This is a genomic window from Burkholderia sp. D-99 (assembly GCF_011605345.1).
Lineage (GTDB): Bacteria > Pseudomonadota > Gammaproteobacteria > Burkholderiales > Burkholderiaceae > Burkholderia.
This window is the reverse complement of sequence record NZ_JAAOXM010000002.1, coordinates 1,366,011-1,422,631: the sequence shown is the minus strand read 5'-3', so window position 1 is coordinate 1,422,631 and position 56,621 is coordinate 1,366,011. Positions and strand designations below refer to the sequence as shown.

The 56,621-nt window shown below is 67.2% G+C and carries 52 protein-coding genes and 3 pseudogenes (2 of these 55 cut by a window edge); 42 read left to right on the top strand and 13 right to left on the bottom strand.

Annotated features, from left to right (window positions below):
• The 3 genes in view from HAV18_RS13635 to HAV18_RS13625 are tightly spaced (at most 29 nt apart) and all read left to right on the top strand, a layout consistent with a single transcriptional unit that may run on beyond the window.
• Positions 1-489: the 3' portion of an N-formylglutamate amidohydrolase gene (locus tag HAV18_RS13635; RefSeq protein WP_166956437.1), read on the top strand. The gene continues 411 nt to the left of window position 1, outside the view; 489 of the gene's 900 nt are visible here — the last part of the coding sequence; the start codon falls outside the window, past its left edge; it ends in the stop codon at positions 487-489.
• Positions 486-1,259 (top strand): IclR family transcriptional regulator, encoded by a 774-nt coding sequence (locus tag HAV18_RS13630; protein ID WP_166956434.1) that lies wholly within the window; start codon positions 486-488, stop codon positions 1,257-1,259. The genes HAV18_RS13635 and HAV18_RS13630 overlap by 4 nt, the downstream gene beginning before the upstream one ends.
• A 29-nt stretch (positions 1,260-1,288) precedes the next feature.
• Complete coding sequence (locus HAV18_RS13625) at positions 1,289-2,779, top strand: YfcC family protein (RefSeq protein WP_166956431.1); 1,491 nt, start codon at positions 1,289-1,291, stop codon at positions 2,777-2,779.
• A 118-nt stretch (positions 2,780-2,897) separates the two neighbouring features.
• Here HAV18_RS13625 and HAV18_RS13620 read toward each other — a convergent pair whose 3' ends face one another.
• Entirely contained in the window at positions 2,898-4,409 is a 1,512-nt protein-coding gene (locus HAV18_RS13620) for a PLP-dependent aminotransferase family protein (RefSeq protein WP_166956428.1), read from the bottom strand.
• A gap of 120 nt (positions 4,410-4,529) precedes the next feature.
• Between HAV18_RS13620 and HAV18_RS13615 the strand changes: the two genes are divergently transcribed.
• The 4 genes from HAV18_RS13615 to HAV18_RS13600 all read left to right on the top strand — a co-directional run bounded on the left by HAV18_RS13615 (position 4,530) and on the right by HAV18_RS13600 (position 9,012).
• A complete protein-coding gene (locus HAV18_RS13615; RefSeq protein WP_208101912.1) occupies positions 4,530-5,819 on the top strand; it encodes a 4-aminobutyrate--2-oxoglutarate transaminase in 1,290 nt (429 codons plus the stop codon).
• Between the two features lie 89 nt (positions 5,820-5,908).
• Positions 5,909-7,378 (top strand): NADP-dependent succinate-semialdehyde dehydrogenase, encoded by a 1,470-nt coding sequence (gene gabD / locus HAV18_RS13610; RefSeq protein ID WP_166956422.1) that lies wholly within the window; start codon positions 5,909-5,911, stop codon positions 7,376-7,378.
• Between the two features lie 624 nt (positions 7,379-8,002).
• The gene (locus HAV18_RS13605) at positions 8,003-8,494 is read left to right on the top strand and encodes a hypothetical protein (RefSeq protein ID WP_243771620.1); all 492 of its coding nucleotides are present in this window, start codon (positions 8,003-8,005) and stop codon (positions 8,492-8,494) included.
• Between the two features lie 68 nt (positions 8,495-8,562).
• Positions 8,563-9,012: a hypothetical protein gene (locus tag HAV18_RS13600; protein ID WP_166956792.1), complete on the top strand. Its 450-nt coding sequence runs from the start codon at positions 8,563-8,565 to the stop codon at positions 9,010-9,012.
• A gap of 71 nt (positions 9,013-9,083) precedes the next feature.
• On the opposite strand, the pseudogene HAV18_RS13595 reads toward HAV18_RS13600, so the two are convergent.
• Positions 9,084-9,362, bottom strand: a pseudogene (locus tag HAV18_RS13595) (hypothetical protein); the annotation flags it as partial.
• A gap of 56 nt (positions 9,363-9,418) precedes the next feature.
• Here HAV18_RS13595 and HAV18_RS13590 point away from each other — a divergent pair.
• On the top strand, positions 9,419-9,877 hold the full coding sequence (locus HAV18_RS13590; protein ID WP_243771619.1) for a hypothetical protein: 459 nt from the start codon (positions 9,419-9,421) through the stop codon (positions 9,875-9,877).
• Between the two features lie 71 nt (positions 9,878-9,948).
• Here the strand turns inward: HAV18_RS13590 and HAV18_RS13585 are convergent, their stop codons facing one another.
• Positions 9,949-11,493 (bottom strand): PAS domain-containing methyl-accepting chemotaxis protein, encoded by a 1,545-nt coding sequence (locus HAV18_RS13585; protein ID WP_166956419.1) that lies wholly within the window; start codon positions 11,491-11,493, stop codon positions 9,949-9,951.
• 324 nt (positions 11,494-11,817) lie between these two features.
• On the opposite strand from HAV18_RS13585, the gene HAV18_RS13580 reads away from it, so the two are divergent.
• The 3 genes from HAV18_RS13580 (at position 11,818) to HAV18_RS13570 (ending at position 13,850) form a co-directional block, all read left to right on the top strand.
• A complete protein-coding gene (locus HAV18_RS13580; protein ID WP_166956416.1) occupies positions 11,818-12,675 on the top strand; it encodes a class I SAM-dependent methyltransferase in 858 nt (285 codons plus the stop codon).
• Positions 12,672-13,232 carry a GNAT family N-acetyltransferase gene (locus HAV18_RS13575; RefSeq protein WP_166956413.1) on the top strand — a complete coding sequence of 187 codons (561 nt, stop codon included), beginning with the start codon at positions 12,672-12,674 and terminating at the stop codon, positions 13,230-13,232. Before HAV18_RS13580 ends, HAV18_RS13575 begins: the two co-directional genes overlap by 4 nt.
• Positions 13,233-13,349: 117 nt before the next feature.
• On the top strand, positions 13,350-13,850 hold the full coding sequence (locus HAV18_RS13570) for a DUF523 domain-containing protein (RefSeq protein ID WP_407062424.1): 501 nt from the start codon (positions 13,350-13,352) through the stop codon (positions 13,848-13,850).
• A 111-nt stretch (positions 13,851-13,961) separates the two neighbouring features.
• On the opposite strand, the gene pcaF is transcribed toward HAV18_RS13570, so the two are convergent.
• Positions 13,962-15,164: a 3-oxoadipyl-CoA thiolase gene (gene pcaF, locus HAV18_RS13565; protein ID WP_166956407.1), complete on the bottom strand. Its 1,203-nt coding sequence runs from the start codon at positions 15,162-15,164 to the stop codon at positions 13,962-13,964.
• A 227-nt stretch (positions 15,165-15,391) separates the two neighbouring features.
• Between pcaF and HAV18_RS13560 the strand changes: the two genes are divergently transcribed.
• On the top strand, positions 15,392-16,180 hold the full coding sequence (locus HAV18_RS13560) for an IclR family transcriptional regulator (protein WP_122948127.1): 789 nt from the start codon (positions 15,392-15,394) through the stop codon (positions 16,178-16,180).
• A gap of 145 nt (positions 16,181-16,325) precedes the next feature.
• Here HAV18_RS13560 and HAV18_RS13555 read toward each other — a convergent pair whose 3' ends face one another.
• Together HAV18_RS13555 and HAV18_RS13550 are read right to left on the bottom strand one after the other, a co-directional pair.
• Entirely contained in the window at positions 16,326-17,840 is a 1,515-nt protein-coding gene (locus tag HAV18_RS13555) for a M81 family metallopeptidase (RefSeq protein WP_166956404.1), read from the bottom strand.
• A 97-nt stretch (positions 17,841-17,937) separates the two neighbouring features.
• Positions 17,938-19,257, bottom strand: a complete 1,320-nt coding sequence (locus HAV18_RS13550) for an MFS transporter (RefSeq protein ID WP_166956401.1) — start codon at positions 19,255-19,257, stop codon at positions 17,938-17,940.
• 151 nt (positions 19,258-19,408) lie between these two features.
• Between HAV18_RS13550 and HAV18_RS13545 the strand changes: the two genes are divergently transcribed.
• Positions 19,409-20,395, top strand: coding sequence for a LysR family transcriptional regulator (locus HAV18_RS13545; RefSeq protein WP_166956788.1), 987 nt, complete (start codon positions 19,409-19,411; stop codon positions 20,393-20,395).
• A 150-nt stretch (positions 20,396-20,545) separates the two neighbouring features.
• Here HAV18_RS13545 and HAV18_RS13540 read toward each other — a convergent pair whose 3' ends face one another.
• Together HAV18_RS13540 and HAV18_RS13535 are read right to left on the bottom strand one after the other, a co-directional pair.
• Entirely contained in the window at positions 20,546-21,661 is a 1,116-nt protein-coding gene (locus tag HAV18_RS13540) for a succinylglutamate desuccinylase/aspartoacylase family protein (protein WP_166956398.1), read from the bottom strand.
• A gap of 59 nt (positions 21,662-21,720) precedes the next feature.
• The gene (locus HAV18_RS13535) at positions 21,721-22,494 is read right to left on the bottom strand and encodes a transporter substrate-binding domain-containing protein (RefSeq protein WP_166956395.1); all 774 of its coding nucleotides are present in this window, start codon (positions 22,492-22,494) and stop codon (positions 21,721-21,723) included.
• A gap of 137 nt (positions 22,495-22,631) precedes the next feature.
• Here HAV18_RS13535 and HAV18_RS13530 point away from each other — a divergent pair, with 137 nt between their 5' ends.
• On the top strand, positions 22,632-23,552 hold the full coding sequence (locus HAV18_RS13530; RefSeq protein ID WP_166956392.1) for a LysR family transcriptional regulator: 921 nt from the start codon (positions 22,632-22,634) through the stop codon (positions 23,550-23,552).
• A gap of 69 nt (positions 23,553-23,621) precedes the next feature.
• Here the strand turns inward: HAV18_RS13530 and HAV18_RS13525 are convergent, their stop codons facing one another.
• Both HAV18_RS13525 and HAV18_RS13520 read right to left on the bottom strand, forming a co-directional pair.
• Positions 23,622-24,953, bottom strand: coding sequence for an MFS transporter (locus tag HAV18_RS13525; protein ID WP_166956389.1), 1,332 nt, complete (start codon positions 24,951-24,953; stop codon positions 23,622-23,624).
• 58 nt (positions 24,954-25,011) lie between these two features.
• Positions 25,012-26,202, bottom strand: a complete 1,191-nt coding sequence (locus tag HAV18_RS13520; protein WP_166956386.1) for a M20 aminoacylase family protein — start codon at positions 26,200-26,202, stop codon at positions 25,012-25,014.
• Between the two features lie 220 nt (positions 26,203-26,422).
• Here HAV18_RS13520 and HAV18_RS13515 point away from each other — a divergent pair, with 220 nt between their 5' ends.
• The 3 genes from HAV18_RS13515 to HAV18_RS13505 all read left to right on the top strand — a co-directional run bounded on the left by HAV18_RS13515 (position 26,423) and on the right by HAV18_RS13505 (position 28,754).
• On the top strand, positions 26,423-27,061 hold the full coding sequence (locus tag HAV18_RS13515) for a TetR/AcrR family transcriptional regulator (RefSeq protein WP_166956383.1): 639 nt from the start codon (positions 26,423-26,425) through the stop codon (positions 27,059-27,061).
• A 45-nt stretch (positions 27,062-27,106) separates the two neighbouring features.
• The gene (locus HAV18_RS13510) at positions 27,107-28,090 is read left to right on the top strand and encodes an MDR family oxidoreductase (protein WP_166956380.1); all 984 of its coding nucleotides are present in this window, start codon (positions 27,107-27,109) and stop codon (positions 28,088-28,090) included.
• A gap of 85 nt (positions 28,091-28,175) precedes the next feature.
• Complete coding sequence (locus HAV18_RS13505; RefSeq protein WP_166956377.1) at positions 28,176-28,754, top strand: peroxidase-related enzyme; 579 nt, start codon at positions 28,176-28,178, stop codon at positions 28,752-28,754.
• A 116-nt stretch (positions 28,755-28,870) separates the two neighbouring features.
• On the opposite strand, the gene gcvA is transcribed toward HAV18_RS13505, so the two are convergent.
• A complete protein-coding gene (gene gcvA / locus HAV18_RS13500) occupies positions 28,871-29,779 on the bottom strand; it encodes a transcriptional regulator GcvA (RefSeq protein WP_166956374.1) in 909 nt (302 codons plus the stop codon).
• Positions 29,780-30,032: 253 nt separating this feature from the next.
• On the opposite strand from gcvA, the gene HAV18_RS13495 reads away from it, so the two are divergent.
• Positions 30,033-30,809: a hypothetical protein gene (locus HAV18_RS13495; RefSeq protein ID WP_166956371.1), complete on the top strand. Its 777-nt coding sequence runs from the start codon at positions 30,033-30,035 to the stop codon at positions 30,807-30,809.
• Positions 30,810-31,075: 266 nt separating this feature from the next.
• On the top strand, positions 31,076-32,551 hold the full coding sequence (gene zwf, locus HAV18_RS13490; RefSeq protein ID WP_166956368.1) for a glucose-6-phosphate dehydrogenase: 1,476 nt from the start codon (positions 31,076-31,078) through the stop codon (positions 32,549-32,551).
• An 82-nt stretch (positions 32,552-32,633) separates the two neighbouring features.
• On the opposite strand, the gene HAV18_RS13485 is transcribed toward zwf, so the two are convergent.
• On the bottom strand, positions 32,634-33,575 hold the full coding sequence (locus HAV18_RS13485; protein ID WP_166956365.1) for a LysR family transcriptional regulator: 942 nt from the start codon (positions 33,573-33,575) through the stop codon (positions 32,634-32,636).
• A gap of 101 nt (positions 33,576-33,676) precedes the next feature.
• Here HAV18_RS13485 and HAV18_RS13480 point away from each other — a divergent pair, with 101 nt between their 5' ends.
• From HAV18_RS13480 to HAV18_RS13415, 14 genes and pseudogenes are all read left to right on the top strand, one after another.
• Positions 33,677-34,879 (top strand): MFS transporter, encoded by a 1,203-nt coding sequence (locus HAV18_RS13480; protein WP_166956362.1) that lies wholly within the window; start codon positions 33,677-33,679, stop codon positions 34,877-34,879.
• Between the two features lie 28 nt (positions 34,880-34,907).
• Positions 34,908-35,231 carry a MoaF-related domain-containing protein gene (locus HAV18_RS13475; protein WP_166956360.1) on the top strand — a complete coding sequence of 108 codons (324 nt, stop codon included), beginning with the start codon at positions 34,908-34,910 and terminating at the stop codon, positions 35,229-35,231.
• A 13-nt stretch (positions 35,232-35,244) separates the two neighbouring features.
• On the top strand, positions 35,245-36,225 hold the full coding sequence (locus HAV18_RS13470) for an LLM class oxidoreductase (protein WP_166956357.1): 981 nt from the start codon (positions 35,245-35,247) through the stop codon (positions 36,223-36,225).
• A gap of 157 nt (positions 36,226-36,382) precedes the next feature.
• Entirely contained in the window at positions 36,383-37,189 is an 807-nt protein-coding gene (gene dkgB / locus HAV18_RS13465) for a 2,5-didehydrogluconate reductase DkgB (protein WP_166956354.1), read from the top strand.
• Positions 37,190-37,253: 64 nt separating this feature from the next.
• Complete coding sequence (locus HAV18_RS13460) at positions 37,254-38,369, top strand: alkene reductase (protein WP_166956351.1); 1,116 nt, start codon at positions 37,254-37,256, stop codon at positions 38,367-38,369.
• A gap of 20 nt (positions 38,370-38,389) precedes the next feature.
• Positions 38,390-39,394, top strand: coding sequence for an aldo/keto reductase (locus HAV18_RS13455; RefSeq protein WP_166956348.1), 1,005 nt, complete (start codon positions 38,390-38,392; stop codon positions 39,392-39,394).
• A gap of 171 nt (positions 39,395-39,565) precedes the next feature.
• Complete coding sequence (locus tag HAV18_RS13450; RefSeq protein ID WP_166956345.1) at positions 39,566-40,084, top strand: DUF3455 domain-containing protein; 519 nt, start codon at positions 39,566-39,568, stop codon at positions 40,082-40,084.
• 134 nt (positions 40,085-40,218) lie between these two features.
• Positions 40,219-40,502: pseudogene (locus HAV18_RS13445) on the top strand (TetR/AcrR family transcriptional regulator); the annotation flags it as partial.
• 554 nt (positions 40,503-41,056) lie between these two features.
• Entirely contained in the window at positions 41,057-42,445 is a 1,389-nt protein-coding gene (locus HAV18_RS13440; protein WP_166956342.1) for an NCS2 family permease, read from the top strand.
• Positions 42,446-42,658: 213 nt separating this feature from the next.
• Positions 42,659-43,261, top strand: coding sequence for a hypothetical protein (locus tag HAV18_RS13435; RefSeq protein WP_166956339.1), 603 nt, complete (start codon positions 42,659-42,661; stop codon positions 43,259-43,261).
• Position 43,262: 1 nt separating this feature from the next.
• Positions 43,263-43,501: pseudogene (locus tag HAV18_RS39645) on the top strand (helix-turn-helix domain-containing protein); the annotation flags it as partial.
• 166 nt (positions 43,502-43,667) lie between these two features.
• Entirely contained in the window at positions 43,668-44,588 is a 921-nt protein-coding gene (locus tag HAV18_RS13425) for a LysR substrate-binding domain-containing protein (RefSeq protein WP_166956336.1), read from the top strand.
• A gap of 226 nt (positions 44,589-44,814) precedes the next feature.
• Positions 44,815-45,597 carry an ABC transporter substrate-binding protein gene (locus HAV18_RS13420; RefSeq protein WP_166956334.1) on the top strand — a complete coding sequence of 261 codons (783 nt, stop codon included), beginning with the start codon at positions 44,815-44,817 and terminating at the stop codon, positions 45,595-45,597.
• A gap of 224 nt (positions 45,598-45,821) precedes the next feature.
• Positions 45,822-46,937 (top strand): succinylglutamate desuccinylase/aspartoacylase family protein, encoded by a 1,116-nt coding sequence (locus HAV18_RS13415; RefSeq protein ID WP_166956331.1) that lies wholly within the window; start codon positions 45,822-45,824, stop codon positions 46,935-46,937.
• Between the two features lie 152 nt (positions 46,938-47,089).
• Here the strand turns inward: HAV18_RS13415 and HAV18_RS13410 are convergent, their stop codons facing one another.
• Positions 47,090-47,896 (bottom strand): MetQ/NlpA family ABC transporter substrate-binding protein, encoded by an 807-nt coding sequence (locus HAV18_RS13410; protein ID WP_166956328.1) that lies wholly within the window; start codon positions 47,894-47,896, stop codon positions 47,090-47,092.
• A gap of 309 nt (positions 47,897-48,205) precedes the next feature.
• On the opposite strand from HAV18_RS13410, the gene HAV18_RS13405 reads away from it, so the two are divergent.
• The 9 genes from HAV18_RS13405 to HAV18_RS13365 all read left to right on the top strand — a co-directional run.
• Positions 48,206-49,363, top strand: coding sequence for a porin (locus HAV18_RS13405; protein WP_166956325.1), 1,158 nt, complete (start codon positions 48,206-48,208; stop codon positions 49,361-49,363).
• A 206-nt stretch (positions 49,364-49,569) separates the two neighbouring features.
• The gene (locus HAV18_RS13400) at positions 49,570-49,830 is read left to right on the top strand and encodes a DUF2866 domain-containing protein (RefSeq protein ID WP_011353838.1); all 261 of its coding nucleotides are present in this window, start codon (positions 49,570-49,572) and stop codon (positions 49,828-49,830) included.
• 124 nt (positions 49,831-49,954) lie between these two features.
• A complete protein-coding gene (locus HAV18_RS13395; RefSeq protein ID WP_166956322.1) occupies positions 49,955-50,338 on the top strand; it encodes a DUF6232 family protein in 384 nt (127 codons plus the stop codon).
• Positions 50,339-50,525: 187 nt separating this feature from the next.
• The gene (locus tag HAV18_RS13390; RefSeq protein ID WP_059523273.1) at positions 50,526-50,753 is read left to right on the top strand and encodes a hypothetical protein; all 228 of its coding nucleotides are present in this window, start codon (positions 50,526-50,528) and stop codon (positions 50,751-50,753) included.
• Between the two features lie 268 nt (positions 50,754-51,021).
• Positions 51,022-53,289 carry a TonB-dependent hemoglobin/transferrin/lactoferrin family receptor gene (locus tag HAV18_RS13385; RefSeq protein ID WP_166956319.1) on the top strand — a complete coding sequence of 756 codons (2,268 nt, stop codon included), beginning with the start codon at positions 51,022-51,024 and terminating at the stop codon, positions 53,287-53,289.
• 49 nt (positions 53,290-53,338) lie between these two features.
• Entirely contained in the window at positions 53,339-54,430 is a 1,092-nt protein-coding gene (locus HAV18_RS13380; protein ID WP_166956316.1) for a hemin-degrading factor, read from the top strand.
• Positions 54,427-55,344 carry a helical backbone metal receptor gene (locus tag HAV18_RS13375; RefSeq protein WP_166956313.1) on the top strand — a complete coding sequence of 306 codons (918 nt, stop codon included), beginning with the start codon at positions 54,427-54,429 and terminating at the stop codon, positions 55,342-55,344. The genes HAV18_RS13380 and HAV18_RS13375 overlap by 4 nt, the downstream gene beginning before the upstream one ends.
• 15 nt (positions 55,345-55,359) lie before the next feature.
• Complete coding sequence (locus HAV18_RS13370) at positions 55,360-56,448, top strand: iron ABC transporter permease (protein WP_166956310.1); 1,089 nt, start codon at positions 55,360-55,362, stop codon at positions 56,446-56,448.
• A gap of 19 nt (positions 56,449-56,467) precedes the next feature.
• On the top strand, positions 56,468-56,621 hold the beginning of the coding sequence (locus tag HAV18_RS13365; protein WP_166956307.1) for a heme ABC transporter ATP-binding protein. The gene runs 668 nt beyond the window's last position; 154 of the gene's 822 nt are visible here — the first part of the coding sequence; it begins with the start codon at positions 56,468-56,470; its stop codon lies off the right edge, out of view.

Here is a 56,621-nt window from a genome sequence, read left to right as displayed (position 1 = left end):
GCGGAAGTGCGTCACCGGATCGACGCGTACTACCTGCCGTACCGCCGCGCGCTCGCCGGCATCGCCGAGCCGCTGCATGCCGCGCACGGTGCGCTGTGGCACATCGACTGCCATTCGATGAAGTCGCGCGGCAACGCGATGAACGTCGACGCGGGTGCGTTGCGGCCCGACGTCGTCGTCAGCGACCGGCGCGGCACGACCGCCGATCCCGCCTTCACCGCGTGGACCGCGCAATGGTTCGCCGATGCCGGCTATCGCGTGCAGGTCAACGACCCGTACCAGGGCGGCGACCTGCTGACCGCGCTCGCCGATCCCGCCCGGCAGCGCCACAGCATCCAGATCGAATTCAACCGCGCGCTGTACATGGACGAGGCCGCGTTCGCGAAACACGCGGGCTTCGCCACGCTGAAGCGCTCGGTCGACGCGTATCTCGACGCGCTCGCCGATTACGTCCGCGCGCGCATCGCACCGCAGGGAGAGACAGCATGACGACCTACATCGTCGACGCCGTCGACAGCGCGCTGAAGCTGCTGACCTACGTGGCCGAGCATCCGCACCTCGGCGTGACCGAGCTGGCGTCGCAACTCGGCATCAACAAGTCGCGCACTTACCGGATGCTGTGCACGCTCGAACTGCACCGCTTCGTCGTGCAGGACCCGCGCACGTCCACCTATGCGCTCGGCCCGCAGGCGTTCGTGATCGGCGTGGCCGCATCGCAGCAGAACGCGCTCGTGCGCGCCGCGCACCGGCACATGCTCGCGCTCAACCAGGCGATCAACGAGACCATCGTGCTGCGTGTGCGCGAAGGGCTCGAATCGGTGTGCGTCGCGCGATGCGAAACCACGCACGCGGTGCGTACCGTCGGCGCGGTCGGCAATCGCCGGCCGATCAATTTCGGCGCATCGGGCAAGGTGCTGCTCGCGTTCGCGCCGGATGCCGTGCGCGACGAATATCTCGCGCAACTGCGCCGCAACGGCCAGGCCGACGACCCGGCGAAGCTCGCCGCCGAACTCGACGCGGTCGCGCGCAAGGGCTACGCGGTGAGCAGCGGCGAGGTGACGCCCGGCGCGGTCGGGATCGCGGTGCCGGTGCACGACCTGACGGGCGCGACGGTCGCGTCGGTGAGCGTGACGGGGCCCGAGGTGCGCGTGAGCCACGCCGACATTCCCGACTATCTCGAACGCCTGCAGGCGTGCAGCCTCGCCATTTCCGCCGAACTCGGCTACGTCCCGGCGCGCGCCGCGCTGCAACCGGCCTGACGGCCCGCTTCTTCTTCGACGAGGATCCGATGTCCGCTTCTTCCCCGAACCCGGCCGGCGCGCCCGGCACCGACACCGCCGCACGTGCGGCCGACGATCCCGCGGCGCCTGCCGCTCACGCGCCGCATCCGCACGGCAAGATGCTGCACCCCGTCGTGATGATGTTGTGGGTGCTCGCCGCCGCGATCGCACTCACGTGGCTCGTCGACTCGGGCCAGTTCGCCCGCAACGGCCGGCTCGTCGTACCCGGCACCTATCACATGGTACCGAAGACGACTGCGCTCACGACGCTCGTTGCGCCGGCCGTCAGCCACAGCACGTCCGCGCAGGCGCTGCCGGCAAGCCTCGTCTCCGCGTTCGTCGCGGTGCCGCAAGGGCTGCTGAAGAACGCACCGCTGATCGTGATGGTGATGTTCGTCGGCGGGATGTTCGGCGTAATGCGCCGCACGGGTGTCGTCGATGCCGGCATCGACCGGCTGCTGCAGCTCACCGGCAACAATGCGTACCTGTTGACGCCGCTGCTGATGATCCTGATCGGGCTCGGCAGCACGCTGCTCGGCTTCATCTCCGAGTATCTCGTGATCATTCCGATGGTGGTCGTGATTGCCCGGCGCCTGGGGCTCTCCGACCTGTTCGCGGTCGCGCTCGTCGCGCTCGCCGCGAAGATCGGCTATATCGCGTCGGTCACGAACCCGCTCGCGCTCGCCGTCGCACAGCCGCTCGTCGGCGTGCCGCTGTTCAGCGGCGTTGCGCTGCGCGCGGCCGTATTCGTCGTATTCCTGACGATCGGCATCCTGTACCTGCTGCGCTACGTGCGCAACACCGGCTATCGGGCCGGGCAGACCGCGGCGGGCCACGCCGCGCAAGCGGCCGCGAAGCTGTCGCTGCGTCACAAGGCGACGCTGCTGGTGTTCGCCGCGGCGGTCGCGATGCTGATCTACGGCACGCGCGAACTGAAATGGGGCAACGTCGAACTCGCGGCGTTCTACGCGGCCGTGAGCATCGCGACGGCCGTCATCGGCCGGCTCGATTCGCGCAGCGCGGCCGATGCGTTCGTCGACGGGATGAAGAACATGATGCTCGCCGCGCTGCTGATGGGGCTCGCCGCTTCCGTCGAACTGCTGCTGCAGAACAGCCTCGTGCTCGACACGCTGATCCATTTCTTCACGCGGCTCGCGGACGGGCAATCGCCGGTGTGGGTCGCGAACGGTCTGATGGGTGTGCAAATGGTGCTCGACGTCTTCATTCCGTCGGTGTCGGGCAAGGCCGCGGTCAGCATGCCGATCATCGGGCCGATCGCGCAGCTCTCCGGCGTGAGCGGGCAGACGTCGGTGCTCGCGTTCGTGCTCGGCGGCGGGCTGACGAACCTCGTCACGCCGACGTCCGGGATGCTGCTCGCGTATCTGGCAACGGCGCGCGTCGATTTCGGCGCGTGGATCCGCTTCGTGCTGCCGCTGTTCCTGACGCTGCTCGCGCTGTCGTGCGTCGTGCTGACGTTCGCGGTGTGGATCGGGTATTGAGGTTCGCGACAGGGTCGGCAAAACGCGCGTGCGCTCGGCGGTGCGCAGCGCGTGCCCCCTACCCGGCTCGATGGCGGCGGCGGGCATCGCAACCCAATGCCGCAACCGAAAGGGCCGTTCAAGCCACCGCTACCGCTCCACCGAACGCCCGCTCGTCGATCGCCTCGGCGAGCGTCGCGAACGCCGTCGCGATCTCGTCCTCCGGCACGCACGCATAACCGAGCAGCAACCCCGACGCCGCACGTTCGCGGTCCGCGTAGTAGCCCGACAACGGTCGCACGACGATATTGCGTTCGAGCGCAGCCTGCGCGACCGCGCGATCGTCGACACCCTCCGGCAACTGCGTGACGAGATGCAGCCCCGCATCGCTGCCGAGCGCGTGCAGCGTGTCGCCGTAGCGTTGCGCGACCGCGTCGAGCAGCATCTCGCGGCGCTGCCCGTACAGCGTGCGCATCTTGCGGATATGCGACACGAAGTGCCCTTCCGCGATGAATTCGGCAAGTACCGCCTGCTGCAGCAACTGCCCTTCGCGATACAGCTCGGCGCTCGCAGTCGCGAAACTTTCCGCGAGCGGCTCGGGCGCGACCAGGTAGCCGACCCGCAGCCCCGGGAACAGCGTCTTGCCGAAACTGCCGACGTAGATCACCTGCCCGGCCGTGTCGAGGCCCTGCAGCGACGCGAGGGGCCGGCTGCCGTAACGAAATTCGCTGTCGTAGTCGTCCTCGATGATCCAGCAACCGTGCTGACGCGCGTATTCGAGCAGCATCCGCCGCCGCGCGAGGCTCATCACCATCCCGAGCGGGTACTGGTGCGACGGCGTGACGAGCATCAGCTTCGGCGGTTCGGCGAGATCGGCGGCCGACGGCGCGATCCCTTCCTCGTCGACCGGGATCGGCCGCGTCGTCAGCCCCGACACGTTCAGCACGCTGCGCACGCCCCAGTAGCAGGGATCCTCGGTCCAGATCGCGTCGCCCGGGTCGGTCAGCAGCCGCACGGCGAGGTCGATCGACTGGTGGATGCCGGTCGTGATCACGATCTGCTCGGGCGTGCAGCGCACCGAGCGCGACGTGCGCAGGTAGTCGGCCAGCGCCTCGCGCAGCAGCGCGAGCCCGCCACCCGGCGCGTAGGTCAGCAGGTCGGGGCGCAACCGCCGCCAGTATTTGTTGTGCAGCCGCGTCCACACGCGCGCCGGAAATCGCGACACATCGGGCACGCCCGGCATGAACGCGCCGCCCTGCCGTTTCGACACGCCGGCCCCTTCGACGAGCCGTGTGCCGCGCGCGGACAGCCGCCGCGCGGACGGCTGCACGAGCGCCGGGTGTGCGGCGGCCGCGTCGGACGGCGCGCCGACGATCTCGTCCGGCGCGCTGTCGGCGACGAAGGTGCCGCGGCCGGTCGCCGAGTTCACATAGCCTTCGAGCGCAAGCTGTTCGTAAACCTGCGTGACCGTGTTGCGCGCGATCCCGAGTTCGGCGGCGAGGAGCCGCGACGACGGTACACGCGTGCCGGCCGGCAGTTCGCGCGACAGGATCGCCTGTTGCAGCAGCCGGTGAAGCTGCCGGTAGATCGGCTGTTCGCCGCCGCGCACGAGGCGCTGCGCCAGCCAGTCCGACAACACGCTCGCGCGCATGATTGGCTCCTGAATATTTATTGAAATGGCTCTGATTGCCAGAGCCAAATGTGATTATAGTCGCCTCCATGGGCTGCCAACGCGCCCGATTCCCTACTCACCGGATAGAACATCAAGGAGATGACCGTGAAGAATGCCGACCTGCAGGCCCGCAAGAACGCCGCCACCCCGCGCGGCGTCGGCGTGATGTGCGATTTCTACGCAGCCCGCGCCGAGAACGCGGAACTGTGGGACGTCGAAGGCCGCCGCTTCATCGATTTCGCCGCCGGCATCGCGGTGCTGAACACCGGCCACCGCCACCCGAAGATCGTCAAGGCAATTTCGGATCAACTGAACAACTTCACGCACACCGCGTACCAGATCGTCCCGTACGCGTCGTACGTCGAGCTGGCCGAGAAGATCAACGACCGCGCGCCGGGCGATTTCCCGAAGAAGACCGCGTTCTTCACGACCGGCGCCGAAGCCGTCGAGAACGCGATCAAGATCGCACGTGCGGCTACCGGCCGTCCGGGCGTCATCGCCTTCTCGGGCGGCTTCCACGGCCGCACGATGATGGGCATGGCGCTGACCGGCAAGGTCGCCCCGTACAAGCTGAACTTCGGCCCGTTCCCGGGCGACGTGTTCCACGCCCCGTACCCGAACGCCGTGCACGGCGTGACGACGGCCGACTCGATCAAGGCGATCGAGATGCTGTTCAAGGCCGACATCGATCCGAAGCGCGTCGCCGCGATCATCTTCGAACCGGTCCAGGGCGAAGGCGGCTTCTACGCGGCGCCGGCCGAATTCGTGCGCGCACTGCGGAAGATCTGTAACGAACACGGCATCCTGCTGATCGCCGACGAAGTGCAAACGGGCTTCGCGCGTACCGGCAAGCTGTTCGCAATGCAGCACTACGACGTGCTCGCTGACCTGATCACGATGGCGAAGAGCCTCGCGGGCGGCATGCCGCTGTCGGGCGTCGTCGGCCGTGCGGACCTGATGGACGCTGCAGCGCCCGGCGGCCTCGGCGGCACCTACGCAGGCAACCCGCTGGCCGTTGCGTCGGCGCACGCGGTGCTCGAGATCATCGACGAAGAGAAGCTGTGCGAGCGCGCGACGCAACTCGGCGACGTGCTGAAGGCGAAGCTGAACGCACTGCAGGCCGACGTGCCGCAGATCGCCGACGTGCGCGGCCCGGGCGCGATGATCGCGGTCGAGTTCCTGAAGCCGGGTTCGGGCGAGCCGGATGCCGAGTTCACGAAGCGCGTGCAGACGCGCGCGCTCGAGCGCGGCCTGCTGCTGCTCGTGTGCGGCGTGTACTCGAACGTCGTGCGCTTCCTGTTCCCGCTGACGATCCCGCAAGCCGTGTTCGACGAAGCGCTCGTGATCCTCGAGGAAGTGCTGAAGGAAACGGTCGGCGTGCCGGCCTGAGTTCCCGTCGACTTCAATTGAATGCGCCGCCGCCGTCTTCACGACGGCGGCGGCCGTTTTATCCGTCCTTTTCGAAGCAGGTGATTCATATGAGCACGGTTCAGGAAACCCTGGCACTGAAAGACCCGTCGCTGTTCCGCCAGCAGGCGTACGTCAACGGCGAATGGCAAGGCGCGACGAACGGCGAGACGTTCGACGTCCGCAACCCGGCGACGGGCGGCCTGCTCGGCACCGTGCCTGCGATGGGCACGGCCGAGACGCGTCACGCGATCGAAGCCGCGAACGCCGCATGGCCGGCGTGGCGCAAGAAGACCGCGAAGGAACGCGCGGTCGTCCTGCGCAAGTGGCACGACCTGATGATGGAAAACGCCGACGACCTCGCGCTGATCCTGACGACCGAGCAGGGCAAGTCGCTGGCAGAAGCGAAGGGCGAGATCGGCTATGCCGCATCGTTCCTCGAATGGTTCGCGGAGGAAGGCAAGCGCGTGTACGGCGACACGATCCCGACGCCGGCGAGCGACAAGCGCATCGTCGTGACGAAGGAAGCGATCGGCGTGTGCGCGGCGATCACGCCGTGGAACTTCCCGGCGGCGATGATCACGCGCAAGGTCGGCCCGGCGCTCGCCGCAGGCTGCCCGATCGTCGTGAAGCCGGCTGAAGCGACGCCGTTCTCGGCACTCGCGATGGCCGTGCTGGCCGAGCGCGCGGGCGTGCCGGCCGGCGTGTTCAGCGTCGTCACGGGCGACCCGAAGGCGATCGGCGGCGAAATGACGTCGAACCCGATCGTGCGCAAGCTGTCGTTCACCGGCTCGACGCCGGTCGGCCGCCTGCTGATGTCGCAATGCGCGGCGACGGTCAAGAAGGTGTCGCTGGAGCTCGGCGGCAACGCGCCGTTCATCGTGTTCGACGACGCCGATCTCGACGCGGCCGTGCAGGGCGCGATCGCATCGAAGTACCGCAACAGCGGCCAGACCTGCGTGTGCACGAACCGCTTCTACGTGCATGAGGCCGTGTACGACCAGTTCGCGCAGAAACTCGCGGCAGCCGTCGGCCAGTTGAAGGTCGGTCGCGGCACGGAGCCGGGCGTCACGCAGGGCCCGCTGATCAACGAAGCGGCGGTGCTGAAGGTCGAGGCGCACATCGAGGACGCGCTCGCGAAGGGCGCGACCGTCGTGACCGGCGGCAAGCGCCATGCGCTCGGCCACGGCTTCTTCGAGCCGACCGTGCTGACGGGCGTCACGCCGGCGATGAAGGTCGCGAAGGAAGAGACGTTCGGGCCGCTCGCGCCGCTGTTCAAGTTCGGCAGCGACGATGAAGTGATCCGTCTCGCGAACGACACCGAGTTCGGCCTCGCCGCGTACTTCTACAGCCGCGACATCGGTCGCGTGTGGAAGGTTGCGGAAGCGCTCGAATACGGGATGGTCGGCGTGAACACGGGCCTGATCTCGAACGAAGTCGCGCCGTTCGGTGGCGTGAAGCAATCGGGCCTCGGCCGCGAAGGCTCGCACTACGGCATCGACGACTACGTCGTGATCAAGTACCTCTGCCTCGCCGTCTGACGGTTCAGGGCCTGCCGCGTCAGTGGCAGGCCCTGACCGCCCGGCCGGAACCGGGCGGTCCGACGCGGGCCGGTGTCCCTCTCCGCCGTGCCCGCGTCATCTTCATACGCACGAGATCGCCCCGCTCTGCGCACCCGATTTCGATCGCTGTATCCGCCGATACCCCATATCGCGCGCCAATTTCGTTCAAGTCTCGTTTCTCATTTCGCTGCATGCCGCTGGGTTGAGTGTTCCGCCTCGATCTGGTTTGCCCGCGTATGAACACTTCAGCCGACGGCCCGGTGTGTGCAGAGTCTGTGCAGTCAGGCACCGTTGCAGCGGGTGGTGCCGTGACACACGTCAACAGTTGCCGGCATGACGTACGGGAGGTTACACATCCGGCCGTGTTCTGCTCGATCTCCCTTCGCTTCAGCCTCGATGACGGTTCACATCATCGACTTTCGTCGGATTCCAAAATAAGAATCGTACTCGTTCTATAGACAGAGAAAATCTTGCCGGCCACTGTCTGTAAAAGGTATTGATCCACGAATGCACCTACTATCCAGACACATTCGATTCCGATGACCTCATGTATGGCGGCAGCTTCACTGGCTACAGTGCAACCTCTGACGACACGATCACACAATGAACATGAACTCACTTCGATACGGTGTTGCTGCGTTCCTTTTCACGCTGTCGTCGATGCTGTCGAACGTAGCGATGGCATGCACGATAGGCGAGGAAGCGCAGTTGCAACTTCCATTCAACACAACCACACTTTCTAATGCAGACAGAGTGGCGATAGCCGATAGCGTCATCGCGGCAAAGAGTTGGCCGAATGTGAAAATTCAAGCAACAATAATTGCAGGCGCCTTCGTTTATGAGAAGAACATCGAAATACTGAAGGATACGCGTGGAGAAAACGTAAAGGAATACTTGCAACACCTTGGAATCAGCGTCGATCATATCGTTATCGACAAAAAGACATTCACTGACGAAATGATTACGAGACGACCTGACGGAACAATAAAAACCAATCAAATAATCGTGGAATTTACGCCGATATGTAAAGGTAGCTGCGCATGGATGTGTGACGACCTTCGCGTAACGCCACACAGCAAGCTCATCAATCGATGACCACGGAACGCTCGCGTATGCGGCTGTTCTCATTCCAAAATACCAACAGCGCTGCGGGTACGATATCGATGGCGACTCAATTCCTAACCGCCGCCGCGCTCGCGTTGAGCTGCGCACATGCAGCGTTCGCCTGTGACGGTGCGTCGAACATGCCCGCCCATTACATCGATATTGTTTTCGATGCGGATTCGAGTGCGATTTCTCCGACCGAACTGTCGAGGTTATCGGCATGGTCGAGCGACATGCACAGGCGCTTTCCGAGCATTGACACGATATGGCTTATCGGACTGGCCGAACGAACCGAACGCGACGCGCAACAGCTTGCAACGCGACGAGCAGAAAACGTGATGGCTGTTCTGGATCGGCATTCGATCCGTGGCGAGAAAAGCGCCTTGGCGGGAAAAATTTTCAAGCCGGATGAGTTCGGTCAATCCGGGCGGCGCGTCGAAGTGAACGTCAGTCCGGGGTGCCCTAACCACTGTTGCCCGAACCTGAATCCCATACCCAGGGCGCAATGATGTACGCGACACCCACAACATCGGCCTACGCAATGCGAGCCGCCTTCCTCCTACCTCGAGCGTTCACGCCATCATCGAAATACGTTCACCGCCTCCGCCAGCTGCGTCGCCTGCTGCTTCAGGCTCTCCGACGCCACCGCACGCTGCTCGGCCTTCGACAAACGGATCTCCGCGATCAAATCCGACACACGCTTCACCTGCGTGACGATGCCCTCCATCGTCTTGCTCGCGCCGTCGACGATCCGCGCAACCGATTCGACCCGCTCGACGCTCGTGCCGATCAGCGTATTGATCTCCTTGGCCGCGTGCGCGCTGCGCGAGCGCTCGCAATTGACCACGGAACCTCCTCGGACGCGGGCGTTCTTGCTCCACAACGCCGACAGCATCGCGGGGTACGTCGTTGACATTGAATAAGCTCGTCACTGCCGCCGCACTCGCGTTGAGCTGCGCACATACGGCGTTCGCGTGCGACGGTCCTTCGAACATGCCCGGTTGGGATTTTGATGTCCGGTTCGACAACAATTCAAGCGACCTATCTACCGCCGAACTGGCGAAGCTTTCCGTATGGTCGAACGACATGCGCAATCGCTTCCCCATTGTCGATGTGGTGTCAGTTATCGGATTAGCCGAACCGACGGAACGAAACGCGCAAGAGCTTGCGCACCGACGTGCAGCGAACGTTAAGAGCGCGTTGGATCAGTTTTTGATTCGGGGCGAACGAAACTCGATGATCGCGCGACTCTACAAATTGCCGTTTCCCGCAAGCGAGTTTGACGACAACGGGCGGCGCGTCGAGATCACATTCGGTCCGGGGTGCCCAAACCACTGCTGCCCGAACCTGAATCCCATACCCAGGGCGCAATGACGTAGCACGACGTACTCACACCGGCCCGCGCGATGCGGGCCGCCGTCCTCCCGCCTCGCACGTTCGCGCCATCACCGAAACACGTTCACCGCATCCACCAGCCGCGTCGCCTGCTGTTGCAGGCTCTCCGACGCCGCCGTGCTCTGCTCGACCAGTGCCGCGTTCTGCTGCGTGATGTTGTCCAGGTGCACCACCGCCTGGTCGACCTGCGCGACGCCCGTACTCTGCTCGGCCGTCGACGAACTAATCTCCGCGATCAAATCCGACACGCGCTTCACCTGCGTGACGATGTCCTCCATCGTCTTGCCCGCCTCGTCCACACGCCGCGCACCCGATTCGACGCGATCGACACTCGCGCCGATCAGCGTCTTGATCTCCTTCGCCGCGTTCGCGCTGCGCTGCGCGAGCGCCCGCACCTCGCCCGCGACCACCGCGAAGCCGCGCCCCTGTTCGCCTGCGCGCGCCGCTTCAACGGCCGCGTTCAACGCAAGGATGTTGGTCTGGAACGCGATGCCGTCGATCACGCCGATGATGTCGGCAATCTTGCGCGAGCTGGCAGTGATGTCGCTCATCGTCGTGACGACCTCGCCCACCACCTGCCCACCGCGCTCGGCCGCGTCACTTGCGGAAACCGACAGCTGATTCGCCTGCAGCGCCGTCTCCGCATTGCTCGACACGGTCGCCGTCATCTCGGCCATCGACGCGGCCGTCTCCTGCACGCTCGACGCCGCCTGTTCGGTGCGCGCGCTCAGGTCGTTGTTGCCCTGCGCGATCTCGTTGCTCGCGCGCTGCACGTTGTGCACCTGCTCGCTGACGTCGTCGACGAGCCAGCGGAACATCAGCCCGAGCTGGTTGATCGTGCGCAGCGTCATGCCGATCTCGTCGACGCGGTTCATCCGCGCGCCGCGCCGGCTTTCGCCGGTCGCGACGTTCAGCGCCTGATCGTGCAGCCGCTTCAGCGGACGCACGATCTGCGCATCGAGCCACAGGCCGGCCGCCGCCGCCACGCCGACCGTCACGCCGGCAAACGCCGCGAGCCCGCCGCCGTCGAGCCCGCATGCCCAGCCCGCGCCGACCACCGCCGGGGCAAGCACGCACAGCGCCGAATGCACGCGCGCGCGCACCGACATCGTCTGCGACAGCGACGCGATGCGCAGCAGACCCGTGCGGATCACCAGCCCCTTGTGAAACCGGCGCTGGCCGGCCTTGCCTTCGCAGAACGCGCGATACACCGCATCGGCGGCTTCGGTCTCGTCGTGCGGCGCCTTCGTGCGCACCGACATGTAGCCCTGCGGCTCGCCGTTGCGCATCACGGGAATCGCGTTCGCACGCACCCAGTAGTGATCGCCGTTCTTGCGGCGGTTCTTCACGAGTGCGGTCCACGGCTCGCCGCGCCTGAGCGTCGCCCACATGTCGGCAAACGCTTCGCGCGGCATGTCCGGGTGGCGCACCACGTTGTGCGGCTGGCCGACGAGTTCCTCGTTCGTGAAGCCGCTCACCTGCGCGAACGTCGTGTTGGCGTAGGTGATGTTGCTGTCTGCATCGGTCGTCGACATCAGGGTGACGTCGTCGGGAAAATCGAATTCCTGTTGGGTAACGGGCTGGTTATTGCGCATGCATGGCTCCGAAAGGCGGATCTATCGTCCGCGTCGCGCTGAAATCACGCTCAGTAGCCGAAAAACGGTTTATCGCTTTACGACAGTCTTCATCTTACTGTCGGTATATTGGGGAAAAACCTTACCCCTTCATCGCATAAAATATTCATTTCGGCCGCCGCCATGATTTCGATCAAATAATCCGGCAATAATCGCCGCGCATGTTCATCCGGATGTCACGTCACGCTGCCCTGCCACGTCGCGCGGCAGGTCAATGCCGTCGGCCATTGCACGCGGCGAAACGATTCCGTCTATCCTGCTCCATTCAACCGGCATTCGAATTCGATGAAAAAGGCATTGCACGAACTGAACCGGCTGTCCTGGAATACGGCGACAGTCGCGCATAACAGCCATAAAGGCGACCAGGCCGCGTTTTTCCGCGCGGGCGGCTCGACGCTCTTTCCGGAAGAACGCGAAATGCTCGGCGACGTCAGCGGGCTGCGGCTGCTGCACCTGCAGTGCAACGCGGGGCAGGACACGCTGAGCCTCGTGCGCGACGGCGCGGATGCGACGGGCGTCGACATCTCCGACGAAGCGATCGCCTTCGCACGGCAACTGTCGGCCGACGCGGGCCTGCCCGCGCGTTTCGAGCGCGCCGACGTGCTCGACTGGATGCCCGAGGCCGCCGCGCGCGGCGAGCGCTTCGATCGCGTGTTCACGTCGTACGGCGCGATCTGCTGGCTGTCCGACCTGAACGCGTGGGCGCGCGGGATCGCCGCGCTGCTCGCGCCGGGCGGCCGTTTCGCGATGGTCGAGTTCCATCCGTTCGCGCTGTATTTCGACGAACACTGGAAGCCGCACTATGACTATTTCAAGAGCGACGCGACCGAGGAGCCGGCAGGCGTCGGCGATTACGTCGCCGCATCCGGCACGGGGCTCGGCGCGCAGCACGACCATCCGGGTGTCATCGATTTCGCGAACCCGCATCCGAGCTACGAGTTCATGTGGGGCATCGGCGAAGTCGTGAACGCACTCGTGTCGGCCGGGCTCGCGATCGACCGCCTGACCGAATATCCGTACGCGAACGGCTGGAAGGGCTTCGACGGCATGCGCGAGCTGGACGGCCGCCGGATGATGCCGCCCGGTCACATGCCGAGCCTGCCGCTGATGTATGCGATCGCCGCGCATCGGGAGGCCGCATGACGCGCCGCACCGCCGCCGAACGCGACGCGCTTTCCGCACGCCCGCTCGCACGCGACGAGGTGCCGCTCGTGTGGACCATTGACCGACGCGAGATCATCGAGCACCTGTACGTGCTGCGCGACGGCGCGCTGCATCTCGTTCCCGAGTTCTACGACGTCGGCGGCTGGCCGGACGGCGAAGCCGACCACTACACGCCGATCCTGCTCGACTGTCACGATCGCGGCGGCTGGTGCCTCGGCATGTTCGACGGTGCACGGCTCGTCGCGGCGGTCGTCGTCGACAGCCGGCCGCTCGGCCCGCACCGCGACATGCTGCAGTTGAAGTTCCTGCACGTGAGCCGCGACTGGCGCGGCTGCGGCCTCGGCGAGCAGCTTTACCGCGCGGCCCGTGAGCAAGCGCGCGCGATGGGCGCCGCACGCCTGTATGTGTCCGCGACGCCGTCGCAGCGTACGATCGACTTCTACCTGCGGCTCGGCTTCACGGTCAGCGCATCGCCCGACCCGGCGCTTTACGCGCTCGAGCCGGAAGACATTCATCTGGAAGGACCGGCGGCCTGACGCACCGGCACACGGGTGAAGCGTGGACATTCCCGCGTTGCCCCAGCCGCGATCGGCCGTCGCGGAATCACGGAATCACGGAGAGCGAAATTGCAGAACGAAGCACAGCCGCAAGCCATGCCGAAGATCCTCGTCAGCATGTGCGTGGTCGGTCATCCGGTCCGTTACAACGGCTCGGCCAAGACTGCCGCGCACGAGGCACTCGAACGGTGGCAGCGCGAAGGGCGCCTCGTGCCCGTCTGCCCCGAACTGGCCGGCGGCTTCAGCGTGCCGCGCCCGCCCGCCGAAATCGCCGGCGGCGAATCGGGGCAGCAGGTGCTGTCGGGCGCCGCGCGCATCGTCGACGTAAACGGAACGGACGTGACGGCGCCGTTCGTCTCCGGCGCGCAAACCGCGCTGGCCCTCGCGCGCACGCACGATTGCCGCTTCGCGATCCTGGCCGACGGCAGTCCGTCGTGCGGCAGCACGTTCATTTATGACGGGAGTTTCGAGAACCGGCGGCACGCGGGCGCCGGTGTCACGGCGGCGTTGCTGCGCGAGCATGGGATCGAAGTGTTCGCGGACACCGAGATCGACGCGCTCGATGCGCGCCTCAAGCAACTGTCGCAGGCCGGTTAACGACAATGCGCGGCACGAGAACCCTCGTGCCGCGCATCGATTCGGATACGGCGACGCGGTGAAGCCGCGAAGCGGCGGCACGTGCGCAGCCGCTTCGCCACGTCACGCCGATCAGACGCGTTCGATCGCGATCGCGATGCCCTGGCCGACGCCGATGCACATCGTGCACAGCGCAAAGCGGCCGTTCGTGCGATGCAGCTGGTACATCGCGGTCGTCACGAGCCGGGCGCCCGATGCACCGAGCGGATGACCCAGTGCGATCGCGCCGCCGTTCGGGTTCACGCGCGGATCGTCATCGGCAACGCCGAGCATGCGCAGCACCGCGAGACCCTGCGATGCAAACGCCTCGTTCAGCTCGATCACGTCGAACTGGTCGATCGTCATCCCGAGCCGGGCGAGCAGCTTCTGCGTCGCCGGCGCAGGGCCGATGCCCATCACGCGCGGCGCGACGCCGGCCGTCGCGATGCCCAGCACACGTGCGCGCGGCGTCAGGCCGAAGCGCTTCGCGGTTTCCTCGTTCGCGAGCAGCAACGCGGCGGCACCGTCGTTGACGCCCGACGCGTTGCCGGCCGTCACCGTGCCGTCCGGACGCACGACGCCCTTCAGCTTCGCGAGCGCTTCGAGCGACGTTTCGCGCGGATGCTCGTCGCGCGAGAAGACGACCGGGTCGCCCTTCTTCTGCGGAATCGTGACCGCGACGATTTCCTCGGCGAGCGTGCCGTCCTGCTGCGCGCGCGCGGCCTTCTGCTGGCTGCGCAGTGCGAACAGGTCCTGGTCGGCACGGCTGACGTTGTAATCGGTGGCGACGTTCTCGCCCGTCTCCGGCATCGAGTCGACGCCGTACAACTGCTTCATCAACGGATTGACGAAGCGCCAGCCGATCGTCGTATCGTAGATGTCGGCCTGGCGCGCGAACGCGCTCGCGGCCTTGCCCATCACGAACGGCGCGCGCGTCATGCTCTCGACACCGCCCGCGACCATCAGCGCGGCTTCGCCGGACTTGATCGCACGCGCGGCCACGCCGACCGCATCCATCCCCGAACCGCACAGGCGGTTGATCGTCGAACCCGGCACGCCCTGCGGCAGCCCCGCGAGCAGCGCCGACATGCGCGCGACGTTGCGGTTGTCCTCGCCGGCCTGGTTCGCGCAGCCGTAGATCACGTCGTCGATCGCCGTCCAGTCGACGTCGCGATTGCGCTCCACGAGCGCCTTGAGCGGCACCGCGCCCAGATCGTCGGCGCGCACGCCGGACAGTGCACCGCCGTAACGCCCGATCGGCGTACGGATCGCATCACACAGAAAAGCTTCGGTCATCAGTGTCTCCGGTCCCAGGACTGGGTGGGAAATGAACAGGGCGCGCCCCTTGCATTGCCCGCCGGGATGCGCTTAAATGTTCTATATACGAACATAAGATCGTGTATCGAACGTTCAACGCATCATAGGGAGTGCGGGGACGACCTGTCAAGCGCCCGGTCCGCCGTGCGGTTGGCGTGTCAGGCCCCATGCGCTATCTTCTCGGCTGCACGATATTCCTGGCGCTCATGACAACCGAAGATACTCAGACGAAACCCGGCGACTCCTACGTCCAGTCGTTCGCGCGCGGCCTCGCGGTGATCCGCGCGTTCGACGCGGCCCGTCCGGAGCAGACGCTCACCGAGGTCGCCTCGGCCACCGGGCTCACGCGCGCAGGCGCGCGCCGGATCCTGCTCACGCTGCAGACGCTCGGCTATGTCGAGGCCGACGGCCGGCTGTTCCGGCTCACGCCGAAGATCCTCGAGCTCGGCTTTGCGTACCTCACGTCGATGCCGTTCTGGAATCTCGCCGATCCGGTCATGGAGCAACTGTCCGAGCAGATCCACGAAAGCTGCTCGGCGGCCGTGCTCGACCGCACCGAGATCGTCTACGTGCTGCGCGTGCCGACCCGCAAGATCATGACGATCAACCTGTCGATCGGCAGCCGGCTGCCCGCGTACTGCACGTCGATGGGCCGCGTGCTGCTGTCCGCGCTCGACGACGCCGCGCTCGACGAAACGCTCGCGCAAAGCGGCATCCGCGCGCATACGCCGCGCACGATCACGGATCTCGGCGAACTGAAGGCGGCGATCGCACAGGTGCGCCAGCAGGGCTGGGCCGTGGTCGACCAGGAACTCGAAGTGGGCCTGATGTCGCTGTCCGCGCCGATCCGCAACCGGCGCGGGCAGATCATCGCGGCGATGAACATCAGCGGCAACGCGCAACGGCATACCGCGAAGCAGATGGTGAAGGAGTTTCTCGGGCCGCTGCAGCAGGCCGCGCAGACGGTGTCGGAGCTGGTGGCACGAAGGGGGTGAATGCCGATCCGCGCGCGGGTACGGGTGCGTCCACGCCGCGCGGCGTGAAACGACGCGCGGCGCCATGTGTTGGCCGCCGCGACGGCATTGTCCGGAACAGCCGCCCACTCGCCGCCGTACCGGCACGCCGGCGGCGTGCCCTGCTTCAGCCGTTGCCGGCGAATGCGTTGCCCATCGGCTTCGTCCGGATGCCCGGGGCCAGCCGGGTCCAGGGCAACTCGGCCGGATCGGCCGTCATCGGGCCCGGTGCCGTGGCAACGAGCACCGCCTCGGCGATCCCCTGGAAGTCGGCGCGAAAGTGCACCGAGCTTTTGTTGACAAGGATGCGCATCGCTTCCGGCTCGACGCCGCCCACGCGATAGAGATTGCGGTCGAGCATCTGCGCCTTGCCGCTGCTCACCACGATCAGCACGCCATCGATCCGCAGGCAGGCAACAGGCCCGATATCCGCACGCATGCCGTTCATCATCGGGCCGTCGTACCGGCATACGCCGTCGGACAGCTTCACGACCTCGAAACGTGCGTGGACCGGCTCGTCGCCGGGCACGCCGGAGACACCGCCGAGCGCCACATCGATGAACGCGCCGACACCGGCGCGATGGGCCGCCGCCGCGGCAGCCGGATCCCAGATCAAACCGATCGCCGCATCTCTCGCGCCATTGCGCAGCAACGCCCGCAGCATGCCCGTCGTGTTCGAGTCGCCGCCCGCGCCGGGATTGTCCTGCGTATCGGCGATGACGACCGGCTTGCCGGCCCCGTCGGCGAGCCGCATGGCTTCGCGCACGGCAGCGTCGGGCGACAGGAACGGCACCTGCCACGCGGCCTCGTCAGCCAGCATCTTGTCGTACAGCGCCTGCACGGCAGCCTCGGCCGACGCGGCGTCATCGCCGTAACCCCAGATGACCGGGCCACATTCGGGAAAATCGGCCGCCGGAAAACCCGGCGCAAACGACAGCGACGCCACGGCCCCGGTTTCCAGCGCCGCGAGTTGCGCGTACATGCCGCGCGAGGGCTCGAGCAGCGTGCACATGCCGTTGATCGGGATCAGGAACGGCAGCCGGCGCACCGCGCGATGCAGGGGGCGGCCACCCGCCGCCCGTAAGACAAGCAAGCGCTCGAGCAGCACGGCCGCGCGTTCGCCGGTCTCGGCCATGTCGACATGCGGATAGGTGCGGAAGGCGACCAGTGCGTCGGCCTCGCGCAGCATCTTCCCGGTGACGTTGGCATGCAGGTCGAGCGACGCGACCACGGGTACGTCCGGGCCGACCGCGGCGCGTACGCGCTCCAGCAACGTGCCTTCGCCGTCGTCGGTATGCTCGGCGACCATCGCGCCGTGCAGGTCGAGGTACACCGCGTCGTAGCCTCCGTTGCGAACCGCCGCGAGGATTTCGCCGGCAATGCGCTCGAACGCATCCTCGGTCACGTGGGCCGACGGGCTCGCGCCCGCCCAGATGACCGGCAGCAAGATCCAGCCGCGCCGTTCCGCCGCGACGATGAATCCGCCCGCGGGAATGTTGACGTCGCGCAGCGCAAGCACGTCGTCGCCCCGCACCATGGCCGGGAAGCCCTCGCCGCGCTCGAAGTTTACGTAAGCGGCTTTCGACGGCGCAAACGTATTGGTTTCATGCTGAAAGCCGGCGATCAAAATGCGCGTATTCAAAAACGTGTCTCCGGAAATAGTGAGTCGATGCACCGGCACCAAGCGCCGTCAGCCCCGCACCGCGATGGATGTCACGGACGCTTGTGCGCCCGCGACGTCACGCTGTCGCCAACGCGTCGTGCGGCGCGGGAAGCCGGTTCGCCACGAGTACCGCGGCGCCCGCGACCAGCAGCGCGACCATGACCAGCAGGCCGGCTGCCATGCTGCCCGTCGCCGAGTGGATCGCACCGATGATGGTCGGGCTCAGGAAGCCGCCGATCAGGCCGATCGTATTGATCAGCGCGATGCCGCCCGCGGCCGCGTCACCCTTCAGGTATTGCGACGGAATCGCCCAGAACACCGTGTACGCAGCCCAGATCATCGACGTGGCGATCGTCATGCCGACCAGTGAAATGACGAGATTGCCGTTGGCAGTCGTCGCCACGGCCAGCGCGATCGCGCCGATCAGGGCCGGCACCGCGCTGTGGAAACGGCGCTCGCGGCGGCGGTCCGACCTGCGGCCGATGACGACCATCGCGATCGCGGCGCAGACGTACGGGATCATCGAGTACAGCCCGATCTGCATGGTATCGGTCACGCCGTCGGCCTTGATGATCGACGGCAGCCAGAAACTCACCGCGTAGATCCCGCAGATGATCGTGAAATAGGCGAACGCCAGCAGGTACACGCGCGGGTCGCGCAACACCTGTCCGAACGAGTGATGACCGGCGCCGGACGTGTGCAGTTCGGCGGCGAGCATCCGCTTCTCGTCGTCGGTCAGCCACTTCGCGTCGGCCGGCCGGTCGGACAGCACCTTGAGCGCGAGCACGCCGAACAGCACGCACGGCAGACCTTCGACGACGAACATCCACTGCCAGCCGGCCAGGCCGTGGGCACCGGACAGCCCGGTCATCAGCCATGCCGACAGCGGCGACCCGAAGGCGCCGCCGATCGGGCCAGCGAGCATGACGACCGCCATCACACCGGCCATGCGGCGCTGACCATACCAGTAGGTCAGGTAAAAGATCATCCCGGGCGCGAAGCCGGCCTCGAACACGCCGAGCAGGAAGCGCATCGCGTAGAAGGTGGTCTCGTTATGGACGAACATCATGCCGGCCGAGGTCAGGCCCCACAGCACCATGATCCGGCTGATGGTCTTGCGTGCGCCGATCCGCGGCAGCAGCAGGTTGCTCGGGATCTCGAACAGCACATAGCCGAGAAAGAAGATGCCCGCGCCCAGCCCGTACACCGCATCGGAGATACCCAGGTCGCTCTGCATCGAGAGCTTCGCGAACCCGATATTCACGCGATCGAGATAGGCGAACGTGTAGCACAGCAGCAGGAACGGCAGCAGGCGCCAGTTCAGCTTGCGGTACAGGGCCTGATGCGCCGGGCTGTCGGGCGCGACCGGGTCTTGAGGGGATGGAATGGCGGACATGCGCTCTCCTTTAGGGCGTATTGCTTCGAATCCCGCATCGATGATCGACTCTGTTCGAATCGTCGAGGAGCCGAAAAAGCGGCGCAAGAGCAACTTTGGCGAGTTATTGTTGCTCAACCGGCAACACCTCACCGACGAACCGACCGACACCATGCGCGAACTGAACCAGCGCCGCTTGCGCTATTTCCATGAAGTCCTGACGCACGGCTCCATCCGCGGCGCGGCCGACAGCATCAACACGTCGCCGTCCGTCATCACGCGGCAGATCCGCTTGCTCGAGGAAGAAATCGGGGCGCCGCTGTTCGAGCGCCAGCCTCGCGGCGTCCGGCCGACCGAGGCCGCGGCGCACCTGCTCGAATATTGGCACGGCTGCCGCTCCCAGCAGGAACTGTTCGAAGACCGCCTGCAGGCGCTGCACGGCCTGCAACACGGCCAGATCCGCATCGCCACCAGCGAAGGCTATATCGACTGCCTGATGGACGAGGTACTCACCGATTTTTGCGCGCGCTATCCGAAGCTCGATGTCACCGTCGATCTCCTGCCGGTCAGCAAGTTGCTCCAGGAAGTCGCTGAGAGCCGCGCGCATATCGGCCTGGCCTACAATCCCCCGGCGCATCCGGAGATCGAGTGCGTCGCCACCGCGTCGCAGCCGGTGGTGGCGCTCGTGCATCCCGGGCACCCGCTCGCCGTGCGGGGCCGACCGGTCGCGGTACGCGAACTCGCCGAGTATCCGCTCGCGCTGATGCCGCCGGCGTTCGGCCTCGGACAAGCCGTGCAGATGCTCGCGTACGCGGAGAACATCCAGCTCCACCCGACGCTCACCACCAACTCGCTTGCCGTGCTGCGCCACTTCGTCAAGCGCAACAACGGCGTCACGCTGCTCGCCGCGTTCGCTGCGTATCAGGAACTGGAGGCGGGAGAACTCGTCGCGCTTCCCGTCGCGCATCCGCTGCTCGAGGCAGCCAACGCGCGGCTGCTGGTCAAGGCCGGGCGCACGCTCGGGGTGGCAGCCGATACGCTGCTGCGCGGCATCCTTCGGGACATGAAGATGTTTTCGAACGCGGGCGGGCGCAACGGCAAGACAACGGCGCGCGGCAAGGCCGGCAGGCGGTCGGCGGGGAATCACGGCGGGTCATGACTGTCCCCGCCGACGATGAAGCCCGCCTCGCCGGCTGCGGAAAGTCGGTCGACCTGGCGCAAGCCGACATCGAGCGGCAAGGGATTATTTGAGGAACCCGAAATTTCTCGCCGTTTTCGTACGGATCAGGTTCGGCGCGCGCGCCGCTCGTCACGCGCCGAGCAGCATCCCCGTGCGCACCGGCACCGTGCCCGTCACGCGGCCGAGCGGCGCGCCGGCCGTCACGAAGCGGATCGCGCGCCGCATGTAGAACACGCCGTCGGTCGCGCTCGTGATCGTCGTGATCGCATCCGTCAGCGGATCGACGATGTCGAACAGCGCATCGCCCGCACGGATCGTCGCGCCGATTGCCGCGCGATGCACGAGGATCCCGCTCACCGGCGCGTAGAACTGCTCGCTGCCCGCGAGCGGCGTGGCCGGCGCGGCCAGCGGCGGCAACGGCGTGCGTTCGCCCCGCACCGCGCCGCACCAGACGAGATAGTCGACGAGCGCGCCGGCATCGCGTTCAGCGTATTCGTACGTCACGTCGCGCTGGCCACGGCACTCAACCGTCACGGCCACCGTGCCGGCCGCCATCGGCGTGCCTGCCGGCAAGTGCTGCCGCAACTGCGACCACAGCAGGTGATGCGCATCGTCGAACGCGTGCCCGCCCGAATCCTCGGCGAGCAGCGACACCTCCGCACCGAGATAACGCGCGAGCGGCTCGATGTCCGGCCACGCGGTATCGCTCGTGTACACGTGCATCACTGCTTCGAGCGAGCAATGCAGGTCGATCACGACGTCCGCGTCGTGCGACAGCTTCAGCAGTGCCAGCTGCAGCGCTTCGAATTCCGTACGCGGTGCGATGTCGCCAAGCGCCGCGCCGACACATTCGCGCACGATCGCGCGATTGCGTTCGCCGTCGTCGCCGAGCCGGTCGCGCGCACGTGCGGCGATCTCCGCGAGCGGCAGGAAGCCGCGATTGAAGTTGCGACCGCTCGCGAGGTCGAAACGGCCGATGAACTGCCCGAGCAGATGATGATTGAGGCCGACCGGGTTCGCGACCGGCACGAGCACGATCTCGGCCGCGAGCCGGCCTTCGGCATCGAGCTGCGCGAGACGCTGCTTCAGCACGAACGCCGCGAGCATCGCGGGCGTCTCGTCCGCGTGCAGCGCGGCCTGCAGGTAGATCTTGCGGCCGGTGCCGGCCGGCCCGAAATGAAAGCTCGTCAGCGTGCGCTGCGTGCCGATCGACGGCGACAGGAGTGGCGTGGTGCGAATCTGCATCGATGGTCTCGAACGGATGAAAACGGGGCCGCAGGTGAAACGGCAAGGAGGCTCGGCGCTCAGTCGCCGTACGGGTTGAAGTCGAAATACTGCTTCGCGATCCGGTCGTACGTGCCGTCCTTCAGCATCGACGCGATCGCGCCGTCGATCGACGCCTTGAGCGCCGTATCGGACTGCCGCATGCCGATGCCGACGCCGCGATCGCCCATGTCGAGCGGCGCGCCGACGAACGCAAAGCCCTTGCCGCGCGGCTGGCGCAGGAACCCGTAGTCGGCTTCCACCGTGCCGAGCAGCGCCGCGTCGAGGCGGCCGTTGACGAGATCGGCGAATACATCGTCCTGGCTCTTGTACGGCACCACGCTCACGCCGGCCGGCGCCCAGTGCGCGAGCGCCCACGATTCGAACTGCGTACCCGACTGCACGCCGACGCGCTTGCCGGCCAGCGATGCGGTCGTGCTGCCGAGGCCGCTCTCGGGCCGCGCAACGAGCCGCGACTTGAAGCGGAACAGCTTCGACGAGAACAGAATCTGCTTCTCCCGCTTCCCGGTGATCGCCATCGACGACAGGATCGCGTCGATCTTGCGCGCCTGCAGCGCGGGAATCATCCCGGAGAATTCGAGCTCGACCCACTGGCAGCGCAACTGCGCGCGGCGGCAGATCTCGTTGCCGAGATCGACGTCGAAGCCCTTCAGGCTGCCGTCGGGCGCCTTCGAATCCATCGGCGGATAGGTCGGATCGATGCCGAGGCGCACGGGGCGCGCATCGAACGCAAACGCGGACGTGGCAGCCAGGCCAAGGCACAGGGAAACGAGCGGGACGAGGAAACGTTTCATGGTCGACGGAGGGCAGGAAGAAAGGCAAACGGCATCAGCCGGACTGCCTGCGATCGTAGGCGGCACGGGCCGCCGCTGGAACCATCGACTGCCTTATCATGATCGGTATTTCCGATCACCGGCCTCGTCGCGCGCCCATGGCGTTCACGCTCTCCCAGCTCCGCATCTTCCAGGCCGTCGTCGAGCACGGCAGCCTGCGCGCCGCCGCACGTGCGCTCGATCTCGCGCAGAGCGGCGTCACGCAGCAGTTGCAGAGCCTCGAGGCGACGCTCGGCGCGACGCTGTTCACGCGCACCAATCGCGGGATCGTGCCGACGGCCGTCGGCCAGCGGCTGCTCGCGCGCTCCGGTTCGATCCTCGGCGAATGCGAGCAGGTCGAGCGGGAGATCCGGCAGTTGAGCGGCGCATACGAAGGCACCGTCACGCTCGGCCTCGTGGCCGAACCGCTGATCGACGCGTTTGCGCCCGTGCTGAGCGCGTTCCGCGCGCGCTTCGACAAGGTCGACGTGCACCTGCGCACCGGCACGTCGCGAATGATGATCGGCTGGCTGCGCGAAAGCGCGGTCGATTTCGCGATCGCACTCGTCGCGAAGCAGACCGACACGACCGATCTCGCGGTCACGCCGTTGCGGGCTTCCGCGCCGGTGGTCGTGTGCCGCAACGGGCATCCGGCGATGCACGCGCAATCGCTCGCCGAACTGGCCGGCTACGCGTGGGTGTCGACGCGCTCGCCGAACCTCAGCGCCGACCCGGTCGTGAACCGGCTGCTCGCGTACTTCGACGCGCACGGCCAGCCGCCGCCGAAGATTCTCGCGACCGTCGAAGGCATGTTCGAGACGCTGCAGATCGTCACGCAGACCGATTCGCTGGCGCTCGAAACCGAAGCCATCACGCGGCACGGGCCGTTCGCCGGCGCGCTCGCGAAGGTGCCCGTGCGCGAGCAGGCCGAATCGCAGGATATCTGCCTGCTGCAGCGCGCGGCCGTGCCGCTGACGCCGGCCGCGCAGGAACTCGCGACGATGCTCGCGTCTTACCTGCGGATGGTGCGCGGGCGGTAAGCGCGTATTGCTGCCTGCTGCCTGCTGCCTGCTGCCTGCTGCCTGCTGCCCGCCGCGCCGCGCCGCGCGTCAGTCGATCGAATCCCGCGCCGTCTCGCGCAGCATCGCGACCGCGATCAGCGACAGCACCACGCACGCCGCCACGTAGCCGGCCGGCGCGAGCTTGCTGCCGGTCGTCTTCACGAGCCAGGTCGCGATCAGCTGCGCGGTGCCGCCGAAGATCGTCACCGCGAGCGCATACGCGATCGAGATGCCGGTCGCCCGTACGTGGCGCGGCAGCGACTCGCACATCAGCGCCATTTCCGACGCCGAGCCGAGCGAATAGAACAGCAGCATCAGCGCGGTCAGCGGCAGGATCACCGACAGCGTCGGGTGGTGGTTCATCAGCCAGAACGCCGGGAACAGCAGCAGGACCAGCACGCCGCGACCGACGAAGATCGGCAGGCGCCGGCTGCCGAGCCGGTCCGACAGCCAGCCGAACAGCGGGCACGTGAGCAGCATCACGCAGCCCGATGCGACGCCGACGAACATCGACAGCTTCATCGGCAGGCCAAGCGTGTGGATCGCGTAGGTCGGCATGTAGAACGTCAGGATGTAGGTCGACACCGTGCCGCCCATCACCGTGAGCATCAGCAGCAGCACCGTGCGCGTGTGCTTCGAGAACAGCTCGTGCAGCACGCCGCGCTCGATGCCGTGATGGCTGTCGCCGGGCGCATCGTCGGCGAGCCGGCGGCGCAGATACATGCCGACCGGTGCGATCAGCACGCCGACGAGGAACGGCAGCCGCCAGCCCCAGCTTTCCAGCGCGTCCTTCGTCATCGTGTTCGACAGCAGCGCCGCGAAGCCCGAGCCCATCAGCGCGGCGCCGCCCTGCGTCGCAAGCTGCCAGCTTGCACGGAACGCACGACGCGACGTGCCGCCCTGTTCGAGCAGCGTCGACGTCGCCGCGCCGAATTCACCGCCCTGCGAGAAGCCCTGCAGCAGCCGCGCGAACACGACCAGCAGCGGTGCGGCCACGCCGACCTGCGCATACGTCGGCGCGATCGCGATCAGGCCCGTGCCGAGCGCCATCAGCATGATCGTCAGGTTCAGCGCGGCCTTGCGTCCCTTGCGGTCCGCGTAGACGCCGAGCACGACGCTGCCGAGCGGCCGCGTGAAGAAGCCGGCGGCGAACGTCGCGACCGACAGCAGCAGCGACGTGGTCGGGTCGCTCGACGGGAAGAACAGCTTGCCGATCAGCACCGCGAAGAAGCCGTACACGGTGAAATCGAAGAATTCCAGCCAGTTGCCGATCACGGCCGCGGCGATCGCACCGCGCCGCGTGACGGCCGGTGCGCCTGGCGTGCCGACTTCGGCCGCCCCCGTCGATGCGGGGTGCAGCGCGAGATGGTCTTTCTGCATCGTTGTCGTCTCCTCTCAATGCGGCCGGAAGCGCCGGCCGCCCGCCCCGCTGCCGGCATCACCGCCCGAGATAACGCTCCACGAGACGCGTCCAGTACGCCGCGCCGATCGGCAGGTTGCGATCGTTGAAGTCGTATTTCGGGTTGTGCACCATGCAGCCATCCTCGCCTTCGCCGTTGCCGAGCCGCACGAACGAGCCCGGCCGCTGCTGCAGCATGAACGCGAAATCCTCGCTGCCCATCAGCAGGTCGGTCTGCTCGACCACGTGCGCGTCGCCGACGAGCTCGCGCGCCACCTGCGCGGCAAAATCCGTTTCGGCGTCCGAATTGACGACGACCGGATAGCCTTCGATGTACTCGACGTTCGCGCTCGCGCCGTAGCTCGCGGCCTGCGTTTCGGCCAGCTCGGCGATGCGGCGCTTGAGCAGCGCGCGTACGTCGGGGCTGAACGAGCGCACGCTGAGTTCGAGGCGCGCGCCGTTCGGGATCACGTTGTTCGCGGTGCCCGCGTGCATCGAGCCGACCGTAACGACCGCCGGCTGTGCGGGGTCGACGTTGCGCGCGACGATCGTCTGCAACGCCATCACGATGCTCGCCGCGACGACCACCGGGTCGACCGTCAGGTGCGGTCGTGCCGCGTGGCCGCCGACGCCCTCGATCGTGATGATCGCCTTGTCGCCGGCCGACATGAACGGGCCGCGCCGCGTGAGGAACACGCCGGGCGCTGCGCCCGGATGGTTGTGCATGCCGAACACGGCGTCGCACGGGAAGCGTTCGAACAGGCCGTCGTCGATCATCTTCTTCGCGCCGCTGTCGACGCCATGCTCTTCCGCCGGCTGGAAATACAGGTGCACGGTGCCGGAGAAGTTGCGTGTCTTCGCGAGTTGCTGCGCGGCGCCGAGCAGCATCGTCGTGTGGCCGTCGTGGCCGCATGCGTGCATCTTGCCGTGCGTGCCGCTCGCGTAGGGCAGCCCGGTCGCCTCGATGATCGGCAACGCGTCCATGTCGGCGCGAATGCCGATGCTGCGCGTGCCGTCGCCCACGCGCAGCGTGCCGACCACGCCCGTCTTGCCGACCCCGCGCGTCACCTGCCAGCCCCACTGTTCGAGCTTCTCGGCGACGAGCGCGGCCGTGTCGTGCTCTTCGTACGCGAGTTCGGGGTGGTGATGGATATGGTGACGGATCTCGCGCAACCCGCCGGCGGCGGGCATCAGATCCTCGACTTCGGTGAATCGGGTATCGGTGGTCATCAAGGGGCTCCTGCTGTTTGTCTGCGCACGCAACACCTGCGTGCGGGAAAGCGAGCCACTATATCGAGCCGATATCGGTTCAATAAGATGCGGAATTTTTCACCGCGATAAGATTTTTTAATCAGGGTTAATACGAGCGCCGCTCGCCGTCTGCGGCCTCATCGGTCGTGATCGACACGCGACCCGTTGATTTTTGAGACGAACGGTCTATTATTCGCGCATGGACGTTCGATCTGATCCGCCTCGCCGTCGCGGCAGGCCACCGAAGCAGCATGAAGACCTCGTCGCCACGCGGGACATGCTGTTGCGCACCGGGCTGGAAGTGCTCACCGAGAAGGGCTTTTCGGCCACCGGGCTCGACGAGATCCTCGGGCGCGCCGGTGTGCCCAAGGGCTCCTTCTATCACTACTTCGACAGCAAGGAAGCGTTCGGCCTCGAACTGATCGACCGCTATGCCGACTTCTTCGCGCGCAAGCTGGACCGTCATTTCAGCGACCCGGCGCGCCCGCCGCTGCAGCGCGTACATGCATTCGTCGACGATGCCCGGGACGGCATGGCCCGCTACGACTACAGCCGCGGCTGCCTGATCGGCAACCTCGGGCAGGAAATGGGCGCGCTGCCGGAAAGTTTCCGCGCACGCCTGCGCACCACGTTCGAGGACTGGCAACGCCGCCTCGCCGATTGCCTGGTCGCCGCGCAGCAAGCCGGTGAACTGGCCGGTTCGGCCGAGCCTGCCGAACTCGCCGCATGCTTCTGGATCGGCTGGGAAGGCGCCGTGCTGCGCGCGAAGCTGGAGCGCAGCGACCAGCCGTTGGCCCTGTTCGCGCAGTTCTTCTTCAATGGACTGCCTCGCCGCTGAATTTTTTTGCCATTAACTAGACGATCGGTCTAGAAAGGAGGACACATGTTTCAAGGCATCGTGATCGACAGGCAGGAAACCGGCCAGCAAGCCCGGCTCCAGACGCTGGACGACGCGCAGTTGCCTGCGGGCAACGTGACGGTACGCGTGGGCTATTCGACGCTGAACTACAAGGACGGGCTGGCGATCACCGGCAAGAGCCCGGTGGTCCGCAAGTTCCCGATGGTGCCTGGCATCGATCTGGTCGGGGAAGTCGAAGACAGCACGCACCCGGACTATCGCCCCGGCGACCAGGTCGTGCTCAACGGCTGGGGCGTCGGCGAAACGCACTGGGGCGGCCTGGCGCAGAAAGCCCGTGTCGATGGCGACTGGCTGGTGCCGCTGCCGTCCGCCTTTTCGCCGCAACAGGCGATGGCCATCGGCACGGCGGGCTACACCGCGATGCTGTGCGTGATGGCGCTGGAGCGGCATGGCGTGCGCCCGGACGACGGCGAGATCGTGGTGACCGGCGCGGCCGGCGGGGTAGGCAGCGTCGCCACGGCCCTCCTCGCGCAGCTGGGATACCGCGTCGTCGCCGTCACCGGCCGCCCCGCCGATGCCGACTACCTGCGGCAGCTCGGCGCGGCGGAGATCCTGGAGCGGTCGCAATTCAGCGAGCCCGGCAGGCCGCTGGGCAAGGAACGATGGGCCGGCGCGGTCGACGTGGCGGGCAGCCACGTGCTCGCCAACGTGTGCGCGACCACGCGGTACCGCGGCGTCGTGACGGCCTGCGGCCTCGCTGCCGGCATGGATTTCCCCGCGACCGTCATGCCGTTCATCCTGCGCGGCGTCACGCTCGTCGGCATCGACAGCGTCATGTGCCCGCGCGCCGACCGCCTGGAGGCGTGGCGCCGGCTCGCGTCCGATCTCGACGTCGAGAAGCTGGGCGCGATCAGCCACCAGGTCGGCCTGGGCGACGTCATCCCGCTCGCCGGGGCATTGATCGACGGCAAGGTTCGCGGCCGTATCGTCGTCGACGTCAACGCGTAACGCCGCTGACGACCATCGGCGTTTCTTTGTTCGAACGGCGGCTCGCGCAACGAGAGCGGCCGTGCCACTTTATCCAGGAGACCTCATGACTGCCGCAAACACCGCCCCCGTCAGCCGCTTTCCCGTGCCCGCGCTCGAAGACTTGCCCGAGGACATTCGCGAACGCATCGCGGCCGTCCAGGAAAAGTCGGGCTTCATCCCGAACGTATTCCTGACCCTCGCGCATCGCCCGGACGAGTTTCGCGCGTTCATGGCTTACCACGACGCGCTGATGGACAAGCCGGGCAACCTGAGCAAGGCCGAACGGGAAATGATCGTCGTGGCCACCAGCAGCGTGAACCAGTGCCAGTACTGCGTGATCGCCCACGGTGCGATCCTGCGCATTCGCGCGAAGGATCCGCTGATTGCCGACCAGGTCGCCACCAACTACCGCAAGGCCGACATCACCGACCGGCAGAAGGCGATGCTCGACTTCGCGATGAAGGTGTCGCAGGCCGCGCACCTGGTCGGCGAAGCGGATTTCGACACGCTCAAGTCGCAGGGATTCGTCGAAGAGGACATCTGGGACATCATGGCGATCTCGGCATTCTTCGGGATGTCCAACCGCATCGCGAACGTGACGAACATGCGGCCGAACGCGGAGTTCTACGCGCTGGGGCGCTAAGCGCTCAGCGGGCGGTCGGGCGGTCACGCGGGCGGGACGCGGCGGACGCTTGATCATTGGCGGACGCGAGCGCAGGTGCACGCCGCGCTCGCCTGAGCGGCCGAGGCCGCCGTCGTTCAGTTCGTCCCGCTCAGAAACACGCGAATCTCGTCCGCGAGCCAGTCGCGCAACGCGCACACCTTCGGATCGTCCTGGCTGCCGATCCGGTAAATCAGATCGTGCCCGCGCTCGGCGCGCAGCGCGTGCTGCGGAAACGGTGCGACGAGACGCCCGGCCGCGATATCGTCCGCGACGATCACGCTGCGCCCCAGCGCAACGCCTTCGCCGCGCATCGCCGCCTCGATCGCGAGACTCCCGTGGCTGTATGCCGGCCCGCGATCGCTGCGCGCGCCGCGGATGCCCGCCAGCGCGAACCACTGCTCCCAGTTGGCCAGCATCCGGTCCTCGTGCAGCAACGTGCAGCCGACGATGCGCTCGACGGACGCAAGCCCGCCCATCTTCGCTCGATACGCAGGACTGCAGACGGGTGTCACCGTCTCCTCGAGAATCCGCTCGGCGAGCACGCGCGGATAACGCCCGCTGCCGTAGCGAATCGCCACGTCGGCCTCGCCTTCGTTCAGATCGACATGCGTGTCGGTCACGTCGAGATGGATGTCGAGTTCCGGATGAAGCGCCTTGAACCGATGCAATCGCGGCGCGAGCCATTTGTTCGCGAACGACACGCTGGCGTTGATCTTCAGCCGCGTGACGCTGTCGTGCGCACGCAGCCGTTCGGCCGCCTTCGTCAGGTCGCCCAGCGTACGGCTCACGTCGAGCAGGAAGGCCGCGCCGGCCTCGGTCAATACGATGCGCCGCGTCAGGCGCTGGAACAGCGTAACGCCGAGATGGGCTTCGAGGTTCTTGATGTGCCGGCTGACGGCGCCGTGCGTGACGTGCAGCTCCTCGGCCGCCAGCGTCATGCTCAACAGCCGGCCGGTCGCCTCGAAAGCGCGCAGCGTTTGCAAAGGGGGAAGCCGGTCGAACACGATGACGTTACGCGTGAGTTGTACTCACGCATTGTATGTCGATAAATGGTTTGTCAGGGCTCGCAGCGGCTCGCAATATCGAAGGCAAGCGCTGAGGTCGATGGCCGTGCCGGCCGATGTCCCGATTGCGTCCGTGCGCCGCTTTTCCGTCATGCATCACGACCGGAATCGCGGCTGCGCTTCATGCCTGAAGCCGCGACACCCGGCGCGCGCTTCGTCCGGGGCACGTGTATGCCGGGTCGTGCCGCTCATCATGGATCATCTTCTTTTCAAGCTCGTCGCCACCCCGCTGCTCCTGGCCGCCGCCACGTTCGCCGCGCGCCGCTGGGGTGAGGCGATCGGCGGGCTGCTGGTCGGGTTGCCGCTCACGTCGGGGCCGGTTTCGGTGTTTCTCGCACTCGAGCACGGCCCCGCCTTCGCCGCGCATGCGACGGCCGGTTCGCTCGTCGCGACCGCCGGGCAGGCGGCCTTCTGTATCGCGTATTGCCGGCTGGCGAAACGCGGCTGGCCCATCGCACTGGCCGGTGCGGCCGCCGCGTTTTCCGTCGTCGCGCTCCTGCTGAAGGCCAGCGCGTTGCCGGAAACCGGCCTGTTCCTGATCGCGATCCTCGCGGTCGCGCTCGTGCTGAGCGTCGTGCCCGCCGCCCCGGTCAGGGCCGCGCGGCTCGATTCGCCGCGCTGGGACCTGCCGCTGCGCATGGCGTTGATCGCGGGCCTCGTGGTGGGCGTGACGATGATCGCGCCGTATGTCGGGCCGGAAACGAGTGGCGTGCTGGCGTCGTTCCCGTTCATGGTGATCATCCTCGCGGTGTTCGCGCAGCGCATGAGCGGCCCGGCGGCCGCGCAGCAACTGATGCGCGGGATGGCGACCGGGCTGCTCGGCTTCGCCGCGTTCTTCCACGTGTTGAGCCTGACGCTCACGCGGCTTGACCTGGTGCCGGCCTACGGGTTCGCGATCGCCTGTACGCTCGCGATCCAGGCCGTGTCGCTGTACCGGATGCGCGTGCCGGTCGTCGTACCGACCGAGTAAGTCGACGCTGCCGACCGGACGGCAGCGCCGCCACACCCGGACTGCGAGCCGGCCGCCGGATGGCCGTCCGGGCCGCTCACCCGCTCCTGCGGCTGCCCGGCCCCTTCAACGCCTGCAGCCCGCCTGCAACCCATCCGCCAGCTTCGCGACAGGAAACGGACACACACGCAATCCATCAAATGCGTGCACTATTAGGGTTTTGCCGTACCGGCGCCCGGCGCCTTCGACGTTCGTTCCACGCTCACCGTTTCAGACGCGAACCTCCCATGACGAATCAGCCTACCCCGACCGCGGCCGACCGGCCCGTCGACATGATCATCTTCGGCGGCGGCGGCGACCTGGCCGCCCGCAAGCTGTTGCCCGCGCTGTACATGGCGCACCTGCACTGCAACCTTCCGCCCGAGACGCGCATCATCGCGGTCGGCCGCCGCGACTGGGGCATCGACGGCTATCGCAAGTTCATGGACGAGCAGTCGCGCCCGTTCATCGACGAAAAGGCATTCGATCCCGCCGCCTGGAGCCGTTTCCTCGATCTCTTCAAGTACGTGCTGATCGACGTGAACGCGCCGGACGACTACCTGCGGCTCGCGGAAGCGGCGCGCGGCGACGCGATCCGCGTGTTCTACCTGTCGACGTCGCCGGAGCTGTTCACCACCATCTGCGACAACCTGTCGGCCGCGCATCTCGTCGACCGGCACTCGCGCGTCGTCCTCGAAAAGCCGCTCGGCCACGATCTCGCGTCCGCGAAGGCGATCAACGATGCGGTCGGCAAGCACTTCGAGGAATCGCAGATCTATCGGATCGACCACTATCTCGGCAAGGAAACCGTGCAGAACCTGATGGTGCTGCGCTTCGGCAACCCGATCTTCGGGCCGCTGTGGCAGGCGCCGAGCATCCGCAGCGTGCAGATCACGGTGGCGGAATCGGTGGGCGTCGGTAGCCGCGCGGGCTTCTACGACCATACCGGCGCGCTGCGCGACATGGTGCAGAACCACCTGTTGCAACTGCTGTGCATCGTCGCGATGGAACCGCCCGTGTCGCTCGACCCGGACGCGGTGCGCGACGAGAAGTTGAAGGTGCTGCGCTCGCTGCGGCCGATGGCGGTCGCCGACGTCGCGCGCGACACGGTGCGCGGCCAGTACACGGCCGGTGCGGTCGACGGCCAGCCGGTGAAGGGCTATCTCGAGGAAGACAACGTGCCGGCGGACAGCCGCGCGGAAACCTTCGTCGCGCTGCGTGCACACATCAACAACTGGCGCTGGGCGAACGTGCCGTTCTTCCTGCGCACCGGCAAGCGGCTGCAGCGCCGCCAGTCGGAAATCGTGATCGAGTTCGCGGACATGCCGTTCTCGATCATCCCGACCGGCCCGCGCCACTACAGCAACCGCCTCGTGATCCAGCTCCAGCCGGAAGAGTCGATCCAGCTGCAGATGCTGGCGAAGGAACCGGGCAGCGGGATGAACATGGTGCCCGTAAGCCTGAACCTCGACCTGCAGCAGGCGATTCCGGAGCGGCGCGCGGAAGCGTACGAGCGCCTGCTGATCGACGTGATCCGCGGCCGCCTCACGCACTTCATGCGCCGCGACGAGCTCGAAGCCGCATGGTCGTGGGTCGAGCCGATCCTCGACGGCTGGAAGCAGCTCGGCGACCGGCCGCGCCTGTACACGGCCGGCACGTTCGGGCCCGCGGCGTCGTCGGCGCTGCTCGCGCGCGACGGGATGTCCTGGTCCGAAGAAGCGTAACCGCCGCACGACGGCGTGCCGCCCGCGCGGCACGCCGAATCATCCGTGGCGCCGCTCACCCCGCTTCCCCGCGAACCCGCTGCTACTGCGGTTCCATCCACGCGGCCTTGCGCCGCGCCGGCGCATCGCCGCCGCTGCTGCCGCCCAGTACCTCGATCATGTAGTCGACGAACGACGCAATCCGCGACGAGATCGCGGTGTTCCGGTAGTACACCGCATGGATCGGCTGCTGGACCTCGAGCGTCTGGCGCGCGAGCACCTGCACGAGCCGGCCCGCGTCGCGATCCTGTGCGGTCATGAAATCCGACAGACAGACGACACCCGCGCCCTCCAGCGCGAGCTGCCGCAGCGTCTCGCCGCTCGACGAGCAGATGTCCGGCTCGATGCGGCACGCTTCGCCGTCCGCGCCGAGGATCGGCCACACGTTCAGCGATTCGGGCTGCGTGAAGCCGAGCAGCGTGTGCTTGTCGAGATCCTCGACCTTGCGCGGCTGGCCGTGCGCGTCGAGATACGCGGGGCTCGCGAAGATGCGCAGCCGGCTGTTGCCGATGCGCCGGCTGTGCAGCGTCGAATCCTTCAGCCGCCCGATCCGGATCGCGACATCGGTGCGCCGCTCCAGCAGGTCGATGATGCCCTCGTTGCTGTTCAGCTCCAGCTCGACTTTCGGGAAGCGTTCGCGATAGCCGCGCACGAGCGGCACGATCACATGCAGCATGAACGGCGTCGCCGCGTCGACGCGCAGCCGCCCCGACGGCATTTCGCGCCGCGCGAGCATCTGCTCTTCCGCGGTCTCGACCGACTCGATGATCGCGCGCGCGTCCTGCAGGAACGCGCGCCCTTCCTCGGTCAGTTCGAGCCGGCGCGTGGTCCGGCGCAGCAGCGTGGTCTTCAGTTTCTCCTCGAGCCGCGCGAGCGTGCGGCTCGTGGCCGACACGGTGAGGTCGAGCTGCTGGGCCGCGGCGGTGATCGAACCGGTGTCGACCACGGCGGCAAAGGCCTGGAGTTCGTCGAGCGTGATCTTCATTGTTGATTTGAAATCAAAACAATTTGGTTTATAGACCAGTTTTTCCGCAAAAGTAAAGTCGGCACACTGCGATCCATCCTTACTGGAACCAGGATCCCCTCATGCCACTCGCCCTGCTTGCGCTGACCATCAGCGCCTTTGCCATCGGCACGACCGAATTCGTGATCGTCGGGCTGATCCCGACGATCGGCGCCGATCTCGGCGTCAGCCTGCCGTCGGCCGGCCTGCTCGTCAGCCTCTATGCCCTGAGCGTCGCCATCGGCGCGCCGCTGCTCACCGCGCTCACCGGCCGCGTGCCGCGCAAGACCCTGCTCGCCGGGCTGATGGCGCTCTTCACCGTCGGCAACCTCGTCGCGTGGCAGGCGCCGGGCTACGAATCGCTGATCGTCGCGCGCGTCCTCACCGGCCTCGCGCACGGCGTGTTCTTCTCGGTCGGCTCGATCATCGCGACCACACTCGTGCCGAAGGACAAGGCCGCCAGCGCGATCGCGACGATGTTCAGCGGGATGACCGTCGCATTCGTCGCCGGGATTCCGCTCGGCACCTTCATCGGCCAGCACTTCGGCTGGCGCGCGACGTTCCTGATCGTCGCGCTGTTCGGCCTCGTCGCGTTCCTCGGCGCCGTGGCATTCGTGCCGCGCGGGCTGCCGCGGACGCCGCCGGCGCCGCTCGCCCGCCAGCTGCGCGTGCTCACCCAGCCGCGCCTGCTGCTCGTCTTCGCGATGACGGCCGTCGGCTACGGCGGCTCGCTGATCGCGTTCACGTACATGGCGCCGCTGCTCGAACAGATCGCCGGCTTCACACCGTCGCAGGTCAGCCTCGTGCTCGTCGGCTACGGCGTGTCGGTTGCGTTCGGCAACGTGTGGGGCGGCAAGCTCGCGGACGCCGTCGGCCCCGTGAAGGCGCTCAAGCGGATCTTCCTGCTGCTCGCGATCGTGCTGCTCGCGCTGACCTTCACGATCCACGTGAAATGGCTCGCGGTGCTGACGATGCTCGCGTGGGGCGCGGTCGCGTTCGGCAACGTGCCGGGGCTGCAGGTGTACGTCGTCAAGCAGGCGCGCCATTTCGCGCCGGACGCCGCTGACGTCGCATCGGGCTTCAACATCGCCGCCTTCAACCTCGGCGTGGCCGGCGGCTCGTCGCTCGGCGGCCTGATCGTCGCGCACGTCGGCCTCGGCCACACGCCGTGGATCGCCGCCGTCGTCACGCTCGGCGCATTCGCGCTCACCGCACTGAGCGGCCGTCTCGACCGCCGCCACGGGCTGCCGGAACGCACGGCCGAACCCGTCGAACTCGCCCATTGAACGTCACTTGTTGCAGGAGCCATTCAGCATGAACGCATCGACCCAACGTCCGCCGTTCGCCGGCAAGACTTTCGAAGTCCGTTACGACGGCCTCACCGCGCTCAACGCGTACGACGAGGACGGCCTCCACATGCGCTACGAGATCACCGAAGGCCCGTACGCGGGCGCGAAGGGCGAAGTCGAATACACGTGGCAGCGCGTCGCCGGCGACACCTACGCGATCTCGTGGCAGGAAGCCGACCGCGCGACGGTCGTGCACATCGACGATTTCGCCGCCGGCACGTCGCGCGCGTTCTTCACCGCGTCGTCGCTCGATTTCCATCGCCTCGAAGGCAGCCTGCGCGCGGTCTGAACGGAGCCCGACCATGCCCACTTCACTCGACAAGCTCGCCGACGGCGGCTTCAGCGTCGGCATCGAACTGCCGCTCGACAACGACTGGTCGCCGGCCGGCGACGCGAAGCGCCAGCACCAGGGCCGCCGCCCCGGCGTGCCCGACCTGGAGATCCACGCGGAGCTCGCGCAGCTGGCCGACACGCTCGGCTTCCGCGCGCTCTGGGTGCGCGACGTGCCGGTGTACGACCCGTCGTTCGGCGACGCCGCGCAGGTGTTCGAAACGTTCTCGTATCTCGGCTACCTCGCCGGCATCACGAACGACATCCTGCTCGGCACGGCGGCCGTCGTGCTGCCGCTGCGCGAGCCGCTGCTGACGCTGAAATCGGCCGCGACGATCCAGGAACTGAGCGGCGGCCGCCTGATGCTCGGGGTCGCGAGCGGCGACCGGCCGGTCGAATATCCGCTGTTCGGCCGCGACTTCGCGTCGCGCGGCGCGAATTTCCGCGACCAGGTCGCGCTGCTGCGCGACGGCGCGCGCGGCCACCTGCCGCCGGGCCTCGAAGTGCTGCCCGCCGCGCGTTCGCCGGTACCGCTGCTCGTCGCGGGTCTCGCGCAGCAGACGCCCGCGTGGATCGGCGAACACATGGATGGCTGCCTCGCGTACCCGGGCACGCCGGCCGACCACGCGCAGCGCGCCGCGAACTGGCGCGCGGTGGCCGGCGACAAGCCGTACGTGAGCTTCATCCACCTCGACCTCGCGGAAGACCCGCACGAGCCGCTGCAGCGGCACCGCTTCGGCGCCCGCGCGGGCCGCCTCGCACTGACGGAAGAACTCGCGGCGATGCGCGACGCGGGCGTACGGCACATCGGCCTGCATTTCCGCCGCAACCGCCGCCCGCTCGACGAGACGATGGCCGAGATCGCGTCGGACGTGCTGCCGGCATTCCATGCGAATGCAAATGCCGACGCCATTGCCGCTGCCGACGCGAACGCACGGACGCGCACCGCCTGACGCCGGCACGCCGGCACGCCGGCAGTTGCTCCAACTCACGACCAATATTTGACTTCAAATCAAATATTTTTGACCTCTAAAGGCGTTTATCTCATCAGTCTCAAGCGCCAGAATGACTTCCATACCGCAACCGTTCCACCCCTTTCAGGAGCACATGATGAGCAACATTCCCGCATTCGGCCTCGGTACGTTCCGCCTGCAAGGCCAGGTTGTCATCGATTCGGTCCGCAACGGCCTCGACGTCGGCTACCGCGCGATCGACACCGCGCAGATCTACGGCAACGAAGCCGAAGTCGGCGAAGCGATCGCCGCGTCGGGCGTGCGCCGCGAGGACCTGTTCCTGACGACGAAGATCTGGGTCGACAACTACGCACCGGAGAAGCTGGTCGCCAGCCTCGAGGAAAGCCTGCGCAAGCTGCGCACCGACACCGTCGACCTGACGCTGATCCACTGGCCCGCCCCGGGCAACGGCGTGTCCATCCAGGCGTTCATGACCGCGCTGGCCGAAGCGAAGGCGAAGGGCCTCACGCGCCAGATCGGCATCTCGAACTTCAACATCGAACTGACGAAGGAAGCCATCGCGGCCGTCGGCAAGGAAGCGATCGCGACGAACCAGATCGAACTGAGCCCGTACCTGCAGAACCGCAAGCTCGTCGAATTCCTGAACGCCGAAGGCATCCACGTGACGTCGTACATGACGCTCGCGTACGGCAAGGTGCTCGGCGCCCCGGTGATCGGCGCGATCGCACAGCGTCACGACGCGACGCCGGCACAAGTCGCACTGGCCTGGGCGCTGCAGCTCGGCTACTCGGTGATCCCGTCGTCGACGAAGCGCGAGAACCTCGCGAGCAACCTGCTCGCGCAGACGCTGCGCCTGACCGACGAGGACATGGCGCAGATCGCCGCGCTCGAGCGCAACGGCCGCGAAGTCGACCCGGCCGGCCTCGCGCCGAAGTGGGACTAAGCGCGCCGCACCTTCAATCGACCCGCACACGGCCAGCCGGCCGCGGCACCGACAGGACACCACCATGACCCAGGACCCGCTTTTCCAACCGCTGCAATTCGGCGCGCTGACGCTGCCGAACCGCATCGTGATGCCGCCGATGACGCGTTCGCGCGCCAGCCAGCCCGGCGATGAAGCCAACGAACTGATGGCCGCGTATTACGCCCAGCGCGCAAGCGCGGGCCTGATCGTCAGCGAAGGCACCTACATCGCGCCGCTCGGCAAGGGCTACGCATGGACGCCCGGCATTCACACGCCGTCGCAGGTCGCCGGCTGGCGCAAGGTGACGGACGCCGTGCATGCCGCGCACGGCCGCATCTTCGCGCAGCTGTGGCACGTCGGCCGGTTAAGCCACACGAGCCTGCTCGGCGGTATGCAACCCGTATCGTCGTCGCCGATCCAGGCGAAGGGCGTGAACGTGTTCGTCGCCGGCGAAGACGGCAGCACGCCGGGCTTCGTGCAGGCGTCCGAGCCGCGCGCGCTGTCGATCGACGAAATTGGCGAGATCGTCGGCCAGTACCGCGCCGCCGCGCGCCACGCGATCGAAGCCGGCTTCGACGGCGTCGAGCTGCACGGCGCGAACGGCTACCTCGTGAACCAGTTCATCGATTCGAACGCGAACACGCGCACGGACATCTACGGCGGCTCGCTGGAAAACCGGCTGCGCTTCCTGCGCGAAGTGACGCAGGCGCTGATCGACGGCACCGGCGACGCATCGCGTGTCGGCATTCGCCTCGCGCCGCTGACCACGCTGAACGGCTGCGTCGACGACGATCCGGAAACGACCTACCTCGCGGCTGCGAAGCTGCTCGGCGAACTCGGCGTCGGTTACCTGCACATCGCGGAAGCCGACTGGGACGACGCGCCGCTGATGCCGGTCGCATTCAAGCAGCAACTGCGTGCCGCGTACCCGGGCGTGCTGATCTACGCCGGCGCGTACACCGCCGAGCGTGCGCGCGAAGCGATCGCGGCCGGCTGGGCCGACCTCGTCGCATTCGGCCGCCCGTTCGTCGCGAACCCCGACCTGCCCGAGCGCCTGCGCACCGGCGCCACGCTCGCGCCGCACGACCGCAACACGCTGTTCGGCGGCGGCGCACCGGGCCTGACCGACTATCCGACGCTCGCGCAAGCCGCGGCGTGAACGACCCACAGGATTTCAACATGAGAATCACGCTCCCTTCCCGCCTGGGTTTCGGCACGGCGCCGCTGGGCAACATGTATCGCGACATCCCGAACGACGAAGCGCTGGCCACGGTCGACGCGGCCTGGGAAAGCGGTATCCGCTACTTCGACGCGGCACCGCTGTACGGCGCCGGCCTCGCCGAGCTGCGCCTCGGCGAAGCACTCGCCGGCCGGCCGCGCGATGCGTATTCGCTCGGCACCAAGGTCGGCCGGCTGGTCCTCGACGAACACGAGGATGCGTCACAACGCGATCTCGGCGAAAAGGGCGGCTTGTTCCGCCATGGCCTGCCGAACAAGATCGTCTACGACTACACCGAGGACGGCACGCTGCGCTCGATCGACGCGAGCCTGAAGCGGCTGCGCACCGACCGGCTCGACACCGTGTGGATCCACGATCCGGCGATCGACTTTCACGGCGAACGCTGGCTCGACGTGTTCGACGTCGCGATGTCGGGCGCGGCGAAGGCGCTCACGCGCCTGCGCGACGAGAAGGTCATCAAGGGCTGGGGGCTCGGCGTGAACCGGATCGAACCGTGCGAGCTCGCGCTCGAACGCTCGGATCCCGACGGCTTCCTGCTGGCCGGCCGCTACACGCTGCTCGACCATGCGGGCGCACTCGAACGGCTGATGCCGGAAAGCGCCGCACGCGGGCTCGGCATCATCGTCGGTGGTCCTTACAACTCCGGCGTGCTCGCCGGCGGCACCCACTTCGAGTATCAGCCGGCGACGCAGGAGATGCTCGATCGCGTCGCGCGCATCCGCCGGATCAGCGAACGGTTCGGTGTCGACGTCCGCGCGGTGGCGCTGCAGTTCTCGCTCGCGCACCCGGCCGTGGCAGCCGTGATCCCCGGCGCGAGCCGGCCCGATCGCATCGACGAGAACCTGCGGCTTGCCGCGGCGCCGATTCCGTCCGCACTGTGGGACACGCTGAAGGCCGAGCGCCTGATCGCCGAACACGCGCCGACGCCGGCCGGCGCAGCCTGAGCCGCTTGCGCACGGCCGCTGCAACGCGCGGCCGCGCGCATCCGCTCCATCGCAATCGCGGCGACTATCGCCGCGATTGGCATTTCCGGGTTGCAGCCTGCGCAATCGGCGTCTAGTGTTGACGGGATCGACTTCACACGACCATCACCCGACCTGAAAGGACGCCCCTCCATGCCAAGCCGCTCCCCGACACGCGACATGCTGCTGGCCCTTGCGGCCGGTCTTTCCTTCGCGGCGCTCACCGCGCCCGTGCATGCCGACGAGGCTGCCGGCCTCGCGCCGCCCGAGCCGGCCACGCCGGTGCTGTCGACCACCGCGAGCGGCATGCAGGTCTACGCGTGCGAATACGATGCCGGGCACCAGCTCGCGTGGACATTCAAATACCCCGAAGCGCTGCTGTTCGATGCAGGAGGCACACTCGTCATCCGGCACGGCGCAGGACCGTCGTGGGAAGCACTCGACGGCAGCCGCATCACCGGCAAGAAGCTCGCGGAAGCCCCGAGCGAGCACCCGGGCAGCATTCCGCAACTGCTGCTCGCCGCGACGCCGGCCGCAACGGGCACGCTGGCCGGCGTGCGCTTCGTGCAACGGCTCGACACGGCAGGCGGCACGCCGCCGGCCGCGACGTGCACGACCGAGCATGCGGTCGGACGCTTTCCTTACTTCGCGCGCTATGTGTTCCTGAAGTGAAATGAAGTGCCCGGCGCCGCCAGCACCGGGCATCATCCCGGTTTCTTTCGCCAAGGCATCATTTATTCAGCCTTCCTATCTGTCATGCGTGGAAGCGTGAAATCGTCGCCCCCCTCGTTGCGCCTGCTCAGCGTATCCGCATCGCACTCGACGACGCCGCGCCCCTCTATCGCGACGCGCCCGAGGCCCGGGAAGTGAAGGCCGGGGCAACCGGATCTTCAGTGCGTTCATACGCGAAGCGCTGCCCGACGTGTCCGACACCACGCATGCGCCGGCCTGCGAGCTGGTCATGACGACGCTCACGGCGGGCGGCAACGCGTTCTCGGAAACCGAACGCACGCCGGCGGGAATCGACGCCTATTCGACCGCGACGGCCGACATGATCTGCGCGTACCTCGCGCATCTCGCGCGCGACTGACGCGACCGACGCGACGAGGGCCAGAACGTGCGCGAGCGCAGCCGGCGCGCGGCACCGGTATCATCCGGGTGCCGCTTGCGCACGGCCGCGCATCGCGTCACACGCCGCCGCTGTCGTCCGCATGCGCGTGCATCGCCTCAATGAAAGATATTCGTAATACTCCATGCCTCACCCGCTCCCGCCCTGCCCGCCGACCCCGCATTCAAATAGTCGCCTTAACGGATTCGAACTAGGCGTATACACGCGTGTCGCCGCGACGGAGCCCGGTTGCACGCCGATATAAGCGCTGCGACATGCGCTGCATGCTCTTCCCCCGATGGGACGTGATGGGCGGCTCGCCTAACCTTCGCTACGGCAAAGCACACGTGACGGGGTCGACCACACCACGCGTCGTCCGACGCGACACCCTCGCGATCGTTTCGATTCTCACGTAACGACACGAATCACGCGTCATTCGTCCCCACGACGTTGCCGACAAATCCCAACTAGATACGAGACACCCTGACGACGGTTCGCTACGGGCCGTTTCAGCATGCTGATAAAGGAGCAAGCTCATGAGTGATACCCCGGTGCAGCCGACGGTCGACGTCGGCTCGGCAGAAACTGACTTTGGCACCAAGGGAGTCATCGACCGGTACTTCGGCATTTCGTCGCGCGGCAGCACGCAACGCACCGAGATCGTTGCCGGTGTCACCACCTTCCTCGCGATGGTCTATTCCGTGTTCGTCGTGCCCGGCATGTTCGGCAAGGCCGGCTTCGACACGAGCGCCGTGTTCGTCGCGGTCTGCCTCACCACCGCGTTCGGCTCGCTGCTGATGGGCCTGTGGGCGAAGCTGCCGATCGCGATCGGCTGCGCGATCTCGCTGACCGCGTTCACCGCGTTCGGCCTCGTCCTCGGCAAGGGCCTGCATCCGACGGTCGCGCTCGGCGCCGTGTTCCTGATGGGCCTCGTGTTCACGGGCATCTCGGTCACCGGCGTGCGTTCGTGGATCCTGCGCAACCTGCCCGCGGGCGTCGCGCACGGCACGGGCATCGGCATCGGCCTGTTCCTGCTGCTGATCGCGTCGAACGACGTCGGCCTCGTGATCAAGAACCCGGGCGCCGGCCTGCCGGTCTCGCTCGGCCAGATCACCTCGCTCCCGGTCATCATGTCGGTCGTCGGCCTCGCCGCGATCTTCGGCCTCGAGAAGCGTCGCGTGCCGGGCGGCATCCTGCTCGTCGTGATCGCGATCTCGATCTTCGGGCTGATCTTCGATCCGGCCGTGAAGTACCACGGCATCTTCGCGCTGCCGTCGCTGAGCGCACCGGGTCACGCCTCGCTGATCGGCGCGATGGACATCAAGGGCGCCCTGTCGATGGCCGTGCTGCCGAGCGTGCTGGCGCTGGTGATGACCGCCGTGTTCGACGCGACCGGCACGATCCGCGCGGTTGCCGGGCAAGCCGGCCAGCTCGACGAGAACGGCCGCATCATCAACGGCGGCCGCGCACTGACCGCCGATTCGCTCAGCTCGATCTTCTCCGGTTTCCTCGGCGGCGCGCCGGCGGCGGCCTACATCGAGTCGAGCGTCGGCGTGGCCGCCGGCGCGAAGACGGGCCTCGCGGCCGCCGTCGTCGGCCTGCTGTTCCTCGTCGTGATGTTCTTCTCGCCGCTCGCGGGCCTCGTGCCGTCGTACGCCACCGCACCGGCGCTGATGTACGTCGGCCTGCTGATGCTCGGCAGCGTGAGCAAGCTGCACATGGACGACATGGTCGACGCGATGTCGGGCCTCGTGTGCGCGGTGTTCATCGTGCTGACCGCGAACATCGTGACGGGCATCATGCTCGGCTTCTCGACGCTCGTGATCGGCCGCATCGCCAGCGGCGAATTCCGCAAGCTCAACGTCGGCACCGTGCTGATCGCAGCCGTGCTCGTCACGTTCTATCTCGGCGGCTGGGCGATCTGACCGCGACACATGCGCGACGTCGCCGGCAGAAGGACGGCGCGCATCGGGACGACATCGTCTCCTCCACCATCATCGCTGATGGTCTCCAGGCCTGGAAACGCAAGTTTCCAGGCTTTTTTTGTCGATGCGCCACGGCGCGGCGTGCAGCAGGCACGAGACGCGACACGAATCCACACCCGGTGCTACGATCGCGTTTTGCCTTCAGGAGCCCCCATGAACGCGCTCGGCATCGTCTCCGAATCGAGCACCCGGACCTCGGCGTGCAAGCCGCCGTTCATTCCGTCGTTCGGCTTCCACGAAGTGCACGAATCGAAGCCGATCGACGCCGCTCCGGCACGCATCATCGACGCGGTCACCGCGCTCGACATGCGCACGGATCCGGTCGTCGATACGCTGCTCAACGTCCGCGAATTCCCGGCCGCCCTGGCCGCCTCGCTGCGTGCCGGCAGCACGGGCACCGCGCGAGGCGAACGCGAACGCTTCGGCCTCCATGCGTTCACGCCGCTGCATCGCGACGAGATATCGCTGTCGCTCGGCCTCGTCGGCCGCTTCTGGCGCCCGGACCTCGGCGTGCGCACGATCGCCGACGCGGCGGCCTTCGTGCGGCACGACGACCCGCGCGACGCGAAACTGGTGCTCCGCTTCGAAGTCGTCGGGCTCGCGTCGGGTGCGCACATGCTGCGCACCGAAACCTTCGTGCATTGCCCGACCGCCCGCACACGGCTGCTGTTCATGCCGTACTGGCTCACGATCCGGATGGCGAGCGGCTGGATCCGGCGCCGCACGCTGGCGGCCGTCGAGATGGCGCTGGCATAGGGCCCGCCACGCGGCGACGAAGGTGCGTACCCTGACGCAGCGCGTCCAGGAGCAGACGGCACATCGCCGCGGCAACGGCTGCAGACCACACACGCCAGCCATGCGCAGCAGTCGCTGGAGGTCACGGCGCCGTCGATCGAGCATGTTGCGGCGGAGGCCGGGTTCGGTTCGGTCACCGCGTTTCGCGAACGGTTCGCGCGCCTCGTCGGCACCTCGCCGCAGCGGTATCGTCAGGCGTTCGCGCGTGATCCGGCGCATGATGTCGCTGCGTCGTCACCCACCGCGCCTCGGCTCGCGATGCTTCGCCCCGGCGGCGCAAACCATGCGCACGCAACCATCAGGATCGCTACCGAATGCCGCCGCACCCCGTCGCCTGCCACAGTATCGCGCCAACCTGACCCGATCGATGACCCGCATCCGCAACCCCCTGAACATCGCGCAGCTCCAGGCGTTCGTCTCCGCCGCGCATCACAAGAGCCTGCGCGCCGCCGCGCGCGAACTCGGCGTCACGCAGCCCGCGATCACGCATACGATCCGCGAGCTCGAAACGGCGCTCAACGCGGAGCTGCTCGCGCGCAGCGTGCGCGGCGTCGAGCTGACCGCGTGCGGTCAGGCGCTGCTGCCGCGCGCCGAGCAACTGCTCGGCGATATCCGCCGCACGGTCGAGGCCGTCGAACAGGTGAAGGGCGAGATGTCGGGGCGCGTCGCGGTCGGCACGATGCCGTCGATCGCGCTGACCGCGCTGCCGCATGCGGTCACGGCCTTCCGCCAGTCGATGCCGAACGTGAGCCTGCATCTCGAGGAAGTGACGGTGCCCGACGCACTCGCGCAGTTGCGCAACGGCACGCTCGACATCGCTGCGATGCACCATGTGCCGGCGCTCGATCGCGATTTCACGCAGTCGCCGCTGCTGTCGACCGAATTCACCGTCGTGATGCGCGAAGGCCACCCGCTCGCGCACGCGCGCCGGTTAGAGGAATTGCTCGATGCCGAGTGGATCGTCACCGTCGGCGCCGAGCAGTTTCCGCACAGCGTGATGGTCGGGATGTTCGAGGCGCGCGGGCTGCCGCTGCCGAAGCGCCTGCTGCGCTCGCCGATGTCGTTCGCGGTGACGCTCGGGCTCGTCGCACGCTCGGACGTGATCGGTTGCTTCACGCGCCCGCTCGCCGCGATGGTCGCGCCGCTCGGCATCCGCACGGCCGAACTCGACGAAAGCATGCCGCGCTTCGACCTGTCGATCATCGCGCGGCGCGACATGCTGCCCACGCCCGCTGTCTCGCAATTCGTCACGTGCCTGCAGCGTGCGGTCAACGAAACGCTCGGCTGAATCGTTCCTGTGTCTGAAACGGCGGCGCACGCAGCGCGCCGCCGCCGGGCCCGGTATCGGGGCTTGTCCTAGGCGCCCTGCCGGTATTTTGTCTTGATAATCTTGCGCACGTCGCGCGCCCGCATCGGGTGGGCGAAACGGACAGCCCGACGCGAAGCCGCGGCGGGCCGAAGGCTTACGGCGCGGCACAACCGCGCACCCATCGAACAAAACGAGGAGTCACCGAGTGAAAAAGATTCTTGCGGCTGTGACCGTAGCCCTGCTCGCCGTATCGGCCGGCAGCGCGTATGCGAAGGACTGGACGACCGTGCGGTTCGGCGTCGACGCAAGCTACCCGCCTTTCGAATCGAAAGGCGCTGACGGCAAGGTGGTCGGGTTCGACGTCGACCTCGGCAACGAAATCTGCCGCCGCATGAACGCGAAGTGCGTGTGGATCGAAAACGACTTCGACGGGATGATTCCGGCACTGAAGGCCCGCAAGTTCGACGGCGTGCTGTCGTCGATGTCGATGACGCCGGCGCGTCAGGAACAGATCGCCTTCTCGGCGAAGCTGTTCAACACGCCGACGCGCCTCGTCACGAAGAAGGGTGCCGGCCTGATGCCGACGGCCGAATCGCTGAAGGGCAAGTCGGTCGGCGTCGAGCAGGGCACGATCCAGGAAACCTATGCGAAGACGTACTGGGCCGCGAAGGGCGTGAACGTCGTGCCTTACCAGAACCAGGACCAGGTCTACGCCGACCTGATCTCCGGCCGTCTGGACGGCGCGCTGCAGGACGCGGTGCAAGCTGAAATCGGCTTCCTGAAGACCCCGCGCGGCGCAAGCTTCGATTTCGCCGGCAAGGATATCGACGATCCGAAGACGCTCGGCGAAGGCGCCGGCATCGGCCTGCGCAAGGAAGACACCGACCTGAAGACGAAGATCGACGGCGCGATCGCCGGCATGCGCAAGGACGGCACGTACGCGAAGATCGCGAAGAAGTACTTCGATTTCGACGTCTACGGCAAGTAATCCGCCAGGCAAGCGCACGCTTCGCTTCGGCACGAACGGGCTCCGCAAGGAGCCCGTTTTTTTTCGTGCGCCGCGGCCGCAGCGTTATTTTTTCCGCACCAAGCTGATGATTCTCAACGAGAATCGCCGTGCTCTGGCGCCGGTTTGATGGCGGCGAGGAAGGCAACGTACAATCGATCTTCCACGCACACCGGATCATTCGCGGCTGCGCCGCACTCCCCATCATGCAAACGCAGACCCATCCGCTGATTTCCCCCGCCGTCGGTACCGAACGCCAGATCACGAGCTTTCACTACGGCCCGCGCGGCGGCAAGAAGGTCTACATCCAGTCGTCGCTGCACGCGGACGAACTGCCCGGCATGCTGGTCGCCACGCTGCTGCGCCGCAAGATTGCCGCGCTCGAAACGGCCGGCAAGCTGCGCGGCGAAGTCGTCATCGTGCCCGTACCGAACCCGATCGGCCTGTCGCAGCACGTGTTCGGCGATCACCTCGGCCGCTTCGAGCTCGGCTCGATGCAGAATTTCAACCGCAATTTCTACGATCTCGCGGCGCTCGTGCTGCCGCGTGTCGAACACCGCCTCACGCACGACGCGCAGCACAACCTCGTCGCGGTGCGCGCCGCGATGCGCGAAGCGCTCGACGAGCAGAAGCCGCGCACCGAGCTCGACTCGCAGCGCCTCGCGCTGCAGAAGCTGTCGTTCGACGCCGATATCGTGCTCGACCTGCACTGCGACAGCGATGCGGTGATGCACCTCTATACGAATCCCGATCTGTGGCCCGACGTCGAGCCGCTGTCGCGCTATCTCGACGCGCAGGCGTCGCTGCTCGCGCTGAATTCGGTCGGCAACCCGTTCGACGAGATCCACAGCTTCTGCTGGTCGGACCTGCGCAACCGTTTCGGCGACCGCTTCCCGATCCCGAACGGCGCGATTTCCGTCACGGTCGAACTGCGCAGCGAGCGCGACGTGTCGTACGAGCTCGCCGAAAAGGACGCGCAGGCGATCGTCGAATACCTGACCGAGCGCGGTGTCGTCGAAGGCACGCCGGCGCCGCTGCCGCCGCTCGCGCATCCGGCCACGCCGCTCGCGGGCACCGATCCGCTCGTCGCGCCCGTGTCGGGCGTGATCGTGTTCCGCACGCCGGTCGGCGCGATGATCGAGGCCGGCCAGGCCGTGGCCGACATCGTCGATCCGCTGACCGATCGCGTCGTCACGCTGAAGAGCAGTGTGTCGGGCGTGCTGTACGCGCGCCAGATCGTGCGCTTCGCGACGGCCGGCATGGAAGTCGCGCGCATCGCAGGCGCGACCGCGATCCGCACGGGTTCGCTGCTGTCGGCCTGAGCGGCCGGCCCGCGCGCGCCGGGTCACGGCGCGTAGTGTGCACACCCTGCGCTCACCCCGCGCTCACCAACGAAATCGCCCGCTTGCGCGGGCGATTTGCTTTCCGGAACGCCCGGCGATCCCACCGGCCGGGCGGCGGCACACGCGGGCGTTCAGAACGCCGGCACGATCGCGCCACCGAACTTCTGGTCGATGAACTTGCGCACGTCGTCCGATTCATAGGCCGCGACGAGCTTCTTCACCCACGGCTTGTCCTTGTCCTGCGCGCGCACGGCGATCAGGTTCGCGTACGGCCCGCGCAGGTCCTCGATCGCGATCGCATCCTTCACCGGCGTGAGCCCGGCCTTCACCGCGTAGTCGGTGTTGATCGACGCGGCATCGACATCGGGCAGCGCGCGCGGCAGTTGCGCGGCGTCGAGTTCGACGATCTTGATCTTCTTCGGGTTCTCGGCGACGTCGAGCGGCGTCGCGTTCACGCCGTTGGTGCCGACGCCCGCCTTCAGCTTGATCACGCCGTATTTCTGCAGCAGCAACAGCGCGCGGTTGCCGTTCGACGGATCGTTCTGGATCCCGACCTTCGCGCCCACCGGCAAATCCTTCAGCGACTTGAGCTTCTTCGAATAAAAGCCCATCGGCGACGTGTACGTGAGCCCGACGTTGACGATCTTGTAGCCGCGCTGCTTGATCTGGCTGTCGAGGAACGGCTGGTGCTGGAAGCCGTTCGCGTCCAGGTCGCCTGAATCGAGCGCCGCGTTCGGCTGCACGTAGTCGTTGAACTCGATGACCTTGATCGCGAGGCCTTCGCGCGCGGCGACCTTCGTCACCTCGGTCCAGATCTGCGCGTCGGGGCCGCTCATCGTGCCGATCTTCAGCGTTTGCGGGTCGGCGTGCGCGCCGGGCGCCGCGAATGCCAGTGCGGCTGCGAGCGCGCCGAGGCCGGTCAGGAATGAACGTCGCATGGTGTCCTCTTGTCCCGTGTCGTTTGTTGGAGCACGGATCGTGGCATGGGGCCGGAACGCCACCAACCAAGCTTATTTCATGTGCATATTCCTGATCCGGATCGATTCTCAGCCGAATTCGGTATAACCCCGGATAGCGCAACCGGGCAGAATTCAGTGTCGCATCGGCGCCACACATTCTTCATATGACAGTCGCTGTCATATTCATTACGTGGCCCCTCGATAAAGTTGCCGCCGGTACGTGAAAGCGCCCACAGAGAGCGCCGAAACCGCAACTGGACACGCCATTTATTTCGCTCGGAGAATCCTTTGAACAAGAAACTGTTGACCATCGCCGTCCTGGCAGCAACGGCCGGCACGGCGCACGCACAAAGCAGCGTGACCCTGTACGGCATCATCGATGCCGGTATCAGCTACGTGAACCACAGCAAGACCGCCAACGGCGGCACGGGCAAGCTGTTCAAGTATGACGACGGCGTTGCCCAGGGCAGCCGTTGGGGCCTGCGCGGCACCGAAGACCTCGGTGGCGGCCTGAAGGCGATCTTCGTGCTCGAAAACGGCTTCAACAGCGGTAACGGCACGATCGGCCAGGGCGGCGCAATCTTCGGTCGCCAGGCTTACGTCGGCCTGAGCCAGTCGCAATACGGCACGGTCACGTTCGGCCGCCAATACTCGTTCTCGACCGACATCCTCGGCTCGAACTACTCGACGGGTGGCAACACGGTCGCGGGTAACTACGCTTACCACGTGAACGACATCGACCAGCTCACGTCGAGCCGCATCAACAACGCCGTGAAGTTCCAGAGCGCGAACTACTCGGGCTTCACGTTCGGCGCGTTGTACGGCTTCTCGAACTCGACGGACTTCGCCGGCGCAGCCGCGACGACGTCGGGCACGACGACGACGGCAGGCTCGTCGCGCGCATACAGCTTCGGCCTGAACTACGCGAACGGCCCGCTGTCGGTCGGCGCAGCCTACACGGACATCCGCTTCCCGAGCCAGTCGACGCCGGCATTCTCGACGTCGATCGCGAACCTGAGCACGGGCAACGTCCGCGACCTGCGCACCTACGGCGTGGGCGGCCGCTACGTCTGGGGCCCGGCAACGGCATGGCTGCTGTGGACGCGTACGCAGTTCTCGACCGTGTCGGGCGCGGGCGGCACGTTCTACAACGCGTATGAAGCAGGCGCGAAGTACGCGTTCACGCCGGCTCTGTCGGGTGGCCTCGGCTACACGTACACGAACGCGACGCAGAGCGGCAATTCGTGGCACTGGAACCAGGTCAACGGTATCGCCGACTACGCACTCAGCAAGCGTACGGACGTGTACGGCCTGGTCGTGTACCAGCAGGCATCGGGCAAGGGCGTGCAAGCGCAGATCGGCTCGAGCACGAGCTACTTCAACACGTCGGGCACGGGTTCGAAGAACCAGATCGCCGCACGTATCGGTATCCGTCACAAGTTCTAAAGCATCCGCTTAACTCGCGGATCACGACGGCAAGAAGCGCCCCGCTCCACGCGGGGCGCTTTTTTATGTGCTTTTAAGTTTCGCTTAATTCTGGGCTGAGAGGATGCTCTCACCCCCCCTGTTGGCCGCCTGAGCATCGGCGGCTTTTTTTTTACATGCCGACGGCGCCGCCATCGATTGCCCACAAGACAGGATCGGAGGCCATGATGATCGAAGATACCGTTTTCAGCCATCTGCACGCGATTCTGACGTGCCAACACTCGATGCCGGTCCAGAGCTGCCGCGTATCGGTCGAAATGCAGCGCCCGTGGGGCCGCCCGTACCGGCTCGTCGAATGGACGATGCATCTCGACGCGCCCGCGCGGCGCCAGATCGTGCCGGCTGAATCGACCGACGAAGAGATCGCCGAGGTCGTCGCCTCGCACGTGCCGGGCCGGCTTTACGGCGACGGCCGGCTGCAGTTCTGAACGCCTTCCTGTTCCACCCGCTGCCCGTCTTTCGGCCGCGCCGCACGCATCGTGCGGCAGTCGGTCTCGTTTGATGCAGCACCGAAACCTGCTACGCTGCGCGTTTTCGTCCACGCAACACACGATGGAAAACGCATTCAACGAACGCGGCGTGATGATCACGCGCAATGGCCTGTCGGCCGCCGGTCAGGTATTCGCGCTGCGTGACATCCGCCAGGTCGATGTCGTCAAGATTCCGAAGAACCGCCTCGTACCGTCGCTGATCTCGCTGATCGGCGCGGCCATCGCCGTCGCAGGCGGCATCGGCGCATCGAGCGCCGCGCTCGTCGTCGGCGTGATGCTCGCCGTCGTCGGCTATCTCGCGTGGGCCACGCAGGACATCACGTATCGCCTGATGGTCGAGATGCCCGACGGCAAGCGCGAAGCGCTGTCGAGCGTCGACGTCGAATTCGTCGAACGCGTCGCGCAGGTCGTGCGCGATGCACAGGCCGCAACGACGGCCGGCTGATTCCGTTCGCATCCCTGCACGCTTCCATGCGCGGTGCCCGGCCGCGCATGGCGCGTTTCGCGTCGCGCAACGGCGCCCTCGATTGCGCCGTCGAATCACGTTCCACCACCACCTCGCCTGCGCTGCGTACGCCGACCGCCTAGTATGGAAAGAGCGGCTCGCCGCCGCATCGTCCGAGGAGGCCAGCATGAACGTCCAGACGCTGTCCGGCACGCTTCGCGCGCAGGAACTGCTGATCGTTTCGATGATCCGCGCGCTTCCCCCTGATGCACGCCGAGCGCTCGTCGATCTCTACACCGAACAGATCGCGTTCGCCGAACAGGCCGGCCTCGAAGGCCACGGCGATCGCGCGACGCACGACGCGTTCATCGCGCATGCGCGCAACCTGCTGATCCGTATCGAAGCACTCGCGTAGGGCCTGTTCACGCGAATAACGGGCATGCGCCAGGGCTCGCGTTTCTCCCTTGTTTCCCGCCGCGGCTCGCCCGAGCCGCGCAGGTGAGCGCTCACCCACGCGAGCCGCTTTCCGTTCTTGTATTGATAATAATTCTCATTTACACTGGTAAAATTATCAGTTGCCTTTCAATTCGCCGCTCGCCGCATTCCGCGCGCGGGCGGGCCAGCCAGGTGAACGCGTCACCCAGCCAGCCTTCGGGCTTGTTTTCGTCAATGGGAGACCACCTGTGCATTGCTATACGCTGGCGCGGCGGCCGATCTGTGCCGCGCTGTTCGGCGCGTTCGGCCTGTCCGCCGCCCCGGCTCACGCCGATTCGTCGCCGCAAGGCGCCACCCTGCCTTCCACCCTCCTCGTCGCCGCGTCCACGCGCGGCGATGCGGCGCTGCTCGACCCCGTTACCGTCACGGCCAACCGCACCGCGACGGCCGCGAGCCGCACGGCTGCGTCCGTCTCGGTGATCACCGACGAGGACCTGGAGGAACAGCAGGCCACCAACATCAAGGACGCGCTGCGCTACGAGCCGGGCATCACGGTGCGCCGCACCGCGTACCGGCCCGGCAGCGCCGCCCTCGGCGGCGGCCGCGACGGCGATTCGAGCATCAACATCCGTGGCCTCGAAGGCAATCGCGTGCTGCTGATGGAAGACGGCATCCGCCTGCCCAACGCGTTTTCATTCGGCCCGCTGGAAGCGGGGCGCGGCGACTACGCCGATCTCGACACGCTCAAGCGCATCGAGATCCTGCGCGGGCCGGCCTCGGCCCTCTACGGCAGCGACGGCCTGACCGGTGCGGTGAACTTCATCACGAAGGATCCGCGCGACCTGCTGTCGATCTACAACAAGCCCTACTACTTCTCGTTCCGGCCGAGCTACGACTCGGCCGACCGCAGCATCGGCGCGACCGTGTCGGCTGCGGGCGGCAACGATCGCATCCAGGGGATGATCATCGCCGACGGCCGGCGCGGCCACGAGGTCGACACGCGCGGCAGCAACAACTCGGCGAGCACGCTGCGCACGACGTCGAACCCGCAGGACGTCTATTCGGAATCGCTGCTCGGCAAGCTCGTGCTGACGCCGACCACGCGCGACACGATCAAGTTCACCGCCGAAACGGTGCAACGCCGCGTGAGCACCGACGTGCTGTCGGCGATCAGCCCGCCGACCACGCTCGGCCTCACGACCTACGACCGGCTCGAGCGCAACCGCTTCAGCGTCGACTACGATTTCCGCGACGATGCGTTCCGCTGGTTCCAGACCGCACACGTGCAGTTCTACTACCAGGACGCGAAGCAGGACCAGTACGCGTTCGAGACACGCGGCAAGCAGCCTTCGCGCTCGCGCGACAACCAGTACAAGGAACGCACGTTCGGCGGCTCCGCGTTCGCCGAAAGCGGCTTCGCGACCGGCCCGTTCGCGCACAAGCTGCTGTATGGCGTCGACGGCAGCGTGTCGCGCGTGACGAACCTGCGCGACGGCACGGTGCCGGGCGTCGGCGAGGCGTTCCCGAACAAGGCGTTCCCCGACACCGACTACACGCTGTTCGGCGCGTTCGTGCAGGACCAGATCGGCTACGGCCGCCTGCTCGTCACGCCGGGCCTGCGCTTCGACACGTACCGGCTGAGCCCGACCGAAAACGATCCGCTGTTCACCGGCAAGGCCGTGTCGACGAGCGCGAACGAACTGTCGCCGCGCGTCGCCGTGCTCTACGAGATCACGCCCGCGGTGATTCCGTACGTGCAGTACGCGCACGGCTTCCGCGCACCGACGCCCGACCAGGTAAACAGCAGCTTCTCGAACCCGGTGTATGGCTACACGTCGATCGGCAACCCGAACCTGAAGCCCGAGACGAGCGACACGTTCGAAGCCGGCCTGCGCGGCAAGGCCGGCACCGGCTACGGCGTCGTGCGCTACAGCGCGGCCGCGTTCACGGGCCGCTACCGCAACTTCATCTCGCGCACGACGATCGCCGGCAGCGGCCGGCCGGCCGACCCGTTCGTGTTCCAGTACGTGAACTTCGCCGACGCGCGCATTCACGGCCTCGAAGGCCGCGCCGAATGGGTGATGCCGAACGGCATCACGCTGAAGACGGCGATGGCGTTCACGAAGGGCTCGACGCAGAACGACGGCGCGGCCAGCCAGCCGCTCAACACCGTCAACCCGTTCTCCGCCGTGTTCGGCGTGCGCTACGAGCCGACCGACCGCTGGTTCGTGCAGACCGACCTGCTGTTCCAGGCCGCGAAACGCGACAAGGACATCGACAAGTCCGACTGTTCGAACAAGGCGTGCTTCTCGCCGCCGTCGTCGTTCGTCGTCGACCTGCGCGGCGGCTACCGCTTCAACAAGCACGTGAGCGCGACGATCGGCATCCGCAACCTGTTCGACCGCAAGTACTGGAACTGGTCGGACGTGCGCGGCATCGCGGCCGATTCGCAGGTGCTCGATGCCTATACGTCGTCCGGACGCACGGTCGCCGTCAGCATGAAAGTGGATTTCTGATGCGCGCCGCGCGCGCTGCCACCCCAACCGTTACTTGAAGGAGTCCGACATGATGCAATCCGCCCTTCCCGGTCAACCGGCCACGCCGGCCCGCGCGGCCGCCGCGCTGCGCGACGCGTTCATCAAGCTCAAGACCGAGCGCCAGCTGCGCAACCGCGACGTCGCACAGGCGCTCGGCGTCAGCGAAGGCGAGGCGCTCGCCGCGTTCGTCGGCGAGCACGTCGTGCGGCTCGACGCACGCTTTCCGGCGATGTTCGAGGAAATGCCGCGTCTCGGCCGCGTGATGGCGCTCACGCGCAACGACACGGCCGTCCACGAAAAGGACGGCGAATATGCGCAGATGAGTCATGACGGCCCCGTCGGCCTCGCGCTCGGCGACATCGACCTGCGCATCTTCTATCGTCACTGGGTGTCGGCGTTCGCGGTGCGCGACGAGACCGCGCACGGCCCGCTGAAGAGCCTGCAGTTCTTCGATGCGCAAGGCCATGCGATCCACAAGGTCTACCTGCGCGCGCACAGCGACCACGCCGCGTACGACGCGTTCGTCGAGCGCTGGCGCGCGCCGTCGCAGGAGGCGGGCCTCGCGGTCGCGCCCGCCGCGCCGAAAACGCCCGAGCGTGCCGACACCGAGATCGACGTCGCGGGCTTCCGCGCCGCGTGGGACGCGATGACCGACACGCACCAGTTCTTCGGCATCACGCAGCGTTTCGGCGTGAGCCGCATGCAGGCGCTGCGACTCGCCGATCCGCAATACGCGTACCCGGTCGAAACCGCGCATGCGCTGCGCCACGTGCTCGAACGGGCCGCGCAAAGCGGCCAGCCGATCATGGTGTTCGTCGGCAATGCGGGGATGATCCAGATTCATACGGGCCCCGTCGCGAACGTGCGCGAGGTCGGCGCATGGATCAACGTGCTCGACCCGGGTTTCAACCTGCACGTGCGCGACGATCTGATCGCCGCCGCGTGGGTCGTGAAGAAGCCGACGAGCGACGGCATCGTCACGTCGCTCGAGCTGTTCGACCGGCAGGGCGACCATGTCGCGCTGCTGTTCGGCGAGCGCAAGCCCGGCAAGGTCGAACGCGACGACTGGCGCGCGCTCGTCGCGACGCTGCCGCCTGCGGCACGTGGAGACGCACGGTGAGCGCGCGATCGTTCGATCCGCGCCGCCGCGCCGTGCTGGCGAGCGCGGCGGCCGGCGCGCTCGCCGGCGCGCTGCCCGGCAGCGTGCTCGCCCAGGTTGCACCGGCCGCGCCGAAACGCGTGGTCGTGATCGGCGGCGCACTCGCGGAAACCGCGTTCGCGCTCGGCGGCGCCGAGACGCGCAGCTACCGGCTGGTCGGCGCCGACACGACCTGCACGTATCCCGATGCCGCGAAGCGTTTGCCGAAAGTCGGCTACCAGCGCGCACTGTCGGCCGAGGGGCTGCTGTCGCTGCGGCCCGATCTCGTGCTCGCCTCGGCGGAAGCCGGCCCGCCCACGGCGATCGCGCAGGTGAAAAGCGCCGGCGTCGCGGTGACGACGTTCGACGAACGCCACGACGTCGAATCGGTGCGCGCGAAGATCACCGGCGTCGCGCAGGCGCTCGACGTGCGCGACGCGGGCGCCGCGCTACTGCAACGCTTCGACCGTGACTGGCAGGCCGCGCGCGACGTGGTCGCTACCCGCTCGCCCGGCGGCGCACAACCGCCGCGCGTGCTGTTCGTGCTGAACCATACCGGCAACCAGGCGCTCGTCGCAGGCCAGCGCACGGCCGCCGACGCGATGATCCGCTACGCGGGCGCGCGCAACGCAATGCAGGGCTTCGATCACTACAAGCCGCTGACGACCGAGGCGCTCGCCGCCGCCGCGCCCGATGTCGTGCTGATCTCCGACGAAGGGCTCGCGGCCGTCGGCGGACGCGCGGCGCTGCTCGCCACGCCCGGCTTCGGCGCGACGCCGGCCGGACGCGCGCAGCGCGTCGTGTCGCTCGATGCGCTGTTCCTGCTCGGCTTCGGCCCGCGCCTGCCGCTCGCCGTCACGACCCTGCACCGACGGCTGTCGGATGCGCTCGCCTGATTCCGGATCGACCCGATGCGCGCTCATGCTTCGCCTTTTCCCGCGTCGTCGCACGCATCGCGCGCAGGCGCGGCGCGCATCGGCACGTCACGCCGCTTTGCGCCGTTCGCGCTGGCCGCACTCGCCGGCCTCGTATGCGCGATGTCCGTCGCCGCGCTGTGCGTCGGCGCGTATCGCATTCCGCTCGCGGAAGCCTGGGCCGCGCTGACCGGCGATGCGGCCGCGCAGCAGGCGCGCGCGGTGCTGTTCGACATCCGCGCGCCGCGCGTCGCGCTCGCGTTGCTGGTCGGTGGCGGCTTCGGTGCGACCGGTGCCGCGATGCAGGCGCTGTTCCGCAATCCGCTCGCCGATCCGGGGCTCGTCGGCGTATCGAGCGGCGCAGCACTCGGCGCGACGACGATGATCGTGCTCGGCCCCGCCCTCTTTGCTTCGCACGTGAGCGCAGCCGCACTGCCCGTCGCCGCCTTCGCAGGCGCGCTCGCGGTCGCGGCGCTCGTCTACCGGCTCGCCGCGTCGCGCGGCCGGCTGGCGCTGCCGCTGCTGCTGCTCGCCGGCATCGCGATCAACGCGCTGGTCGGCGCGGCGATCGGGCTGCTCACGTTCGTCGCCGACGATGCGCAACTGCGCTCGCTGACCTTCTGGAGCCTCGGCAGCCTCGGCGGCGCGCAATGGTCCGCGCTGGCGGCCGTCGCGCCATGCGTCGCGATCGGCTGCGTGCTGCTCGCACGCGAACGCGACGCGCTGAATGCGCTGCAGCTCGGCGAAACCGAAGCGCTGCACCTCGGCGTGCCGGTGCAGCGGCTGAAGCGGCGCGTGCTCGTCGCGGTCGCGCTCGCGGTCGGCGCGCTCGTGTCGTGCGCCGGCATCATCGGCTTCATCGGGCTCGTCGCGCCGCATTGCGTGCGCCTCGCGTGCGGCCCCGACCAGCGCGTCGTGCTGCCCGGCGCCGCGTTGCTCGGCGCGTTGCTGACGCTCGCCGCCGATCTCGCCGCGCGCACGGTCGCGGCACCGGCCGAAATTCCGCTCGGCGTGCTGACCGCGCTGCTCGGCGCGCCGTTCTTTCTCGCGCTGCTGTGGAAAAGCCGCGGCGCGCTCGGCGGGTAACCCTTTCTTCACGACGACCATGCTGACCGCTCATCACCTCGACGTCGCGCGCCGACACAACGCCATCCTCCGCGACCTGTCGCTGTCGATCGAACCCGGCCGCGTGACCGCGCTGCTCGGCCGCAATGGCGCGGGCAAGAGCACGCTGCTGAAGACCTTCGCGGGCGAGCTGA

What these genes read in the sequence shown, in the direction of transcription:
- HAV18_RS13545 (WP_166956788.1), top strand. Translation starts at nt 19,409, where the DNA reads ATGCGCGAACTGAACCAGCGCCGCTTGCGCTATTTCCATGAAGTCCTG.
- HAV18_RS13440 (WP_166956342.1), top strand. Translation starts at nt 41,057, where the DNA reads ATGAGTGATACCCCGGTGCAGCCGACGGTCGACGTCGGCTCGGCAGAA.
- HAV18_RS13470 (WP_166956357.1), top strand. Translation starts at nt 35,245, where the DNA reads ATGCCCACTTCACTCGACAAGCTCGCCGACGGCGGCTTCAGCGTCGGC.
- HAV18_RS13390 (WP_059523273.1), top strand. Translation starts at nt 50,526, where the DNA reads ATGAACGTCCAGACGCTGTCCGGCACGCTTCGCGCGCAGGAACTGCTG.
- HAV18_RS13570 (WP_407062424.1), top strand. Translation starts at nt 13,350, where the DNA reads ATGCCGAAGATCCTCGTCAGCATGTGCGTGGTCGGTCATCCGGTCCGT.
- HAV18_RS13615 (WP_208101912.1), top strand. Translation starts at nt 4,530, where the DNA reads ATGACCGTGAAGAATGCCGACCTGCAGGCCCGCAAGAACGCCGCCACC.
- HAV18_RS13495 (WP_166956371.1), top strand. Translation starts at nt 30,033, where the DNA reads ATGGATCATCTTCTTTTCAAGCTCGTCGCCACCCCGCTGCTCCTGGCC.
- HAV18_RS13540 (WP_166956398.1), bottom strand. Translation starts at nt 21,661, where the DNA reads ATGCAGATTCGCACCACGCCACTCCTGTCGCCGTCGATCGGCACGCAG.
- HAV18_RS13585 (WP_166956419.1), bottom strand. Translation starts at nt 11,493, where the DNA reads ATGCGCAATAACCAGCCCGTTACCCAACAGGAATTCGATTTTCCCGAC.
- HAV18_RS13460 (WP_166956351.1), top strand. Translation starts at nt 37,254, where the DNA reads ATGACCCAGGACCCGCTTTTCCAACCGCTGCAATTCGGCGCGCTGACG.
- gabD (WP_166956422.1), top strand. Translation starts at nt 5,909, where the DNA reads ATGAGCACGGTTCAGGAAACCCTGGCACTGAAAGACCCGTCGCTGTTC.
- HAV18_RS13480 (WP_166956362.1), top strand. Translation starts at nt 33,677, where the DNA reads ATGCCACTCGCCCTGCTTGCGCTGACCATCAGCGCCTTTGCCATCGGC.
- HAV18_RS13485 (WP_166956365.1), bottom strand. Translation starts at nt 33,575, where the DNA reads ATGAAGATCACGCTCGACGAACTCCAGGCCTTTGCCGCCGTGGTCGAC.
- HAV18_RS13605 (WP_243771620.1), top strand. Translation starts at nt 8,003, where the DNA reads ATGAACATGAACTCACTTCGATACGGTGTTGCTGCGTTCCTTTTCACG.
- HAV18_RS13510 (WP_166956380.1), top strand. Translation starts at nt 27,107, where the DNA reads ATGTTTCAAGGCATCGTGATCGACAGGCAGGAAACCGGCCAGCAAGCC.
- HAV18_RS13580 (WP_166956416.1), top strand. Translation starts at nt 11,818, where the DNA reads ATGAAAAAGGCATTGCACGAACTGAACCGGCTGTCCTGGAATACGGCG.
- HAV18_RS13520 (WP_166956386.1), bottom strand. Translation starts at nt 26,202, where the DNA reads ATGACCACCGATACCCGATTCACCGAAGTCGAGGATCTGATGCCCGCC.
- HAV18_RS13415 (WP_166956331.1), top strand. Translation starts at nt 45,822, where the DNA reads ATGCAAACGCAGACCCATCCGCTGATTTCCCCCGCCGTCGGTACCGAA.
- HAV18_RS13620 (WP_166956428.1), bottom strand. Translation starts at nt 4,409, where the DNA reads ATGCGCGCGAGCGTGTTGTCGGACTGGCTGGCGCAGCGCCTCGTGCGC.
- HAV18_RS13395 (WP_166956322.1), top strand. Translation starts at nt 49,955, where the DNA reads ATGGAAAACGCATTCAACGAACGCGGCGTGATGATCACGCGCAATGGC.
- HAV18_RS13505 (WP_166956377.1), top strand. Translation starts at nt 28,176, where the DNA reads ATGACTGCCGCAAACACCGCCCCCGTCAGCCGCTTTCCCGTGCCCGCG.
- HAV18_RS13370 (WP_166956310.1), top strand. Translation starts at nt 55,360, where the DNA reads ATGCGCGCTCATGCTTCGCCTTTTCCCGCGTCGTCGCACGCATCGCGC.
- zwf (WP_166956368.1), top strand. Translation starts at nt 31,076, where the DNA reads ATGACGAATCAGCCTACCCCGACCGCGGCCGACCGGCCCGTCGACATG.
- pcaF (WP_166956407.1), bottom strand. Translation starts at nt 15,164, where the DNA reads ATGACCGAAGCTTTTCTGTGTGATGCGATCCGTACGCCGATCGGGCGT.
- HAV18_RS13455 (WP_166956348.1), top strand. Translation starts at nt 38,390, where the DNA reads ATGAGAATCACGCTCCCTTCCCGCCTGGGTTTCGGCACGGCGCCGCTG.
- HAV18_RS13380 (WP_166956316.1), top strand. Translation starts at nt 53,339, where the DNA reads ATGATGCAATCCGCCCTTCCCGGTCAACCGGCCACGCCGGCCCGCGCG.
- HAV18_RS13400 (WP_011353838.1), top strand. Translation starts at nt 49,570, where the DNA reads ATGATCGAAGATACCGTTTTCAGCCATCTGCACGCGATTCTGACGTGC.
- HAV18_RS13550 (WP_166956401.1), bottom strand. Translation starts at nt 19,257, where the DNA reads ATGTCCGCCATTCCATCCCCTCAAGACCCGGTCGCGCCCGACAGCCCG.
- HAV18_RS13625 (WP_166956431.1), top strand. Translation starts at nt 1,289, where the DNA reads ATGTCCGCTTCTTCCCCGAACCCGGCCGGCGCGCCCGGCACCGACACC.
- HAV18_RS13575 (WP_166956413.1), top strand. Translation starts at nt 12,672, where the DNA reads ATGACGCGCCGCACCGCCGCCGAACGCGACGCGCTTTCCGCACGCCCG.
- HAV18_RS13425 (WP_166956336.1), top strand. Translation starts at nt 43,668, where the DNA reads ATGACCCGCATCCGCAACCCCCTGAACATCGCGCAGCTCCAGGCGTTC.
- HAV18_RS13630 (WP_166956434.1), top strand. Translation starts at nt 486, where the DNA reads ATGACGACCTACATCGTCGACGCCGTCGACAGCGCGCTGAAGCTGCTG.
- HAV18_RS13535 (WP_166956395.1), bottom strand. Translation starts at nt 22,494, where the DNA reads ATGAAACGTTTCCTCGTCCCGCTCGTTTCCCTGTGCCTTGGCCTGGCT.
- HAV18_RS13410 (WP_166956328.1), bottom strand. Translation starts at nt 47,896, where the DNA reads ATGCGACGTTCATTCCTGACCGGCCTCGGCGCGCTCGCAGCCGCACTG.
- HAV18_RS13475 (WP_166956360.1), top strand. Translation starts at nt 34,908, where the DNA reads ATGAACGCATCGACCCAACGTCCGCCGTTCGCCGGCAAGACTTTCGAA.
- HAV18_RS13450 (WP_166956345.1), top strand. Translation starts at nt 39,566, where the DNA reads ATGCCAAGCCGCTCCCCGACACGCGACATGCTGCTGGCCCTTGCGGCC.
- HAV18_RS13560 (WP_122948127.1), top strand. Translation starts at nt 15,392, where the DNA reads ATGACAACCGAAGATACTCAGACGAAACCCGGCGACTCCTACGTCCAG.
- HAV18_RS13525 (WP_166956389.1), bottom strand. Translation starts at nt 24,953, where the DNA reads ATGCAGAAAGACCATCTCGCGCTGCACCCCGCATCGACGGGGGCGGCC.
- HAV18_RS13530 (WP_166956392.1), top strand. Translation starts at nt 22,632, where the DNA reads ATGGCGTTCACGCTCTCCCAGCTCCGCATCTTCCAGGCCGTCGTCGAG.
- dkgB (WP_166956354.1), top strand. Translation starts at nt 36,383, where the DNA reads ATGAGCAACATTCCCGCATTCGGCCTCGGTACGTTCCGCCTGCAAGGC.
- HAV18_RS13600 (WP_166956792.1), top strand. Translation starts at nt 8,563, where the DNA reads ATGGCGACTCAATTCCTAACCGCCGCCGCGCTCGCGTTGAGCTGCGCA.
- HAV18_RS13515 (WP_166956383.1), top strand. Translation starts at nt 26,423, where the DNA reads ATGGACGTTCGATCTGATCCGCCTCGCCGTCGCGGCAGGCCACCGAAG.
- HAV18_RS13435 (WP_166956339.1), top strand. Translation starts at nt 42,659, where the DNA reads ATGAACGCGCTCGGCATCGTCTCCGAATCGAGCACCCGGACCTCGGCG.